This is a genomic window from Pseudomonas sp. B1-22, from assembly GCF_050474425.1.
Classification (GTDB): domain Bacteria; phylum Pseudomonadota; class Gammaproteobacteria; order Pseudomonadales; family Pseudomonadaceae; genus Pseudomonas.
This window is the reverse complement of sequence record NZ_JBCHVH010000002.1, coordinates 498,946-553,124: the sequence shown is the minus strand read 5'-3', so window position 1 is coordinate 553,124 and position 54,179 is coordinate 498,946. Positions and strand designations below refer to the sequence as shown.

Sequence of the window (54,179 nt, the reverse complement as noted above, 5' to 3'; positions counted from 1 at the left end):
GGCATCTCAACCTGCGGCTGGTGGCGGCGCTCGTGGTCTCCGGCGGCGTGTACGCGATTCCCTTCGTGCTGTCGCACCTGTACGGCCAGCCCACCTATGGCGAGAGCGGCCTGGCGCTGGTGTTCCGCGAGAACGTGGTGCGCTTCTTCCAGCCCTTCGACCACGAGGGGCCGATCTACACCTACCTGATTTATCTGCCGGTCTACACCTTGCCCTGGGCGCCACTGTGGATCATCGGCCTGTGGTACGCGGCGCGTCACTGGAAGCAGCTGGAGCCCAACGCGCGCTGGCTGGTCTGGGCCCTGGTGCTGCTGTTCGCGTTCTTCACCGCCAGCGGTAGCCGGCGCAGCTACTACGTGCTGCCGCTGGTGCCGTTCGCCCAGTTGCTGGCTGCCTGGTGGGTGGTGGAGGTTCGCCATCGGCGCGGTCTGGCCGGGCTGGGGCGCATCTGGCCGCGAGCGCTCGGCGCGGGCGCGGTGGTGATGCTGCTGGTGCTGGGCGTGGCCTACCCGTGGAGCAATGGTGGCGGTGGGGTTCCGGGGTTCGCCAGCGACGTGCGCAGCCAGGCTGAGCGGACGGCGCCCTGGTCGCAGTGGCGGGTACTGATCCTCGGCGAACACGATGCGCGGCTGCCCATGTATCTGGAAGAGCAAGGCTCGCGTCAGGCATATCCGTTCCGCTTCGTGCGTTCGGGCTACCCGGAACACGACAGCGCCGCGCTGTTCATCTGGCTTCGCCAGCACACCGGCGAAGACTGGGATCCGGCGCGAACCGTCATCATCACCCAGGCCTCTCGCCCGGGAGAACGCCCATTGGGCTGGCTGGCCGCGGATCATGGCGTGATCGAGTCCGGGCCGAACAACGGCCAGCGGCTGGCGCACAAGACCGGGGATGTCAGCCTGGCCTATCTACCCGCGGGGATCAGCGCGGGTGCAGTCGCCGCCGGGCCAGCAGCAGATAAGGCGGGAGATTGATCGCCAGCACCACCAGACCGAGGCCGATCTGGATCGCCTCGGTCAGCCCGGCGGGATAGATCAGCGGAATCAGGTAGTGCTCGATGAAACCGCCGTCGTAGCCAAGATCGCCCGCCGCCTGGCGGAAGTGGTTTTCCAGCGGCGTGAGCGGGCAGTAGAGGTGGAGGAACTCCACCGCCATGCCCCAGGCCGCCGCGGGCAGGTGCAGCCAGGCCAGGCGCGGCCAGCGCAGCACCAGCAGGCCGCCGAGCAGCACGAAGAGGATGAACCCCAGGTGCAGCAGGACCACGGCGTCGGCGGCAAGGCGGGCGAGCATGGCGGCCTCAGCGCTGCTGGCGCTGGGTCAGGCCCTTGAGGAAGTTGCGCAGCAGTTGGTCGCCGCAGGGCCGGTAGTTGTTGTGGCCGGGCTTGCGGAACAGCGCGCCCAGTTCCGTCTTGGTCACGATGAAGCCCACGCTGTCGAGGATCGCGAGAATGTCGTCGTCGCGCAGCTCGAAGGCCACGCGCAGCTTCTTCAGGGTGATGTTGTTGGTCAGCGGCAGTTCCACCGGCGGCAGCGGGCGCGATTCGTCGCGGCCACGGCGATGCACGATCAGGCCGTCGAGGAAGTGCGCCAGCACGCGGTCGCTGCACGGCTTGAAGTCCGGCTCGTCGTCGCGGGCGAGGAAGGCGCCGACGTCCTCGACGCTGAGGTTGAAGCCGGCCAGCGCGGTGATCTCGGCGACCTGGGCATCGCGGATGTCCAGCAGGTAGCGCAGGCTGCGCAGTACGTCGTTGTTGGTCATGTGCATCCCGATAGCAGAAATGAAAAGCCCCGCATCGGCGGGGCTTTGCGGATCAGACCAGTTCGGCCCAGAGGTCGTACTCGTCGGCGTCGGTGATGCGCACGCGCACCTTGTCGCCCGGCTTCACATCGAAGGTATCGATGTACACCGCGCCATCGATTTCCGGGGCGTCGGCGAAGGAGCGGCCGACCGCGCCTTCATCGTCCACTTCGTCGATCAGCACGTCGATTTCCTTGCCGATCTTCAGTTGCAGGCGGGCGGCGGAGATCGCCTGCTGGTGCGCCATGAAGCGCTCCCAACGATCCTGCTTGACGTCGTCGGGCACGATTTCCAGACCCAGGTCGTTGGCCGGGGCGCCTTCCACCGGGGAGTACTGGAAGCAGCCGACGCGGTCGAGCTGGGCTTCGGTCAGCCAGTCCAGCAGGTACTGGAAGTCTTCCTCGGTCTCGCCGGGGAAGCCAACGATGAAGGTGGAGCGGATGGTCAGCTCGGGGCAGATCTCGCGCCACTTCTTGATGCGCGCCAGGGTCTTGTCCTCGAAGGCGGGGCGCTTCATGGACTTGAGCACTTTCGGGCTAGCGTGCTGGAAGGGGATGTCCAGGTAGGGCAGCAGCTTGCCCTCGGCCATCAGCGGGATCACGTCGTCGACGTTGGGGTACGGGTACACGTAGTGCAGGCGCACCCATACGCCCATGGAGGAGAGCGCCTGGCAAAGCTCCAGCATGCGGGTCTTCACCGGCTGGCCGTCCCAGAAGTCCATCTTGTACTTCAGGTCCACGCCGTAGGCGCTGGTGTCCTGGGAGATGACCAGCAGTTCCTTGACGCCGGCCTTGACCAGGCGCTGGGCTTCGCTGAGCACGTCACCCACCGGGCGGCTGACCAGCTTGCCGCGCATGGACGGGATGATGCAGAAGCTGCAGCTGTGGTTGCAGCCTTCGGAAATCTTCAGGTAGGCGTAGTGGCGCGGGGTCAGCTTGATGCCCTGCGGCGGCACCAGGTCGATCAGCGGGTTGTGCTCGGCCTTGGGCGGGATCACTTCATGGACGGCGTTGACCACCTGCTCGTACTGCTGCGGGCCGGTCACGGCCAGCACGCTGGGGTGCACGTCACGGATGCTGTCTTCGGCCACGCCCATGCAACCGGTGACGATCACCTTGCCGTTCTCGGCGATGGCTTCGCCAATGGCGTCCAGAGACTCGGCCTTGGCACTGTCAATGAAACCGCAGGTGTTCACCACCACCACGTCTGCGTCCTGGTAGGTGGGGACGATTTCGTACCCCTCCATGCGCAGCTGGGTGAGGATGCGTTCGGAGTCGACAGTCGCTTTCGGGCATCCGAGCGAGACGAAACCTACTTTGGGGGTGGCGGTGGACATGTGCGGCTAACCTCGAAGGGCGCGCTGGTGGCGCCTCTGATCAAAAAGTGCGCAATTCTAGCGGCAGCCCGCGCGCTTGACCAGTCTCCCTGGGACAAGCTGTCGCAGATGCCCGCAAGCGCGTGCCAGCCGGTAATTGTGGGCAACAGGCTCTATAGTCTTTCAAATCGAATGCGACCGGCTCTTGCATCGACGAAAGGGTCGGAGCAGGATGCGCCGAATTTTTCTGAGGAATCTTGTTACATGTCCGATGCAAGCGCCGGCACCGTTGAGCATGAACAGCCCCATTCCAGCTCCGCGATCGGCCTGATGGTCGGCGCCGTGGGCGTCTGCTACGGCGATATCGGCACCAGCCCGCTGTATACCCTCAAGGAAGTCTTCGTCGGCGGTTATGGCGTACAGCCCAACCACGACGGCGTGCTCGGCGTGCTCTCGCTGATCTTCTGGTCGCTGATCTGGGTGGTGTCGATCAAGTACGTGATCTTCGTACTGCGCGCCGATAACCAGGGCGAGGGCGGGGTGATGGCGCTGTCGGCCCTGGCCCGCCGCGCCGCCACTGGCCGGCATCGGTTGCAGGCGTTCGTGGTGATCGCCGGCCTGATTGGCGCGGCGTTGTTCTACGGCGACAGCATGATCACCCCAGCGATCTCGGTGCTCTCGGCCATCGAGGGCCTGGAGATCGCATTCACCGGCCTGGAGCACTGGGTGGTGCCGCTGTCGCTGATCGTGCTGGTCGGCCTGTTCCTCATCCAGAAGCATGGCACCGCGCGCATCGGCATCCTCTTCGGGCCGATCATGGTGGCCTGGTTCGTGGCCCTGGCGGCGCTGGGCGCCTACGGCGTGTCGCAACAGCCGGAAGTGCTGAAGGCGATGAACCCGGCCTGGGCACTGAACTTCTTCATCTCCCACCCGGGCATCGGCGTGGCCATCCTCGGCGCCACCGTGCTGGCGCTGACCGGCGCCGAGGCGCTGTATGCGGATATGGGCCACTTCGGCCGCAAGCCGATCGCCCGCGCCTGGTTCGCCCTGGTGCTGCCGGCACTGGTGCTCAACTACTTCGGCCAGGGCGCGACCATCCTGGTCAACGCCGATGCCGCGCGTAACCCCTTCTACCTGACCGCGCCGGGCTGGGCACTGGTGCCGATGGTGGCGCTGTCCACCGCAGCGACCGTGATCGCGTCCCAGGCGGTGATTTCCGGCGCCTTCTCCCTGACCCGCCAGGCCATTCAGCTCGGCTTCGTGCCCCGCATGGTGATCCAGCACACCTCCAGCCATGAACAGGGCCAGATCTATATCGGCATGGTGAACTGGGCGCTGATGGTGGGCGTGGTGCTGCTGGTACTCGGTTTCGAATCCTCCGCCGCCCTGGCCTCGGCCTACGGCGTGGCGGTGACCGGCACCATGCTGATGACCACCCTGCTGATGGGCGTGGTGATCTGGCTGCTGTGGAAGTGGCCGCTGTGGCTGGCCATTCCGTTCTTCCTGATGATGCTGCTGGTGGACAGCCTGTTCTTCGCCGCCAACCTGCCCAAGGTCGTTCAGGGCGGCGCCTTCCCGGTGGTTGCCGGTATCGGCCTGTTCATCCTGATGACCACCTGGAAGCGCGGCCGCCAACTGCTGGTGGATCGCCTCGACGAAGGTTCGCTGCCGCTGCCGCTGTTCATCTCCAGCATCCGCTCGCAGCCGCCGCACCGCGTGCAGGGCACCGCCGTGTTCCTCACCGCGCGCTCCGACGCCGTGCCCCATGCGCTGTTGCACAATCTGCTGCACAACCAGGTCCTGCACGAGCAGGTGGTGCTGCTCACCGTGGTCAACGAAGACAGTCCGCGGGTCAGCCCGGATCGCCGTTTCGAGGTGGATGCCTACGGTGAGGGCTTCTTCCGCGTGGTGTTGCACTTCGGCTTCATGGAAGACCCGGACATTCCGCTGGCGCTCAAGCTCTGCCACCTCAACGAACTGGACTTCAGCCCGATGCGCACTACCTACTTCCTCAGCCGCGAGACGGTGATTCCGTCCAAGCTGATCGGCATGGCGCGCTGGCGCGAGGGGCTGTTCGCCTTCCTGCTGAAGAACGCCAACGGCAACCTGCGTTACTTCAACCTGCCGCTGAACCGGGTGATCGAACTGGGGACGCAGGTGGAGATCTGAGTTTCCACGGCATGAAAAAAGCGCGCCCGATGGCGCGCTTTTTCTTTGGGCGTCTTTTGTAGGAGCGGATTTATCCGCGATTCGACGGCAGGACCGGTGTCGGTCGGGGTCGAGAGCACGCCAGATTCAACCTGTAGGAGCGCCCCATGGGCGCGATTCGCGGGCATGGCCCGCTCCTACGGGAAGAGAGGGGCGCACAACCGCGAACGGTAGTACGCCCTGCGATTTAATCAGGCCGTGCCTCGCCCTTGCCCGGCAGCATGCGCACCAGGGTGTTGTCGCGGCTGATGTAGTGGTGGAACAGCGCCGCCAGGGCATGCAGGCCGATCATCCAGTAGCCCAGCACGGCGATGGTCTCATGCCATTCCTTGACCTGCTTGGCCAGATCCGGGTTCTTGTCCACCAGATGGGGCAGTTCCATGCCCCAGAAGGGGATCGGCTTGTCGGCGGCGCTGAGGATCACCCAGCCGGCCAGGGGCAGGCCGATCATCAGGCCGTAGAGCGCTACGTGCATCAGCTTGGCCAGCTTCATCTGCCAGCTCGGCGGCGCCGGGTAGATCGGCGGGGTCGGGTAGATGAAGCGGGCGATCAGGCGCAGCCAGACCAGCACGAAGACGCTCAGGCCGAGCACGAAGTGCCAGTGCTTGAGGAACTCGCGGGCTTCGCTGCCCTTGGGGAAGTTCCCGCGCAGTTCCATGCTGGCGTACACCGCCGCGATCAGCAGCAGCATGATCCAGTGCATGGCGATGGAAAGGCTTCCGTAGCGGGAGGGTTTCTTTGTCAGGCTCATGACGTTTCCTTGTTTGGCTTCGCGGACCCCGCTCTGGCAACGGGGCTGACAGTGTCAGTCTAGAGCCTTAAGCCAGTCTGAAGCAGCCCCGCTGCAGGGAGAAAGGGCCGCTTTGCGCGGCCCTTTGACGAGGATCAGCCTTCGTTGTCGGCCGCCTGGCGGGTGCGGATGGCGTCGACCAGGCGCTTGGCGAGCGCCGGATAGTTCTCGTCGAAATGGTGGCCGCCGGGGAGCTGGAGGTTTTCCCCGACCGACTGCGGCTGGGTGCAGCCGCTCTCGTCCTTCTCCTCGATACCGTACACACACAGCACCTTGGGTCCTGGCAGGCGGGCCATTTCCGGGCCGGTGGCGGCTTCCTGGCCGGCCTTGCCCAGCCAGCCCTGCACTTCGATCTCGAAGCTGCCGCTGCGGGCGAAGGCCAGCAGGATCACCGCGCTGACATCCTTCTTGGCGTCTGCCGGCAGGCGGTTGTAGATCGCCGGCAGCACGTCGGCGCCGAAGGAGTAGCCGGCCAGCACGAAGTGCTTGGCGCCCCATTTCTGGCGGTAGTGCTGCATCAGCACGGCGAGGTCGGCGGCGCTCTGCTCGGGGCTCTTGTGCTCCCAGAAATAGCGCAGGGCATCGACACCCACCACCGGGTAGCCCAGCTCGGCCATCTGCGCGGCGACGTCGCGGTCCAGGTCGCGCCAGCCACCGTCGCCGGAGTAGAACAGGGTGACGGTTTCCGACGGCTTGGCGGCGGGGACTTCCACCACCGGCACGTTGTCGTTGCCGCCTTGCAGCAAGTGGTGCAGCTGGTCGGCAAGGACCTTGGGCAGCGGCGTGTCGTAATCGCTGATCACCGTCTCGGCATTCTTCAGGCCACGGGCGAAGCGTGCGCTGGGATCATCCGGGTTGTCGTTCCAGGCGGCCAGCCAGTGGCCGTGGGCGGCGCTCTGCGGCAACGGCGTGGCGGCGCAGTCGGGCTTGTCCAGGGAGAAGCCGACCGACAGGGCATGGGCTTTGTCGTCACTTTGCCCGGCGAGCCAGCGCCAGGCATAGGCGCCGCCTTCTCCGATGCCGGCGACCAGGGTCGGCTGGCCCTCCAGCAGCTCGCTGGCAGCCTTGATGCGTGCCTGTTGGACGGCGCAGTCCTTGTCCGGGAAGACGAACTGCACCACGCGGGCGCCCGTGTCGTGGGCCAGGGCCAGCAGTTGGCCGTCGTCCAGTTTCTGGTCCGGCTGCACCGCCAGCAGGACGCGCGCGGTGGGTTGCTTGGCGGGGATGGCCAGGCCGACGGCGCTGCCGTCGGCCAACTGGCGGTGTTCCAGGACGGCCTGGGCGGCGGGGCGGCTCCACAGCAGCAGGCCTGCGGCGATGATGACCAGGAGGAGCAGGGCGAGCAGGTGCCGCCAGCGACGTTTCAACATTTCAGCGTTTCACCAATCCACTCAGACCGCCGGCGATCAGCGCGGCGGTATCGGCCAGGGCCACCAGCGGATCCAGTCCGGCGGGCACGGCGAGATAACGGGGCTCCCAGTCGGGCTGGAACTTGTCCTTGAAGCGGCGCAGCCCCTGGAAATTGTAGAACTGCTCGCCCCGGCGGAAGACCAGGGCGCCCAGGCGCTGGGTCAGCGGCGCGCCACGGCGCGGCTGCAGGCCGGCGAGCGGCACCATGCCCAGGCTGAAGCGGGTGTGCCCGCTTTCCTTGTAATGCAGGATCAGGCCGAGCATGAGGAATTCCATGGTCAGCTTCGGCGCGTCGGGCGCCATGCGCATCAGGTCGATGCTCGCCACGTCCTTGCTGCCGGTTTCCAGCAGGTTGGCGAAGGCCACGGCGCGGCCCTCGTGGCGGATCACCACGATGCGGAAGTAGTTCAGGTATTCGGGAGTGAAGCGGCCCAGGGAGAAGCCCTTCTCGCGGACGTTCTTGCCGCCCAGCCAGGCGTCGGAGATCGCCCGCAGTTCCTCCATCGGTGCCTGGCCCGCCTCGTGGAACTCCAGGCTCAGGCCGTCGCGCTGACCCCGGTTCCAGGTGTAGCGCAGGTCCTTCATTTCCTTGCCCTTGTTCTCCAGGTCGAAGCGGCGCAGGTCGACCCGTGCCTCCTCGCCGAGCTTGAGGGCGGTCAGGCCGATGTCCATGTACAGCGGCAGGTTCTCCGCTCGTACCTGGTAGAACACCGGGCGTGCATGATGCAGGTCGCAAAGGTCGCGGAATTGCCAGATCAGCTCGGCGCGGGACTGCGGCGGGCCCACCGGGTCGAACAGCGCCACCAGGCTGCGGCCACGGCGGGCATACATCAGGAAGGCGTCGTTGCCGGCGTGGAACAGCAGTGCCTTGTCGCCGGACAGCGCCAGGCCGCCATCCGGTTGCGAGGAGTTGGCGAGGATGCCGGCGGCGATGTTCAGTTCTTCGCGGCTGGGCTCGAGAATGGCCGGCGGCTCGGTGCGCAGCAGCCAGTACAGCGCCAGGGCGGCCAGCAGCAGGCAACTGCCCAGGGCGGCGCGCAGGCCGCGCGGCGCGTCGGCGTCCAGGGCGAACTGCCACCAGAGCTCCTGATCGTAGGGCACGTCCTGGTAGGCGAACAGCAGCAGCCAGATGGACGCGGCAATGACGCAGGCGGCCGCGCCCAGGTAAAGCGGCGAGAAGGGCAGGTCCATCAGACGGCTGCGACGGTAGAAGGCGCTGCGGAAGACCACCAGCAGCGCGGCGGTGAAGCTCAGGATCAGTGCTTCTTCCCAGTCGAAGCCCTTGAGCAGCGACAGCGCCGCGCCGGCCACCAGCAGGCCGAGGGTCAGTGCCCAGGCGGCGGACAGGCGCCGGCGCAGGCCGTAGGCGAGCAGCAGGCAGAGCACGCCGATCAGGCTGGCGGCCAGGTGCGAGGCATCGATGAGGCGGTGCGGTACCAGGAAGCCGATTTCCTCCAGACGGGTGTCGATGGAAGGCGTGGCGCCGGAGAACAGCAGCACGACGCCGGAGATGAACACCAGCAGCGAGAGGATCTGCGCGGCGAAACCGGAGGTGATCCGTACCGCCTGCTTGGCCACCAGTACCCGGCGTGCTTCGAGGAACAGCAGCAGCAGGCAGGCGACGATCAGCGGCAGTACCACGTAGATCAGGCGGTACAGCAACAGCGCGGCGGCCAGCGGCGCGGCGCCCAGTTGCCCGGCGAAGGCTGCCAGCAGCACTGCCTCGAAGACCCCGACGCCGCCAGGAACGTGGCTGAGCACGCCGGCCGCCAGGGCGATCAGGTAGACCAGCAGGAAGGCGCCGAAGGGCGGGGCTTCCGGCAGCAGCAGGTAGAGCACGGTGGCGGCAGCGGCTACGTCGAGCGCGGTGATCAGCAGCTGCAGCAGCGTCAGGCGCAGGCCGGGCAGGCGCACGGTGCGGCGGCCGATGCGCACCAGATGGCTGTCGGGCGAGGGTTGTTCCGGCAGGCGGCGACGTTCGATGCCAACCACCAGCAGGATGCAGAAGGCGATGATGCCCAGGGCGAGCACCGCGACCAGCCAACTCGGCAGGTGCAGGGCCAGTGAAGCATCGGACAAGTCGCTCAGGGCGGCCAGCGCGGCCAGTACCGGCAGAGCGCAGCCGAGGGAGAGGCTGGCGAACAGGGTCATCCGCGCGACTTCGCCAGCACCCAGACCCTGGCGGGCATACAGGCGATAACGCACCGACCCGCCGGAAAGCATCGACAGCCCGACGGCATTACCGATGGCGAAGGCCGAGAAGCCGCCGGTGAGCAGCGCCGAAGGGGAGAGCTTCACCCCGGCGAAGCGGGTGGCCGACCATTCGTAGCCCAGCAGGGTGATGAAGCCGGCGACGGTGGCGGCGAAGGCGCCGGCCAGGGAGGCGGTGGGGACGTCGAGAATGGCGTCGTGCAGGGAGTAGGCATCGATGTCGCGCAGCAGGTGGTAGCAGGCGATCAGCGCGAGGCTGAACAGCAGCAACGTGACGCCCAGACCGATCGGCTGGCGATTGGCATTGATCCAGTGCAGAAGCCCGTGTTGCTGCGGCCGTTCGCCGACTGCGGGGCTATCTGGTGGGGCAGGGTTGGCGCTCATCGGGCACCTCATCGATTTTGCGCGACAGAGTAGGGGCAGTGGCGCGATTTCCCAAGTCTCTCGGGAGGATTTCTTCCTGGGAGCGAGGATTTGCTGAAGCAGTTTCTCTGGCACAACGAAAAAAGCCACTCCTAAGAGTGGCTTTCTTCTTGATGTCTGGTTGCGGGAGCAGGATTTGAACCTACGACCTTCGGGTTATGAGCCCGACGAGCTACCAGACTGCTCCATCCCGCGGCGGCCATTCTACGCAGATGAAGGCTTGTGTCAATCGATATTTCCGTTTTCGATCAAAGATTTAAATCGCGCGCAAACGAAAAAGGCCACTCCGAAGAGTGGCCTTTTCACGGTGTCTGGTTGCGGGAGCAGGATTTGAACCTACGACCTTCGGGTTATGAGCCCGACGAGCTACCAGACTGCTCCATCCCGCGGCGGCCATTCTACGCAGATGAAAGCTCTTGTCAATCGATATTTCGCCTTCGATCAATAATTTAAATCACGTACAAACGAAAAAGGCCACTCCGAAGAGTGGCCTTTTCACGGTGTCTGGTTGCGGGAGCAGGATTTGAACCTACGACCTTCGGGTTATGAGCCCGACGAGCTACCAGACTGCTCCATCCCGCGGTGACCATTCTACGCGGGTTGACTGCCGTGTCAATTGAAAGGAGGAAAAAGTCATTTCCAATCATATGGTTAGTGGAGGTGAGGCCTGCGGGAGGCGCTCTTGCAGGCGTGGCTAACGGTGGGGTTGGACCTTATTTGAAGCCTGTATAATGGAGAGCCGTCTTTTATCGAGGCGGTAAACACGTTCGGCTAGCAGGCACTATGCGGCAACGAAAGATCATCCACATCGATTGCGACTGCTTCTATGCCGCCATCGAAATGCGCGACGACCCGAGCCTCGTGGGCAAGCCGCTGGCCGTGGGTGGTTCGCCGGACAAGCGCGGCGTGGTCGCCACCTGCAACTACGAGGCGCGCGCCTACGGCCTGCATTCGGCGATGGCGATGCGCACGGCAGTGAAGCTGTGCCCCGACCTGACCATCGTCCGCCCGCGCATGGACGTGTACCGCGAGACCTCCCGCGAGATCCACGCGATCTTCCGCGACTACACCGAGCAGATCGAACCGCTGTCGCTGGATGAGGCGTACCTGGACGTCAGCGACAGCGAGCGTTGCGGCGGCAGCGCCACGCGGATCGCCCAGGAAATTCGCCAGCGTGTCTGGGAAACCCTGCACATCACGGTGTCGGCCGGGGTAGCGCCGAACAAGTTCATCGCCAAGATTGCCAGCGACTGGCGCAAGCCCAACGGCCTGTTCGTGGTGACGCCGGACGAGGTGGACGGCTTCGTCGCCGAGCTGCCGGTGAAGAAACTGCACGGTGTGGGCAAGGTCACCGCGGAGAAGTTGGCGCGCCTGGGCATCCGTACCTGTGCGGACCTGCGCGACTGGTCGCGAATCCAGCTGGCCAAGGAGTTCGGCAGCTTCGGTGAGCGGCTCTGGGGGCTGTCGCGGGGGATCGATGAGCGCCCGGTGCAGGTGGACAGCCGGCGCCAGTCGATCAGCGTGGAGAACACTTTTGACCAGGACCTGCCCGACCTGGCCGCCTGCCAGGAGGAACTGCCGTCACTGCTGGGCGAGCTGGAGCGGCGCATGACGCGCCTGGATGCCAGCTACCGGCCGGGCAAGCCCTTCATCAAGCTGAAGTTCCACGACTTCACCCAGACCACCCTGGAACAGGCCGGTGCGGCGCGGGACCTGGACAGCTATCGGCTGTTGCTGGGGCAGGCGTTCCAGCGCGGCAACAAGGCGGTGCGGCTGATCGGCGTGGGGGTGCGCCTGGTCGACCTGCGAGGGGCGCACGAGCAGCTCAGCCTGTTCTGAGATTTCAGGAATCGAGGATCAGCCTTCCGGCCACATGCGCATGGCGCGGCCCGAAGCCGGCCACAGGCGCAGTTCGCCTTCTTCGGTGATGTCCCAGCGCTGGATTTCGCCGAGCATCTTGAGGAACTGCTGTTCCTGTTCCATCAGCGCCTCGGCGCACATCTTGCGGGTGGAACCGGGCTTGCCGAAGGTCAGCTTGTCGTCGTCCAGCGTGTAGCTGGCGAACCAGTGGTTGCAGCCGGCGCTGCCATAGGCGCGGCCGCTGCCATCGAGGGTCAGGGTGACGTGGCTGTAGTCGATCAGCGGACGCTCGCCGATCCACTCGATGCGGTAGGTCTGGTCGGCTTCAGGGACCGGCTTGCTGGCGCAACCGGCTACGGCCAGCGCCATGCAGGCGCCGGCGAACAGGGTCTTCATGCAATCTCCTTGCTCTGGCAATCCGGGCAGAGGTGGCGGGTGCCGGCCTTCGCCCAACCCAGCTCGCCGATGCGCGCTTCGGCGGCAGGCTGCTGGGCGGCCTTGCCGAGGGTAGCGTCGACGGCGAATTCGAACTTCAGTGTAGCCGCGCAACCGTCACAGTTGACCGTCCATTCGTGGATGGCCAGTTCCCGGAACACCGGCCCCTTGGCCACGGCCATCCACTGTCCCGGCGGGTTGATCAGATGGCGGACCTTTTCCACGTCCAGCGTCATGCTCAGGCTCTTGCTGCCCTTGAGGCTGACCAGCAGGATGTCGCCAGCCTGGATCGAGCCGCCGATGCCGGTGACCTGGTAGCGGCCCGGAGTCAGCGCACGGCACTCGTTGAGGGTGAATTGCGGGTTGAGCAGGGTGTAGCGGAAATCGTGCTGGGCCATGGGTCCTCCGGGAAAGCGCGGCATTCTAGGCGGCGTAGCGCTCGGATGCGAGCGCCAACCGATCAAGCTTCAACCAGATTGACCGGCGTGCCGGCCTGCCAGGCGCCGATGTTGTCCAGCGTGGTTTCGGCGATGGCGGCCAGCGCCTCGCGGGTCAGGAACCCCTGGTGGGCGGTGATGATGACGTTCGGGAAGGTCAGCAGGCGCGCCAGCACGTCGTCCTGCAGCGGCTGGTCGGAACGGTCGGCGAAGAAGATGTCGGCTTCTTCTTCATAGACGTCCAGGCCGAGGTAGCCGAGCTGGCCGCTTTTCAGCGCCTCGATCAGCGCCGGGGTGTCCACCAGCGCGCCGCGCCCGGTATTGATCAGCATGGCGCCGCGCTTCATCCGTTGCAGGCTGCGCGGGTTGATCAGGTGCCGGGTGGCATCGTTGAGCGGGCAATGCAGGCTGAGGATGTCGGACTGGGCGAGCAGGTCGTCCAGCTCGACGAAGCGGCCGCCCAGGGCCTCGATGGCGCGGTTGGGGTAAGGGTCGTAGGCCAGGATATGGCAGCCGAAGCCGCTCATGATGCGGGCGAAGACTTCGCCGATCTGGCCGCTGCCGATGAGACCGACCGTGCGCCCATGCAGGTCGAAGCCGGTCAGTCCGTGCAGCGAGAAATCGCCGTCGCGGGTGCGGTTGTAGGCGCGGTGAAGCTGCCGGCAGAGCGCCAGGACTAATCCCACGGCATGTTCCGCCACGGCATACGGCGAATAGGCCGGAACCCGCACCACGGAAAGCCCCAGGGCATGGGCGGTCTTGAGGTCGACATGGTTGTAGCCGGCCGAGCGCAGGGCGATCAGGCGGGTTCCGCCGGCGGCCAACTGTTCCAGCACCGGGCGCGACAGATCGTCATTGACGAAGGGGCAGACCACCTCGAAGCCGCTGGCCAGGGCCACGGTGTCCAGGCGCAGTTGCGCCTGCTGGAAATGCAGGTCGAAGCCGTGGCTGTGGTTGGCCGCAAGGAAGCTGTCGTGGTCGTAGGGCTGGTTGCTGAACAGGATGATGCGCATGGTCTTGCTGTCTCAGGGCGTGTCTTGCGGGAGCGCCGCGTTGGCTGCGGTTTCGGCTTCGCGGTTTTCCGTGGCCTTGGCCAGTTCGGCCATGGCCTTGTCGAGCTCGTTCAGGGCCGCGGGGGCGTCCGGGTCGTTCTGCTTGAGCAGCGTCTCCGCCCGCTGGCAGGCGGCGCGCAGCATGGGCACGCCGCAGTAGCGGGTGGCGCCGTGCAGGCGATGGATGCGTTCGAGCAGGGTGTTGCGGTCGTTGCGCTCGCGGGCCTGGCGGATCACCTGGCGGTCGGCGGACAGTGAGGCGAGCAGCATGCCGAGCATGTCGGCGGCCAGTTCCGCCTTGCCGGCAGCCAGGCGCAGGCCTTCGGCGGGGTCCAGCACGCTCAGTGCGCTCAGTCCGGATTCGCTGCTGTGCGGTTCCGTGCGCGGCGCGCCCAGGCGCATCCCGGTCCATTTCAGCAGCACCTGGGTCAACTGGCGCTCGTCGATGGGCTTGGTCAGGTAGTCGTCCATGCCGCCTTGCAGCAGGGCACGCTTCTCGTTGGCCAGGGCGTGGGCGGTGAGGGCGATGATCGGCACCGGACTGACTTCGCGCTCGGCTTCCCATCGGCGAATCGCGTCGGTGGCCTGGCGTCCGTCCATGCCGGGCATCTGCACGTCCATGAACACCAGGTCGAAGCGCTCGCGCTGCACTGCGTCCACGGCGGCCTGGCCGCTGTCGACGGCGACTACCTGGGCGCCCATGTCGCTCAGCAGGGTCTTCACCAGCAGCAGGTTGGCCGGATTGTCGTCGACGCAGAGCAGATGCGGTGCGCGCTCCAGCATGCCGTTGGCGCTCTTTTCCTTGCGGCTCGGACGCAGGTGCAGCAGTTCGTTCAGCGCCTGCTGCAGCTTGCGGGTGCAGGCCGGCTTGCTCTGCACCTGGGATTCGGGCAGCACTGCGTTGTAGTGCGCCTGCTCGATGGTCGGGCAGAGTACCAGGCTCTTGCAGCCGTGCTGTTCGAGCTCACGGATGGACTGCCGCAGCAGCTCCGGCGGGTGGGTGGCGGAGGTCACGCCGAGCAGCGCCAGACCGATCGGCGGCTGGCCCTGGGGATCGACCGCCAGCGCCCGCTCCAGCGACGCGAGATCGGGAAATTCGTTGACCTCCAGGCCGCAGTCTTCCAGCTGGTGGTGCAGTGCGGTGCGGGTCAGCTCATGGGGTTCGTAGAGCGCCACGCGCTGCCCGCCGGCCAGGGCCGGCAGCAGGTCGTCGCCGTCGTCGCGGGCCTTGGGCAGGTTGAGGCTGATCCAGAATTCGGAGCCCTCGCCAGAGCTGCTGTCGACGCCGATCTCGCCGCCCATCTGTTCGATCAGGCGCTTGGAGATGACCAGCCCCAGCCCGGTGCCGCCAGCCTGGCGCGACAGCGAGTTGTCGGCCTGGCTGAAGGCCTGGAACAACGCCCGCAGGTCCGCGTCGGTGAGGCCGACGCCGGTGTCCTGCACGCTGATGCGCAGCTGCGCGCGGTCGTCGCTCTCGTCTTCGAGCATGGCGCGCACGGCGATGCTGCCTTCGTGGGTGAACTTGATGGCGTTGCTCACCAGGTTGGTCAGCACCTGCTTCAGGCGCTGCGGATCGCCCACCAGCTGCAGCGGGGTGTCGCGGTAGATCAGGCTGACCAGCTCCAGCTGCTTTTCGTGGGCGGCGGGGGCGAGGATGGTCAGGGTGTCCTGGATCAGCTCGCGCAGGTTGAAAGGGATGTTTTCCAGCACCAGCTTGCCGGCCTCGATCTTCGAGAAGTCGAGGATCTCGTTGATGATCCCCAGCAGGCTTTCGGCGGACTTGTGGATGGTGCCAAGGTAGTCCTGCTGGCGCGAGGTCAGCTCGCTCTTCTGCAGGAGGTTGGTGAAGCCGAGGATGCCGTTGAGCGGGGTGCGGATCTCGTGGCTCATGTTGGCGAGGAACTCGGACTTGATCCGGCTCGCCTCCAGGGCCTCCTTGCGCGCCAGGTCCAGTTCGATGTTCTGGATCTCGATGGTTTCCAGGTTCTGCCGCACGTCCTCGGTGGCCTGGTCGATGTTGTGCAGCATCTCTTCCTGGGCGCTCTGCAGGGCCTCGGCCATGCGGTTGATGCCGCCAGCGAGCTCGTCCAGTTCGTGGCTGCCCAGTGCCGGCAGGCGGGTTTCCAGACGGCCCTCCTTGAGCTGCGCGACGCCCTGGGCGATCTGCGCCAGCGGCGCGTTGATCGCGCGGCTCATGCGCAGGGCGAGCAGGGCGGTGACCACCAGGCCGGTGATGATCAGCAGCAGGCTGGTGAACAGGCTGCGGTAGCCGCGCAGCAGGGTGCCGTGGTGCGACAGCTCCAGCTCTACCCAGCCGAGCAGCTTGGCGCCGTCGCTGTCCGGGTCGCCCGAAAGGTTGCGGTGCCGGCCCAGTACCGGGAGGAGGAAGTGGGTGGTATCGAGGTTGCTGGTCATGCTCAGGCGCGAACTGTCGCCGCTGGGCATGGGGGTGAGGATGCTGGGGCCGGCGTGGACCAGGCGTTCCCGCTCGGGATTGAGGAAGGTGACGGCACGCACGTCCGGCTGGTCCAGCGCTTCGGTGGCGATGCGCAACAGCAGCTCGGTATTGTTCTGCGCCAGCGCCGGAGCGGACAGTGGCGCCAGTTGCTCGGCGATCAGTTGCCCGCGCTCGATCAGTTGAGCGCGCATATCCGACAACTGCACCCAGGTGAAATAGCCACCCAATACCAGCGCCAACAGGCTAGTGGGCAGCAGGGTGAGCAGCAGGACACGTCCCTTGATGCCGAGATCCTTGAACACGCGATTCCTCCGGTGCGGTTTTCCCCGGCAGTGTAGCGGTTCAGACCTGCGGCAGGGGCCTTCGCCTTGCCGAGATTGCGCCGAATCGGGAATACTGGCCGCAATTGCTAATCACTCTTATTCAATATGAACGCATTTTCCTCCTCGGGTCTGCGCCTGCTGACCATCGAGGACGATCCAACCCTGGGCGCCCACCTGTCTTCCCACCTGAGCGAACGCGGTTTCGCGGTCACCTGGTGCCAGGATGGCGACGCGGGCCTTGCCGAGGCGTGCGGTGGCGATTACGACCTGGTGCTGATGGATATCCTGCTGCCGGGCATCGATGGCCTGGACATCCTGCGCCGGCTGCGGCGCGAGCGTTCGGTGCCGGTGATCCTGATGTCCGCCCTGGGCGCCGAGCAGGACCGCATTGCCGGCTTCTCCCAGGGCGCCGACGACTACCTGCCAAAGCCCTTCAGCCTGGTCGAATTGAGCGTGCGGGTCGATGCGGTGCTGCGCCGGGTGGCGCTGGAGCGCGGGTTGCAGGTGCCGGTGGGCGGCAGCGATGGTCTGCAACTGGACGGCGAAAAGGCCGACGCCAGCCTGGAAGGCAACTGGGCCGGGCTCACCGCGACCGAGTTCCGTCTGCTGGAGACCTTCCTCGCCAGTCCGGGCGAGATACTCAGCAAGGCCTTCCTTTACCAGCATGTCCTGCACCGCGCCTTCACCCCCCATGACCGCGCCCTGGACATGCATGTCAGCCACCTGCGTCGCAAGCTGCAGGCCATCGGCTATCTGCGTCACCAGTTGCAGACGGTGTGGGGCAAGGGCTACGTGCTCCGCGATGGCGATGGCTGACGTACCTGGACGTCACTCGCTGTTCTGGCGGTTGGCGGTCGCGCTGGTGGCCTTCTGCTTGCTGCTGATCTGGCTGTCCTGGTCGTGGGGCAAGCAGGTCGAGCGGCACAGCTACTACCTGTCCGCCGAGGCTCGGGAGGTTCTGGGCGGTTACGCTCGCGAGGCGGAGCAGGCCTGGCGCTCCGGCGGGACGGCTGGGATCGACGCCTGGTTGGAAGGGATGCGCCAGCGCGAGGCGGGCTGGATGACGGTGGTCGATGCCCGGTTGCAGGCCCTGGGCAGCGTTCCGTTGAGCCTGGAGGAAGTCTCGCACCTGACTTTCCAGCGCGGCGTGGAGTGGCCGGTGAGTTCACGCTCTGTTCAACTGCCCTACATCGGCATCCCGTTCCCCGGCGACCCGACTGCTGGCCGCCTGGTGCTGCAGCTTCCGGCGCGCTACCTGCCCAGCGGTTTCACCCTCATTCACCAGTCGCTGACCCACGGCCTGATGCCGATCGTGCTGGCGCTGTTGCTGTGCGCCTTGCTCTACCGTTACCTGGTACGCCCGCTGGCGCGCCTGCGCGAGCACGCCAATGCCCTGCGGGCCGACGACCTGGGCTCGGTGGCCGGCCCCGAGCTCAGCGCCCGACGTGACGAGCTGGGCGAGTTGGGCCGGGCCCTGGACCACATGGCGGAACGCCTGCGTAGCCATGTGGGCTTCCAGCGCCAGTTGCTGCGCGACCTGTCCCACGAACTGCGTACCCCACTCAGTCGCCTGCGGGTGGCGGGCGACAGTCGGATCAGCGAGGCGGCGCTGCGTCAGCGGCTCGAACGCGAGGTGGAGGTGATGCAGCGCCTGGTCGCCGATACCCTGGAGTTGGCCTGGCTGGATACCGAGCGACCGCACCTGGAGCGGGAGGACATCGACCTCCTGTCGCTTTGGGAATTGCTGGTGGACGACGCCCGCTTCGAAGCGGGCTGGGCACCGGAGCGCTTCCTTTATCAGGTGCCGCCCGGGTGTCGCGTGCGCGGCCACCTCAACGGCCTGGCGCGGGCGCTGGAAAACCTGCTGCGCAACGCCATCCGTCACTCGCCCGGCGATGGCCGCATTCGCCTGGGTGGTTGCCGGGAGGGCGCGTTCTGGCACCTCGTACTGGAGGATGACGGCCCCGGCGTTCCCGAGGCCGATCTCGAACGCATCTTCCAGCCCTTCACCCGTCTGTCCGCTGCGCGCAGCGAGGAGGGCTTTGGACTGGGCCTGAGCATCGCCCGCAGTTCGGTGCGCATGCAGGGCGGCGAACTCTGGGCGGATTGCGGTTCGGCGGGGCTGCGCGTGCATCTGCGATTGCCCGCCGCAAGCGGCCTCTGAGCAATTGCACACGGCTTGTTAGGAAACTTCGTATGGCGCGCCGCGGTTTGCCGTTATCATAGGTGGCCTGGTTTCAGATCCGAGTGCCTCCATGACCGTGCAGTATCCGACTATCGCCGATTGCGTCGGCAATACCCCGCTGGTGCGCCTGCAACGCCTGCCTGGGAATACTTCCAACACTCTGCTGGTGAAGCTCGAGGGCAACAACCCCGCGGGTTCGGTGAAGGATCGCCCGGCGCTGTCGATGATCACCCGTGCCGAGCTGCGCGGCGACATCAAGCCCGGCGACACGCTGATCGAAGCCACCTCCGGCAACACCGGCATCGCCCTGGCGATGGCGGCGGCGATCAAGGGCTACCGCATGATCCTGATCATGCCGGACAACTCCACCGCCGAACGCAAGGCCGCCATGACCGCCTACGGCGCCGAGCTGATCCTGGTGACCAAGGAGCAGGGCATGGAAGGCGCCCGCGACCTGGCCGACCAGATGGCGCGCGAAGGTCAGGGCAAGGTCCTCGACCAGTTCGCCAATGGCGACAACCCGATTGCTCACTACAACTCCACCGGCCCGGAAATCTGGCAGCAGACCGGTGGTGAGATCACCCATTTCATCAGCTCCATGGGCACCACCGGCACCATCATGGGGGTATCGCGCTACCTCAAGGAGCAGAACCCGGACGTGCAGATTGTCGGCCTGCAGCCGATGGAAGGCTCGGCCATTCCCGGCATCCGCCGCTGGCCCCAGGAGTACCTGCCGAAGATCTTCGACTCGACCCGTGTCGATCGCGTCGTCGACATGCAGCAGAGCGAAGCCGAAGACGTGATGCGCCGCCTGGCCCGTGAAGAGGGCATCTTCTGCGGCGTGTCGTCCGGCGGTGCGGTGGCGGCCATGCTGCGCCTGTCGCGCGAACTGGAAAACGCGACCCTGGTGGCGATCATCTGCGACCGTGGCGACCGTTATCTGTCCTCGGGCGTGTTCGATCCCCACTGACATGGCCAAGCAGAGATCCGGCCTGCGTTTCCAGCCCAGCGGCGGAGCGCGGGGCCCCGCGGTACCGGTGGGCAAGAAGCAGCGCCTGAACATCGAGCGCCTGGCCCATGACGGCCGCGGCATTGCCCATCAGGATGGCCATACCTGGTTCGTTGCCGGCGCGTTGCCGGGCGAGGCGGTGGAAGCCCGCGTGCTTGCCGCGCGCAGCAAGGTGGTGGAGGCGCGCTGCGAGCGCGTGTTCACGGCCGCCGATAATCGTCGCAATCCACCCTGTCCGGTCGCCGGCACTTGCGGTGGCTGCAGCCTGCAGCATCTGCCTCATGCCGACCAGCTGGCGCTCAAGCAGCGCACCCTCGCCGAGCAATTGGAGCGCTTCGCCGGCCTGACTCCGCAGGAGTGGGCCGCGCCGCTGGTGGGGCCGGAATTCGGCTACCGCCGCCGTGCTCGCCTCGCCGTACGCTGGGACGTCAAGGCCAAGCGTCTGGAAGTCGGTTTCCGCGCCGCCGCCAGCCAGGCCATCGTCGCGTTCGACGACTGCCTGGTGCTGGTGCCCGAACTGCAATCGCTGGCCCGCGAGTTGCCGGAGCTGCTGCGCGGCTTTGCCAAACCGCAGGCCCTCGGCCACGTCGAGCTGTTCCAGGGCACTGCCAGCGCACTGCTGCTGCGGCATATCGAACCTTTGTCCGATGGCGACCTGGCACGACTGCTGGAATTCTGTTCGGCACGCGATGTGCAATTGTGGTTGCAGGGCGACGGAGAACTGACGCCGCATGCCGGGAACGCCGACCTCGGCTTCCGGCTCGATACCTGGAACCTGACCCTGGCCTACCGTCCCGGCGACTTCGTGCAAGTGAACGCGCCGGTCAACGAGGCGATGGTCGTCCAGGCATTGGACTGGCTCAAGCCCACGGCCGACGAGCGCGTGCTGGACCTGTTCTGCGGCCTGGGAAACTTCGCCCTGCCGCTGGCGCGCCAGGTGCGCGAAGTGGTTGGAGTGGAAGGCGTGCAGGCGATGGTCGAACGCGCCGCGGCCAATGCCCGGACCAATGGCCTTGCCAATACCCGGTTCCACCAGGCGGACCTTTCGAAACCGCTTGCCGGCGCCCCCTGGGCGGCGGAGGATTTCACCGCTGTGCTGCTCGACCCTCCGCGCGACGGAGCCTTCGAGGCGGCACGGGAAATGCGTTCATTGGGCGCCGAGCGGGTACTTTATGTGTCCTGCAACCCGGCGACCCTGGCGCGCGATGCAGGCGAACTGGCCCGACAGGGCTATCGGCTGAAGCGCGCCGGCATCCTCGACATGTTCCCGCAGACGGCGCATGTGGAGGCGATGGCTTTGTTCGAGGCGAGCTAGGACGGCTCGCGCAATCCGACCGGCCCAGGCAAGAAGAAAGGCCGGCGCTGTGAGCGGTGCACCGTGGGGCACCGTGGGGAAGGGTAGACACGATGGTACAGGTGAGAGCGCACCAGCCGGTCAACACTGACGGCAGCATCAACCTCGAGGCCTGGCTGGACCATGTCCAGACCCTGGTCCCGCTACTGGATCGCAAGGTCCTGCTGGACGCCTGCGAATTCGCCCGCGAGGTCGAAAACAAGGCAACCAGCAAGGCGGACAACTCCTGGGCGGACGGCACCTCCAGCTTCCAGACGGGCCTGGAGATCGCCGAGATCCTGGCGGACCTCAAGCTCGACCAGGAATCCCTGGTCGCCGCGGTGATCTACCGTGGCGTACGCGAGGGCAAGGTCAAGCTGGAAGAGGTCCAGCAGCGCTTCGGCTCGGTGGTCGCCAAGCTGATCGAAGGCGTGCTGCGCATGGCTGCGATCAGCACCAGCCTCAATCCCCGGCAGTCGCTGGTGCTCGGCACCCAGGCGCAGATCGAGAACCTGCGCAAGATGCTGGTGGCGATGGTCGACGACGTACGCGTCGCGTTGATCAAGCTGGCCGAGCGCACCTGCGCCATCCGCGCGGTGAAGAACGGCGACGATGAAAAGCGCATGCGCGTCGCCCGCGAGGTGTTCGACATCTACGCGCCGCTGGCTCACCGCCTGGGGATCGGCCACATCAAGTGGGAGCTGGAGGACCTGTCCTTCCGCTACCTGGAACCCGACCAGTACAAGCAGATCGCCAAGCTGCTGCACGAGCGCCGGCTGGACCGCGAGCAGTACATCGCCACCGTGATGCAGCAGCTCAAGGACGCCCTGGCCGCTACCGGCATCAAGGCCGACCTCTCCGGCCGCGCCAAGCACATCTATTCCATCTGGCGGAAGATGCAGCGCAAGGGCCTGGACTTCAGCCAGATCTACGACGTGCGCGCCGTGCGCGTGCTGGTGCCGGAAATGCGCGACTGCTACACCGCGCTGGGCATCGTGCACACCCTCTGGCGGCACATCCCCAAGGAATTCGACGACTACATCGCCAACCCCAAGGAAAACGGCTACCGCTCGCTGCACACCGCGGTGATCGGTCCCGAGGGCAAGGTGCTGGAAGTGCAGATCCGCACCCACGCCATGCACGAGGAAGCCGAGCTGGGCGTGTGCGCGCACTGGCGCTACAAGGGCACCGACGTCAAGGCCAGCTCCAACCACTACGAAGAGAAGATTTCCTGGCTGCGCCAGGTGCTGGAGTGGCACGAGGAACTGGGCGACATCGGCGGACTGGCCGAACAGCTGCGGGTGGATATCGAGCCCGACCGGGTCTACGTCTTCACTCCCGACGGCCATGCCATCGACCTGCCCAAGGGCGCGACCCCGCTGGACTTCGCCTACCGCGTGCACACCGAGGTCGGCCACAACTGCCGTGGCGCCAAGATCAACGGCCGCATCGTGCCGCTGAACTACAGCCTGCAGACCGGCGAGCAGGTGGAAATCATCACCGGCAAGCAGAGCGGGCCGAGCCGTGACTGGCTGAACCAGAACCTGGGCTACGTCACCACCTCGCGGGCGCGGGCGAAGATCGTCCATTGGTTCAAGCTGCAGGCGCGCGACCAGAACGTCGCCGCCGGCAAGGCCATGCTCGAACGCGAGCTGGGCCGTCTGGCGCTGCCGCCGGTGGACTTCGAGAAGCTCGCCGAGAAGGCCAACTACAAGACCGGCGAAGACCTCTTCGCCGCCCTGGGCGCCGGCGACCTGCGCCTGGCCCACGTGGTCAGCTATGCGCAGCAGCTGGTGGAGCCCGAGCGCGGCACCGAGCAACTCGAACTCATCCCGCGCAAGCCGAGCAAGATCGGCCATGGCAAGCGCGGCGACATCCAGATCCAGGGCGTCGGCAATCTGCTCACGCAGATGGCCGGCTGCTGCCAGCCGCTGCCGGGCGACCCGATCGTCGGCTATATCACCCTCGGCCGCGGCGTCACCATCCACCGCCAGGACTGCGCCACCGCGCTGCAACTGACTGGCCGCGAGCCGGAGCGGATCATCCAGGTCAGCTGGGGACCGGTGCCGGTCAGCACCTATCCGGTGGATATCGTCATCCGCGCCTACGATCGCTCAGGCCTGCTGCGCGACGTCTCCCAGGTGCTGCTCAACGAGCGCATCAACGTCCTGGCGGTCAACACCCGCTCGGACAAGGAAGACAACACCGCGGTCATGCGCCTGACCATCGAGATTCCGGGTCTTGACGCACTGGGCCGCCTGCTGGCGCGGGTCTCCCAGCTGCCCAACATCATCGAGGCGCGCCGCGACCGCGCGGGTGGCAAGGATGTATAAGCTCGACGACCTGCTGCACCTGATGGCCCGTCTGCGCGACCCGCAGCACGGTTGCCCGTGGGACCTGAAGCAGAGCTACGCGACCATCGTTCCCTACACCCTCGAAGAAGCCTACGAAGTTGCCGACGCCATCGAGCGCGGCGACTTCGATCACCTGCGCGAGGAACTGGGCGACCTGCTGTTCCAGGTCGTCTACTACGCACAGCTGGCTCGGGAGGAGGGGCGCTTCGAATTCGACGCGGTGGTCGATGGCATCACCACAAAGCTGATCCGTCGCCACCCCCACGTGTTCCCCGACGGCGATCTCTACGGCAAGCCGGACAAGGCAAAGCTTGAGGAAGCCGCAGTCAAGCAGCGCTGGGAAGAGCTCAAGGCCGAGGAGCGCGCCGCCAAGGCCGCCGAGCCGGTGCAGCTGTCCCTGCTGGACGACGTGCCTCACGCCCTGCCGGCGCTGAGCCGCGCCAACAAGCTGCAGAAGCGTGCTTCCCAGGTCGGCTTCGACTGGGCTGACGCCCTGCCGGTGGTGGACAAGGTCCGCGAGGAGCTGGACGAGGTGCTCGAAGCCATGGCCGGCGGCGACACCGAGGCCCAGGCAGAAGAGGTGGGCGACCTGTTGTTCGTGGTGGTCAACCTGGCGCGCAAGCTCAAGGTCGACCCGGAAACCGCCCTGCGTGCGGCCAACGCCAAGTTCGAGCGGCGTTTCCGCTACATCGAGACGGCCTTGCGTGACCAGGGGCGTAGCCTCGAAGACAGCAGCCTGGAAGAAATGGACGAACTCTGGGGTGCTGCCAAGCGCGACGAGAAGAACCCGCTCAGCTGTGGATAAATTCTCCCGGCCATGAAAAAGCCCCGCAATCGCGGGGCTTTTTTGTTCTTCGTAGGACCGAGGGGGACGCCCAGTCCTTGCTCGCGAACCGCTTGATGCCGGCGCTGCCGGAAACTCTGTTCGCGAGCAAGCTCGCTCCTACAGGTATCTCAGCCGAACAGCCAGCGCAGCAGCCACACCAGCAGGATCACCGCCAGCACCGGCCGGCCGATGCGGTAGGCCTTCGGATAGCGGCGCTTGAATACTTTCACCTTGCTGCCCGCGGCATCGCCCAGGTGGATCAGCACCGAATAGGCCTGGTTGATGCCACCGACGCGCTCGCCGTCGACGTTCTGCGGCGCGGTCGCGCGACCGAGGAAGGCGCTGACGCGGCGGTTGATGCGGGTCAGCAGCGACGACTTGAGCGGGCGCTCGATATCGCAGAAGAGGATCAGGCGGGACTCGTCGGTCTCGTTCTTCACCCAGTGCACGAAGGTTTCGTCGAACATCACGTCCTGACCGTCGCGCCAGGCGTAGGGCTGGCCGTCGACGAAGATGCGGCACGCCTCGGAGTTCGGCGTGGCCAGGCCAAGGTGATAGCGCAAGGAGCCTGCGTACGGATCGCGGTGCTTGTTCAGGTGGCTGCGCGGCGGCAGGCGGGTGAACATTGCGCCCTTGACGTTGGGGATGCTGCTTACCAGCTCCACGGTCTTCGGGCAGAGCTGTTGGGCGGAGGGCAGGGGGCCGTCGTACCAGGTCAGGTAGAAGCGGGTCCAGCCCTTCTTGAAGAAGGAGCCGAAGCCGGCTTCGTTATTGTTCAGGGCGTCGCGGATGTAGCCCTCGTCGAAGAGCTTCTCGGCTTCTTCGCGGATCATTTGCCAGTTGTCGCGCAGCTTGTCGAGCTCGGGGAAGCGCTCGCGGTCCAGGTAGGGCTTGGACGGTACGCTGGAGTTCAGGTACATCAGCGAGTTGTACGGGGCGAACCAGGCGGAGTGGTTCACGACCTGGCGCAGGAGGGGCAGTCGCACCTTGCCGCGCAGATGCACGTAGAGGATGGCGATGAGGAATATGGCAAGGATCGCGAGAACGATGAGCTTGATCATATGGGCCCTGAATGAGTGAAATCGAGCTGGGCACTTGCGCAGCGCACGCACAGGCCCGAGGATTATACCCCCTGTGGGCGCGAGCGCGGGCCGTTGTGCCACCAGGAAATCTGTCCCGCGTCAATCAAGGACTGTCGAGAGTCTTATCGAATGAGCATGTCGTTACGTGACCAGCTGATGAAAGCCGGGCTGGTCAGCGAGAAGCAGGCCAAGCAGGCCGGCAAGCAGAAGCAGAAGCAGCAACGCCTGGAGCATAAGGGCCAGGTGGAGAAGGATGACAGCCAGCGTCAGGCCGCCCTGCAGGCGCAAGCCGAGAAGCAGGCCCGTGATGCCGAGCTGAATCGCCAGCAGCAGGAAAAGGCTGACAAAAAAGCCAGAACTGCCCAGATCAAGCAACTGATCGAAAGCACCCGTCTTCCGAAGCTGGATACCGAGGACTACTACAATTTCGTCGACGCGAAGAAGGTCAAGCGCATTGCGGTCAATGACCTGATCCGTGACAAGCTCAGTCGTGGCAGTCTGGCCATCGTCAGCTATGACGGCCGCTACGAAATCGTCCCCCGTGATGCCGCGCTGCGCATCCAGGAGCGCGACGAGCGTCGCATCGTGCTGCTCAACGAGCCCAGTGGCGAGCCGGACGAGGACGATCCGTACAAGGATTACGTGGTGCCCGACGACCTCATGTGGTGAGGTCGTCCGGCCGGACTTCAGGCCGGGCTCAAGACCACCCTGGCGAAGCGCGCCTCCGCCGCCAGCGGCGTGATGGCGTGCAGGCGATCCAGCCGGAGCTCCCGGCTGGCATCGTCCACCCGCACTTCCAGATACTCTTCCACCTCGCCTGCCGTCGTACGCTGCGTATGCGTGGTGAAGGCCTGGGCGTCGAAAACCAGGCCGTCGCGCAGTTCGATGCGTAGCCAATAGCGGTGCAGGCAGGCGATCTCCAGGTAATCATGGAGATCGCAGTGCAGCGGCCGGTAGGCATCCATGTCGTTGGGCATGCCTTTACTTCAGGTCGGCGATGGCGGCACCGAAGTTCAGGTGCAGCACCTGGCCATCGACCACCAGGGCGGGCACGGACTTGACCCCGGCGGCCTCGGCTTCGGCAATGCGCGGCAACTGCTCGCCCAGGTGCACCACTTCAACTTCCCGGTTCAGCAATGGCAGCAGCGTGCGTTCGGCTTCGACGCAGACGGGGCAGCCGGCATGGTAGTAAACGGCTTTGCTCATGTTCCTTCTCCTGATTGATTAAGTATCGAATCGATACCGTTTCAGTCTGCAGTTGAAAATGACCTTCTGTCAAACTGGTTTTTGATCGATACTATCTATCGGAGGGATCAGCCCATGACCGATACGACCCTGTACGACTACCTCGAACGCATCGCCAGCCTGATGCGCGCCTGGGCCCGCGAGCAGCCGCTGATGGCCGAGTTGCAGCCGATCCAGCTGAGCGCGCTGAACTACCTGGCGCGCTGCAACCGCTATTCGAATACGCCTTTGGCGGTCACGGATTTCCTTGGGTTGACCAAGGGCACGGTGTCGCAGTCACTCAAGGCGCTGGAGGCCAAGGGGCTGATCTGCAAGCGCCCGGATGCGCAGGACCGTCGCAGCGTGCATCTGGAGCTGACGGATGCGGGGCGGGAGCTGATCGGGGCGCTGGTGCCACCGGCTTTCCTGAGTCGCGCGGAAGACGCCTTGGGCGAACGGAGCGAACTGCTGGTCTCGCTGCTGCGCGAACTGCTGACGACCATCCAGCGCCAGGAGGACGTGCCCGGCTTCGGCCTGTGTCGCACCTGTCGTTTCCACCAGAGGCTGGACGACGGCGCGCTCTGCGGGTTGACCAGGGAGCGGCTGGAAACGCGCGAAGGCGAGCTGATCTGCCGCGAGCACGCGGAGCCTGACCAGGCGGCATGACAGAAGCCGCGGGCATGAAAAAGCCGGGCAGATGCCCGGCTTTTTCATGCCACGTCGGTGACGCTATCAGAAGCGATAGGTCATCTGTGCGGTCAGGCCGTGGGCGCTGTTGTCGTACTTGGCGCTGTAGGCAGGCTGCAGTTCCACGCCAGCCAGGCTCTCGCCGTTTTGCTGGTTCACGCCGGCGGTGGATTCCCACAGGTAGGCGTAGGCGAAGTCGAAGGTCATGTCGGCGTTCGGCGAGTAACCGGCACCCAGGGTGAAGATCTTGCGATCGCCCACCGGGATACGCACGTTGCGGTGGTCGTTGGTGGTCGGCGACGGGTCGTAGGCGAAACCGGTACGCAGCACCCACTGGTCGTTGTACTGGTAGGACGTACCGATGGCGGCCGACCAGGTGTCATGCCAGCTCAGGTCTTCGCCGATGGTGGCGAAGTTCGGCAGCGGCGGGTTCTCGTTCTGCACCTCGATGGATTGCAGACGGCTCCAGCGCGTCCAGGTGGTGCCACCGTAGACGGTCCAGCGGTCGTCCAGCTTCTGGGTGATCGACAGGTCCACGGACTCGGGCAGGGTGATGTCCAGGCTGGCATCCATACGCCTGTCGAACAGGCCCATGGGGGAGCCGGATACGGTGGTGTGACCTTCGAGCTCGTACTTGACCTTGGAGTGGTAGGTCGCGCCCAGGGAGGTCATCTCGGTCGGGGTGAACAGCACGCCGACGTTAAAGCCAGCGGCGGTGTCGTCGCCCTTGATACTGATCTCGGTGTCATCCTTGGCGCCAAGCAGGCCCTTGGTGGCCAGGTTGTTCTCCAGCTTGCCGTCGATACGGTTGAAGGTCGGACCGAAGCCGACGGACACCATGTCGTTGAACTTGTAGCTGATGGTCGGCTGGACGGTGATCACCTGGACCTTGCTGTAGGAACCGTGGTAACGGCCCTGGAAGCTGCCTTCGTAGTCGTTGATGATGCCGTAGGGGACGTAGATGCCCAGGCCGACGCTGACCTTGTCGTCCAGCGGGGTGGCAATGTAGCCGAAGGGTACGGCCGCCAGCGGAACGGAGTCACCCTTGTTGGTGCCGGTGGCAGCGCTGTGGGCCTGGCTGATGTCGTCCTTGGCATCGACGATGGCGAGACCGCCACTGATTTCGGTGCGCTTGAGCTTGGAAATGCCGGCCGGGTTGCCGTAGATGGTGCTGGCGTCGAGTGCGGAGGAGGCGCGACCGGCATAAGCGGTACCGGCGCCACTGGCGCTTTGCTCGTTGATTGCGATGCCGTTGGCCAGAGCCTGGGCAGAGGCGGCGCTAATGGTCAGTGCGAGCGTGGTTTTGAGCCATGTTGTTTTCATTGTAAGAGCAACTCCTGTGTATACCGGCGCGCAAGCTATCAAGATTCCCAGGTCTTGGGTAGTGTCCGTAAAGCGCTCTAGTTTGGGCTTCAGCGCTCAAACAAGCGTTCTATCGGCATGCTTGCCGTTCGTCGCTGTTGATGAAAAATATATGACCAATCGGTCAGTTTGGGACTTCTCGCTCCGCTCAGGCTACCTGGCTGAGATTTCCGACGTAGCTGTGCCAGGCGTCGACGAAATCGTGCAGGCGTCCGTGGGGATGGAAAACCCGACGCCAGACCCGGGCCAGGCCCAGGGGATCGTCGGCATGGGGCAGGGGGATGCGTTCGGCCTCGACCATCATCCAGGCGATGGCGGTGCTGTAGCGCAGGTTCACCGTGAGTTCCAGGTGGGGGGCGTCGAGGAAAGCGTGCTGACTGGCCAGCCCGCGAACCCGGCTGGCCAACTCCGGGTCGCAGGCCAGATAGCAGTCCCAGAGGGTCTGGTGACGGCTTTCACCGATGCGGTACAGCCCATGGCCATGGCTGTCGCCCAGCGCACTCCCCAGCGCCGATTGACAGGCTGCTGCCCCCAGCAGCAGTGCTTCCGCCGCGACACTATGCCGTCCCAGATAGAGCAGGGTAGGCCGGATTACGTAGTGGCACAGGTCGTTGGCGGCAATTCCCATGACATCCTCGTCCTCGGTGACCGGCGGGGCGGGGCGACTTGGCAGCTTCTAGTGATTTTCCTGGCCCCGCCGGAAGCGGACTTAGCCGCTCGATTTGAAGTGTAGTGCGATAATTGTGCTGTAAAGGCCTGTTTTTAAATTGTTTTGATGGCGCAGGAATAATCCATATTCCGTCCGGAAATTAGATGCTCGCCGGCAACTCGGGCATTGCCTCGAGTTTTTCCTCGGCTTCTTCATGCCCCTGGTCGGCGGCGCGCTGGTACCAGAGGCGGGCCTGGGCGGGGTTCTTCGCTACCCCGCGGCCCTTGGCATAACCCTCGGCCACGGCGAACTGCGCATCCACGTCGCCCTGCTCCGCGGAACGTTTGTAAAGCGCAAAGGCCTTCTTGTAGCTGCGGGTCACCCCGGTGCCGTTCTCGTACATGATCGCCAGGTTGTATTCGGCGTCCTTGTCATCCTGAGCGACCGCCTTCTGGTACCAGAACACGGCCTTCTCGGCGCTCTGCTCCACACCGTCGCCGCTGTCGTAGGCGTTGCCCAGGTTGTACTGAGCGCAGGCGTGTCCCTGTTCGGCTGCCTTCTGGTACCAGTACGCGGCCTGTTCGTAGTTCTGCTCGAACTCGTCGCTGCCGGCGTCGTACTCCAGGCCGAGGCTGTACTGGGCGGTAGCGTGGCCGGCGTTGGCCGCGGCCACCAACTCGTCGCCGTAGAGGTCGGACCATTGGTCGGTAATGGCGCAGGGTGTGGCTTCCAGCGTGGCGGCCTGGAGCGGCGTGGCAACCCACAGGCACAGCAGCGCGCTGGCGAGCAGAGTGTGACGAAGGCGGGTGGGCATGGGTTCACTCCTTTGAAAAATGGGCACGAGTCTGACGTATGCCCGGTTACCTATCCATCGGAAGACACGCGCCCGGTGTGGCGTGCCTTCCGTTTTTGCCGGTGCGGCGGGCGATCAGTCGCCCTTGGCCACCGGACGTTTCGCATCGGTGATCCATTCGCTCCAGGAGCCAGCGTACAGGCGCCCCACGGGATAGCCGGCCAGGCTCATGGCGAACAGGTTGTGGCAGGCGGTGACGCCGGAGCCGCAGTAGGCCACCAGGTCTTGCGCCGGGCGGCCGCGCAGCAGGCTGGCGAAGCGCTGGTGCAGATGTTCCGGGCGCAGGAAGCGGCCGTCGCTCCCTAGGTTATCGGTGAAGGCCGCGCACTGGGCGCCGGGGATGTGGCCGGCGACCGGGTCGATGGGTTCGACCTCGCCACGGAAGCGCGGCAGGCCGCGGGCATCCACCAGCGGCAGGTCGGACTCTCCCAGGCGCTTTCCGAGGGTGTCGGCGTCGATCAGCAGGCTGTTGTCCGGCTTGCCCTGAAAATCGCCGGGGCGTACGGGCGTCTCCGCGGTGGTCAGGCGCTGGCCGGCGGCGCGCCAGGCGCCGAGGCCGCCGTCGAGCAGGTAGACACCCTCCCGTTTGCCCAGCCACAGCAGCAGCCACCAGGCGCGGGCAGCGAAGGCACCGGGGCCGTCGTCGTAGAGCACCACTTCGCTTTCCGCATTCAGGCCCCAGGTGCGCAGGCGCTCCAGCAGTTGCTGCGGATCGGGCAGCGGGTGGCGGCCGGTCACGCCGGGAACGACGGGCGCGGACAGGTCCTTGTTGAGGTCGGCGAAGTGGGCGCCGGGAATGTGGTTTTCCTGATAGCTGCGCGCCCCGTAGCCGGGAGCGTCGAGGGAGAAGCGGCAGTCGAGCAGGACAAGATTCGGGTCATCGAGGCGGGCGGCCAGTTGCTCGGGGGTGAGCAGGCGGGCGTGGGTCATGGGCGCATTCCTGTGTCGTGACGGGGCTTGGGCGCATCATAAGGCTTGTATCGCGAACAAGTTACTGTCGGTGGGGAAATGGCGAACATGCTCAACCTGCAATCGGAGCCGCGCAAGGCCGGCCCGCTGCGCGTCGCCCTGGTGGGCCTCGCGACCGTCCTGATCACCCTGGGCTACAGCGTCCGTGTGCTGGCGCTCGGCGCCGTCGGCCGGCTGCGCCGCAGCAAGGTCGATGGCTTCACCCGCGACTGGTCAGGCAGCCTCCTGCGCCTGACCGGCGCACGCCTGAGCCGACACGGCGAGGTGCCGGACTTCGGCGATGGCCGCCGCTACATGATCCTCTGCACTCATTCCAGCTTCTATGACATCCCGGCGATCTTCGTGACCATGCCCGGCTCGATCCGCATGCTGGCGAAGAAGGAGCTGTTTGCGGTGCCGATCTGGGGCGCGGCGATGCGGGCGGCGGAGTTCCCCTCCATCGACCGGCACAACCGCCACCAGGCCTTGGCTGACCTGGCCAGGGCGCGGGAAATGATGGAAAGCGGCATCGTGCTGTGGGCTGCGCCCGAGGGCACGCGCTCCAAGGACGGCAAGCTGCAGCCGTTCAAGAAAGGCTGCTTCCGCCTGGCGCAGCAGACCGATGCGGTCATAGTCCCGGTGGCGATCCGTGGCATCCAGAAACTGCTGCCGGCCGGCGGTCTGAAGCTGAACCTGGGGATGCCGGTGGAAGTGCACGTCGGCGCACCGATCGATTCCACCCAGTTTGCCGAGGACGGCGTGGAGGCCCTGATGGCCGAGGTGCGCGGGCGCATGCAGGAACTGCTGGAGCCGTCCGCCGAGCCCGCCCCGGCGACTGCTCGCAAGGAGCAGACGCCGGCCTGAGGCGTTACTGGAGCTGGAGACGCCCGATACGGTCGTTCTCCAGGCTGCCCAGGTAGAGCGCGCCATTTACCGGCTTGGCCGAAGTGACCATGCGCAGGTGCTGGCCGCTGGTGTCGTGCAGGCTGCGGACGATCTCGCCATTCTCGTTCACCTGGATCACCAGGCCGTAGGGCACCGGCTTGGGCAGGAAGGCGCGTGGCAGCTTGGTCAGCTGGCGCTTGAGCCAGGGCAATTGCTGGATCAGGTCGGCGTCGGCCTTGCGCGGCGAGGGCAGGGCGACCCAGAAGGTGCCCTTGCGGTCGCTGGCGAGGTTGTCCGGCAGCCCCGGCAGGTTGTCGATGAATACCTCGTGCTGCCCGGCTTTCTCGCCCTTGAGCCAGTAACGGGTGATGCGGTAGCGATAGGTTTCGTTGACCAGCACGAAGTCCTCGTTCTGCGACAGCGCCACGCCGTTGGCGAAATACAGGTCCTTGAGCAGCGTCTCGGTCCTGCCAGTAGCCGGGTCATAGCGCAGCAGGCGGCCGTGGGGGCGGGCTTCGAGCAGATCGAGCAGGTAGTCCGGCTGGTGGAAACGGCTGGATGCGTCGCTGAAATAGATGCGCCCGTCGCTGGCAATGTCCAGGTCGTCGGTGAAGGCGAACGGAATGCCGTCAGCGGAATCGCTCAGCACGCGGATCTTCCCTTGTGGATCGACCTCCAGCAGGCCCTTCCAGGCGTCGGCGACGATCAGGTCTCCGGCTTTATCGAACGCCAGCCCCAGCGGCCGGCCCCCGGTTTCGACGAAGGTTTGCGCCTTGCCGTCCGCGCCGATGCGCACGATGCGGCCGTCCGCCAGGCCGGCGAAGAGGCGACCCTGGCTGTCCACCGCGGTGTCTTCCGGCCCGACTATCTGCCCCTGGGCGATCAGCTCGGCCTTCATCAGCGTGTCGTTGGGTTCCATCACGCCGGTCATCGGCGGGGCCTTGGGCGGTATCCAGGCCAGCGGATCGATGGGGCTGGGGGTGAATGCCAGGTAGACGGCCAGGGCGGCGACCAGCAGGACGACCAGCCCGAGAAGCTTCTTCATGGGGAGTTGCCTTGTTGTTGTTATGGGGCGGGCCCAGCCTAGTCGCTGCGCGTGACAGTCGACAGCCGATGGCCGAGTGGAATGCTCGCACATCATGCATCTCTATATAATGCGCGCACCGAAACGAAGGAGATGTTCGTGACCGCTCTCGATATTCAGTGGATTCGCGACGATGCCAGCCTGGCGCACAAGTGCCAGGACTGGAAAGAACTGCCGTACCTCGCGCTCGATACCGAGTTCATGCGTGTCGATACCTTCTACCCCGGAGCCGGCCTGGTGCAGGTAGGCGACGGCACTGGCGTGTGGCTGATCGACCCGCTGCTGATCCGCGACTGGTCGCCGTTCGCCGCCGTGCTGGAGTCACCGCTGGTGGTCAAGGTCTTCCATGCCTGCGGCGAGGACCTGGAAGTCTTCCAGCGCCTGACCGGCAGTCTGCCGCTACCGCTGTTCGACACCCAGCTGGCCGCCGCCTACCTGGGTATGCCGCACTCGATGGGCTACTCCAAGCTGGTGCTGGAGATCCTCGGGATCGACCTGCCCAAGGACGAAACCCGCTCCGACTGGCTGCAGCGCCCGCTGACCGAGATGCAGGTCCGTTACGCCGCCGAGGACGTACAGCATCTGGCCGAGGTCTATGTGAAGCTGGCGCCGCGCCTGAGCGACGAGAAACTGCAGTGGCTGCTGGCCGACGGTGCGGACCTGGCCGCCAACCAGACCCGCGTCAGCGATCCGCAGGACGCCTACCTCGACGTGAAGCTGGCGTGGAAGCTCAATCCGCAGCAGCTGGCCGTGCTGCGCGAGCTGTGCGCCTGGCGTGAGGAACAGGCGCGGTTGCGCAACAAGCCGCGCAACCACGTGCTGCGCGAGCACACCCTCTGGCCGCTGGCGCGTTTCCAGCCCGCCGACAAGGTGGCCCTGGCACGCATCGACGACATGCACCCGCGCACCGTGCGCCAGGATGGCGATACCCTGATCGCACTGATCGCCCACGCGGCGAAGCTGCCGGAGGCTGATCGCCCCGGGACGCTGCCCGAACCGCTGCCGCGCGAAGTCACGCCGCTGCTCAAGCAACTGCGCGAAGTCGGCCAGAGGGAGGCCGAGCGCCTCAACATGGCCCCCGAGCTGATGCTGCGCAAGAAGGTCCTCGAAGCGCTGCTCAAGACCGGCTGGCCAAACGGCCCCTACCAACTGCCCGAATCGCTGCAGGGCTGGCGCCGCGAGCTGATGGGCCAGGCCCTGCTGGACTGCCTCGCCGTCCAGACCCACGAATAACGCGGAAGACACGCCATGAAACGCATCTGCTCCATCTACAAGAGTCCGCGCAAGAACGAGATGTACCTGTACGTCGACAAGCGCGAGGCGCTGACCCGCGTCCCCGAAGGGCTGATCGCCGCGTTCGGCCCGCCGCAGCACACCTTCGACCTGGTGCTCAGCCCGGAACGCCAGCTGGCCCGCGAGGACATCAACAAGGTCCTGGAGAACATCGAGAAGCAGGGCTACCACCTGCAGATGCCGCCGGGCGAAGAAGAGTACATCGAGCACCTGCCCGAGGAGCTGCTGCGGATGAACGATCCGCTCTGACGCCTTGCCGTAGAGCAATTCCCTGCAAGCCGCGGGCGGGTACGGTGGTGGCACTGTGCAAGTTCGCGGCTTGGGCGCATTATGCGTGGAGAAAAAGGGTTCAAAGGAAGGAACGCTTGGTCTCTGGCTGTGTCTATAGCGGCCTGTCTTCCCTCGAACCTGTGCCGATATCAACGGGAAGCTCCCTTCAAGCGAGTCCAGATGCGCCAGCCGGATACATTCCACCGATCGAAGCGAAGGTCCTGAATCATGCGCCTGCTCGTTCTCGATCGAGACCATGCCCTGTACGCCGCCCTGATCATGGCGGCGGAACCGCGAATTACGGTGGTCGCCGGCGACAAGCCGGACAGCCTTCTCGAAGCCGCCGCCGAATGCCCCGTCTGGCTTGCCCAACCCGATCTCGCCGCGCAACTGCTGCGCCAGGGCGTGCATCCGGTGTGGATACAGTCCAGTTGGGCGGGCATCACCCCGCTGCTGGCGGACGACCTGCCCAAGGATTACGCGCTGACCCGTGCCGTGGGCATCTTCGGCCAGGTCATGACCGAATACCTGCTCACCTACCTGCTGGCCCATGAGCGGCAGATGCTCGGCCGCCTGGCCAGCCAGGTCGGCGTGCAGTGGGACGATCGCCTGCCCGGCAGCCTGCACGGCCGCCAGGTGCTGATCGTCGGCACCGGCGAGATCGGCCAGGCGGTGGCGCACATGCTGGCGCCCTTCGGTGTGGACCTGGTGGGCGTGGCGAAGAACCCGCGTCCACTGCTGCCGTTCAGCCGCGTGGGTGCATTGGAGGACCTGCCGCGCCTGCTGCAGACCGCCGATTACGTGGTGAACCTGCTGCCCGATACCGAGCAGACCCGCGATATCTACAACCTGCCGCTGTTCAATCGGATGAAGCCGACGGCCCTGTTCATCAACGCCGGGCGCGGCAACGCGGTGGTCGATGCCGATCTGGTGTCGGCGCTGGAGGCCAACCAGATCGCCGGTGCGGTGATCGATGTCTGCCGTGAAGAGCCGCTGCCGCCGCAACATGCGTTCTGGCATACCCCGCGCCTGCTGCTCACCGGGCACACCGCCGCGCCGACGCTGCCGGGGCCGCTGATCGAACTGTTCCGCGACAACCTCACGCGCTTCTGGGCTGGCCAGGAAATGCGCGGCGAAGTGGATTTCGCGCGCGGTTACTGACCGCTGCGAACATGAAAAAGGCCCCATTCGGGGCCTTTTTCTTTTGGCTTTTCTGTAGGAGCGGGCTATGCCCGCGATCGCGCGCATGGCGCGCTCCTACAAGGAGAATTGTCCGTCAGAGCGAGAAATCGCCCTCGGCCACGATCTCCGCCAGCGGACGGCGGGCATTGGGCACTTCGCGGGCCTGCAGGCTCTCCGAGAGAATCGACTTGTCGCCCAGTTTGCCGATGGCGATCACCGCATGGATTTCGTGATCCGCCGGGACCTTCAACTCGGTGCGTGCCAGCTCGCGGTCAAAGCCCGCCATGCCATGGGTGTGCCAGCCGGCCAGGCTTGCCTGCAGCGCCAGGAAGCCCCAGGCGGAGCCGGTGTCGAAGCTGTGCCACAGGGCTGGCTTCTCCTCGGTGGAGCCGGGCGGGGCGAAGGTGGTCTTGGACAGCACCACTACCAGCGCCGAGGCGTTCTGCGCCCAGCCGCGGTTGAATTCGCCCAGCAGGTTCAGGTAACGCTGCCAGTTCGGCGTGTCGCGGCGCGCGTAGAGGAAGCGCCAGGGCTGCGAGTTGAACGAGGAGGGCGCCCAGCGCGCGGCCTCGATGAAGCTCAGCAGGGTGGTTTCGGGAATGGCTTCGCCGCTGAACGCGCGGGGCGACCAGCGATTGATGAACTGCGGGTCAATGGGGTGCTCGGAAACGCGAGGATTGGCGCTCATGGTGGCTCCTTGAAGGGCGTGGAATCTGCCGATGGTGCCGTGGTCGGCCGGGCATCGCGGTGGGATCGGGCGCTTGGCGGGTCGCGCGGCACTGGTAGAAGGCAAGCGGACCGCACCCGTGGGGCGATCAAACTAACCAGCGCGGCCCGCTCTGGCAAGCATCCAGCGGTCAATGGTCGCCTGCGCTTGGCCTTCAGGCGCTACGGGCTTAGACTTTGCGCCCCGTGAAACAGCCCCTGTACAAAAAATGGCCGCCAAAGTCGAACCCTTCTGGAAACGCAAGACCCTCGACCAGCTCGATCAGGAAGAGTGGGAATCGCTGTGCGACGGGTGCGGCCTGTGCTGCCTGCAGAAGCTGGAAGACGAGGACGACGGCACCGTCTACTACACGCGCATCGCCTGCAAGCTGCTGGACCTGAAGACCTGCCGCTGCACCGACTACGCCAACCGCCGTGCCAGCGTGCCCGACTGCATCCAGCTCACCCCGGCGCAGGCCGACGAGTTCCAGTGGCTGCCGCCGACCTGCGGCTACCGACTGGTGTCCGAGGGCAAGGACCTGCCGCTGTGGCACCACCTGGTCTGCGGCGACCGCGATGCCGTGCACCATGAACGCATCTCCCAGTCCGGCCGCATGCTCGCCGAGGGCTCGGTGCCCGAGGAAGACTGGGAAGACCACCTGATCTTCCGCGCCGGCTGATCCCCCGACGGCGGCTCCGTCAGCCGCGCAGCCAGTAGCAGGCTTCTTCGCCGGACAAGGGTTTCTCCGCGTCCGGCAGTTCCACGCGCTTTTCCCACAGCGGGAACCAGCGGTCGTCCTTCACGTCCTCGATGGTCGCCGGGCGCACCTGCGCGCGGAAGCGCCGTTCGCAGGCACCCCATTGCACGAAGTTGACCTGCGCCTCGATCAGGCTCACGGCGTTGGCACCGCCGCGGGCGTCGGGAAAGCAGAGTTGCAGGTGATCGTCTTCCCAGAAGCAGATCTCGCAGATTTCGTACGATCCGGGCGGGTCGCCGAAACTGAAGTAGCCGCAGCACGGGCAGGTGTAGAGCATCAGGCGTTGCCTTCGATGCCCAGCACCTTGAACAGGAAGGCGTACTCCAGCGCCACGTCCTTCAGGCCCTGGTAACGGCCACTCATGCCGCCGTGGCCGGCGCCCAGGTCGGTCTTGAGCAGCAGCAGGCGGTCGTCGGTCTTGCTCACCCGCAGCTTGGCCACCCACTTGGCGGCTTCCCAATACTGCACGCGGCTGTCGTTGTAGCCGGCCACCACCAGCAGCGCGGGGTAGTCCTGGGCGCTGACATTCTCGTAGGGCGCGTAGGCGCGGATGCGCTCGTAGACCGCAGGCTCCTCTGGGTTGCCCCACTCGTCGTACTCGGTGACGGTCAGCGGCAGGTCAGGGTTGAGCATGCTGTTGAGCACGTCGACGAAGGGCACCTCGGCGATGGCGGCGGCGAACAGCTGCGGACGCTGGTTGAGCACCGCGCCGATCAGCAGGCCGCCTGCGCTGCCACCGCTGATGGCCAGCTGCTCCGGGGTGCTGTAGCCGTGGCTGAGCAGGTGTTCGGCGCAGGCGATGAAGTCGCCGAAGGTGTTCTGCTTGTGTTCGAGCTTGCCGGCGCGGTACCAGGCTTCGCCCAGTTCGCCGCCGCCACGCACATGGGCGATGGCGAAGACGAAGCCGCGTTCCAGCAGGCTCAGGCGGGCGTGGGAGAACCAGGGGTCGAGGCTCTCGCCGTAGGCGCCGTAGCCATAGAGATAGAGCGGCGCCGGCTTGCCACGCGCGACGTCTTCCAGCACGTCGCGTCGGCCGACCAGGCTGATCGGCACCTGCACGCCGTCGGCGGCGGTGGCCCAGAGGCGACGGCTTTCATAGGCGTCGGCGTCGAACGGGCCTTCCACCGGGGTTTCCTTGAGCACCTTCTGTTCGCCGCTGGAAAGTTCCAGCTGGCGGATCTGCGCCGGGCGGTTGAGCGCCTCGTAGCGCAGGCGGATCACCGGGCTGTCGAACTCCAGGCTGTCCTGCACGTAGAGGTTGTAGGCGGCGTCCGGCAATTGCACGCGGTGCGCCGGCTGGCCCTGCGGCTGCACCTCGACGATCGGCAGGCCGCCTTCGCGCAGGCTCAGGGTCAGGGCGCTGGCGCTGAGGGTCAGGCCTTCGAGCATCACCTCATCGCGGTGCGCGATCAGCGTCTGCCAGTGCTCGCGGGTCGGTTGCGCCTCGCTGGCGTGGTACAGGGCGTAGTTGATGCCGGCCTGGTTGCTGCGGATCAGCCAGGTCCATTCGCCGTTCAGACGACCGTGGTCGGGGTAGTACTCGTGGTCTTCCTCGCGCGACGCCAGGCAGGTGAACTCACCTTCGGGCGTATCGGCGTCCAGTACCCATGCCTCGCTGGTGGTCTTGCTGCCCAGCAGCAGGATCAGCTGGCGCTCGGAGCTGGCCCGGTAGCAATGCAGGAAGAAGCGCCCGTCGGGCTCCTCGAAGACCAGCTGCGCGCCGCTCTCGCCCAGGCGGTGGCGGTACAGCTTGTGCGGGCGGTGGGTGTCGTCCAGTTCGCCAAAGAACAGGGTACGGTTGTCGTTGGCCCAGGTCATGCTGCCGTCGCAGTCCTCGAAGGGCAGGGTGGTGACAGTGCCGTCGGCCAACTCCTTCACGTACAGGGTGTAGATCTCATCGCCGCTGGTATCGAGGCTGTAGGCCAGTTTCGAATGATCGGGGCTGATGCTGAAGGCACCCACTGACAGGAAACCGTCGCCGGCCAGGGCATTCGGGTCCAGCAGCAGCTCTTCGGCGGCTTCATCGACGCTCAGCGAGCCGTCGGCCGGACGCGGGCAGCGGTAGTGGCGGGGGTATTCGTCGCCAGCGGTGGTGCGCTGGTAGTAGAGCCACGGGCCCCAGGGCGTGGGCAGCGACAGGTCGGTCTCGCGGATGCGTCCCTTGATCTCCTGGAACAGCGTTTCGCGCAATTTCGTCTGAGGAAGAAGCTGATCCTCAAGGTAGGCATTTTCCGCTTTCAGGTAATCGAGGACGTCCTCGGCATCGCGGTTTTCCAGCCAGGCATAGGGATCGGCGGCGGCTTCGCGGCGGGCGAGGGGGGGCTGACGGTCGGTCATGACGACTCCTTACTGGGCGGCATGGATGACGCCCGGCTGCGCACCCATGGGTAAAAGCGGCTATCATAAGCCCCCCTCTGCCGCTACCGCACGCACGCGCATGAACGAACACGATTACCTGCTCGCCTGGGGCGCTTATCTTGGCGCCGGTCTCGGCCTGACTCTGGTCTGGTTCCTGATGACCGGCTGGATGTGGCGCTGGCTGCGCGAACCCTTGCGGGTGATCGTCATCGTCCTGCTGTTCACCCCGACCCCGGTGGACCCGGCGAACAACCTGTACGCCCCGGCCATCGCGATCACCGCGCTGGACGTGGTGTTCAAGGTCGGCAACAACGCCTGGCGCGCGGTTTCGGACCTGGCGCTGGTGCTGCTGGCGGCGTTCGGCGTGTACCTGCTGTTCGTGCTGGTCCGCTGGCCCATCGAGCGTGCGCTGAAGCAGCGCCGCAAGGTGCCGGCGCCGGAAGACGAGCCGACCCTGCGCAAGTTGATGCAGCCGGAGCTGATGCCGGACGTGGATACCCGCACCGACGAGAACGGCGACCGCCGCATGCGCATCGAGCCGCGCCTGTAGCATCGCGCCTTGCGTCCTGACCGACACGCGTCCAGCATGAACTGAACGGCCTTTCGAGGAGTTCCCATGGACTGCGTGTTCTGTGCCATCGCGGCCGGTCGCGTGCCGGCCCACGTCCTCTGCGAAGACGACCATTTCATCGTGCTGCTGGATATCTACCCGTTGCGTCCCGCGCATCTGCTGGTGGTGGCGCGGGAGCACGTGACCTTCCTGCACCAGCTGTCCGAAGGCGCGCAGCAGAGCCTGGTGCCGCTGGCCGATCGCATGCAGCGCGTACTGCGCCGGGCCGGCTACGGCCGGATCGGCATCAACCTGCTGGTCAACGATGGCCCCGCGGCCAACCAGCATGTTCCACATTTTCATCTGCACCTGATTCCGCGTGAGTTGAATGATCTGCCGGCCATAGTGCTGCGCCTGCTCACACGTTTCCTGCCGCTGGGGCGGCGCAGGATGCACAATCGCCTGGAGCGCGAGCTGCATCAGCTGCGCGAGGCACTCTTGGAGGAGAACTGATTCATGTGCGAGTTGCTCGGCATGAGCGCCAACGTCCCGACGGACATCGTGTTCAGCTTCACCGGGCTGATGCAGCGCGGCGGCGGCACCGGCCCGCACCGTGATGGCTGGGGCATCGCTTTCTACGAAGGGCGCGGGGTGCGCCTGTTCCAGGACCCGTCGGCGAGTATCGATTCGGAGGTAGCGCGCCTGGTGCAGCGCTACCCGATCAAGAGCGAAACGGTGATTGGCCACATTCGCCAGGCCAACGTCGGCAAGGTCTGCCTGTCCAATACGCACCCGTTCGTGCGCGAGATGGGCGGGCGCTACTGGACCTTCGCCCACAACGGCCAGCTCGCCGACTTCCATCCCGAGCCGGGGTTGTATCGCCCGGTGGGCGACACCGACAGCGAGGCGGCCTTCTGCGACCTGCTCAACCGTGTGCGCCGCGCCTTCCCCGAGCCGGTACCGGTGGAGGTGCTGCTGCCGACCCTGGTACGCGCCTGCGCCGCCTACCGCGAGCAGGGCGTGTTCAACTGCCTGCTCAGCGACGGCGACTGGCTGTTCACCTTCTGCAGCACCAAGCTGGCCTGGATCACCCGCCGCGCGCCGTTCGGCCCGGCGCGCCTGAAGGATGCCGACCTGACCGTCGACTTCCAGTCCGAGACCACGCCTGATGACGTGGTCACGGTAATCGCCACCGAACCGTTGACCGATAACGAGAACTGGACCCTGATGCAGGGCGGCGAGTGGATGCTCTGGTGGCGCGGCGAAATCGTCGACCAGGGACGCATCTGACGAGGCTTGCGCGCATCCGTGCGACGCAGGCCCGGACCCGGCAGGCGCCTTCGATGACAATCGGCGGCGCCTCGCGGGCGATACCAATACGATAAGAACGAAAGGGGGAGACGATGTTGCGCAGCTACATTCGCATGGTGCTGTTCGCGCTGGGCCTGATGGTCGCGGTACAGGTGCCGGGTTTCATCAAGGACTACGCCCAGCGCCTCGATGCCCATCGCATCGAGGCCGCCCAGGCGCTGCAAGGCTTCAAGGACACCTCCGGGCAATTCTTCAAGGGCGATCTGAATGCGCTGGTGGCGCATTATCGCGGCAGCGCGGACCCGGTATTCCAGCGCGATGCCGACAACATCGAGCGTCTGCTGCGCCGTGCCCAGTTGTTCGAGAACGAATGGCGCGCTTTGCAGGGCAGCTGGTTCCAGCGCGCCTGGCACATGCTGACGGCGCCGAACCCCGAGCTGCTGCAGGAAACTTACGCCAACTACCGCTACCAGGTGGTGCTGGAGCCCGAGGCCATCGGCTGGGGGCTGGGCGGAGGCCTGCTGCTGGCGTGGATTGCCGAGGTATTGATGGCGTCGGTGGCGGCGTTGGTTGGCCTGGGCGACAACCGTCACGCATCGCGCCGGCACTGGAGCTGATGCCTGACGGCTTTTCGTAGGAGCGGACTTTGTCCGCGATGCTCTTCATGTTCGGCGTTTCTGCGCCGCTTCGGCATGTGCTGAGAGATTTTGTTTCGCCCCCTCGGGCGAGTTACTTTCTCAAACTACGGATGGCCGCCCCACAGAAAGTAACCAAAGGTCTTGCCCCATCATCCGGGTCCCGCTTCGCGGGACTCCCCTCGCTCCATCGAAGTTTCAGGGGCACGCGCTGACGGGCCATCCCTGGCCCGACAGCGCTCTCGCGGCATCCATGCCGCTCAACCCCTGAAACTCCGATTCCACTCGGCCTACTGAAGGGGCGTCCGGAGAGCGCGGATATTTCTCTGGAAGCCTTCAACAGCCAGAGCAATGCGGAGCGTCCCCAAAGGTGGATCAACGCGCCAGCGCCTCTTCCGGCGACTCGTGTCGGCGATAGGGAAAGACGTCGATCACCTTGCCGGCCCGGATCTGCTCCTGCAAACCCTTCCAGTAATCGGCGTCGAACAGGTTGCCGTGCAGCCGGGCGAACAGCCGGCGCTGCTTCAGGTCGACGAACAAAAAGCGCGGGAACTCCTCGGGGAACACATCCATCGGACCCACCGAATACCAGGGCTCGGAGGACATCTCGTCCTCTTCGTAGCGTGGCGGCGGGATGTGGCGGAAGTTCACCTCGGTCAGGTAGCTGATCTCGTCGTAGTCGTAGAACACCACGCGGCCGTGGCGGGTGACGCCGAAGTTCTTCAGCAGCATGTCGCCGGGGAAGATGTTCGCCGCCGCCAGTTGCTTGATCGCCAGGCCGTAGTCGTTCAGCGCTTCCTCCACCTGCGCCTCGGTGGCGTGTTCCAGGTAGATGTTCAGCGGGGTCATGCGGCGCTCGGTCCAGCAATGGCGGATCAGCACCACGTCGCCTTCCAGCTTCACGGTGGAAGGCGCCACGTCCAGCAATTCGGCGAGGCAGTCCGGGTCGAACTTGCGCACCGGGAAGCGGAAGTCGGCGAACTGCTGGGTATCGGCCAGGCGGCCGACGCGGTCGTGGTTCTTCACCAGCTGGTACTTCTGGATCACCGTGGCGTGGTCCACGGTCTTGGCCGGGTTGAAGTTGTCCTTGATGATCTTGAACACCACGTTGAAGCCGGGCAGGGTGAACACGCTCATCACCATGCCGCGCACGCCCGGCGCCATGACGAAGAGGTCGTCGGTGGTTGCCAGGTGGTTGATCAGTGCGCGGTAGAACTCGCTCTTGCCCTGCTTGTAGAAGCCGATGGAGGTATACAGCTCGGCGATGTGCTTGCCCGGCAACAGGCGCTTGAGGAAGGCCACCAGCTCCGCCGGCACCGGCGCGTCGACCATGAAGTAGGAGCGGGTGAAGGAGAAGATGATCGAGACTTCCGCCTCGTCGGTGATCACCGTGTCGAACTGGATGCCGCGCCCTTCGTGGTGCACCAGCGGGAACACCAGCGGCCATTGCTCCTCCGGGGTGAACAGCCGGCCCACCAGGTAGGCGCCCTTGTTGCGGTAGAACACCGAGCCGATCAGCTCGATGCTCAGGGTCGGGTCCTTGCACACCCAGTCCGGCAGGTTGGCGTGCAGCAGGCTGTCCATGCGCTCCAGATCGCGCTCGCGGTCGTCGTAGTCCACGGCGAAGCGGTAGTCGTCGAAGATCTGTTCCAGGGTCGGGCGCAAGTGGCCGCCGGGGCGGTACAGGCGGGTGTGCGGGTCGCGGGCGTGGGCGCGCAGGGACGGCCGCGTGGTGTGCACGAACATGGTGCCGTCGCTGATGTTGTCGTGGCTGAACAGGCCGCAGAAGATCGAGTTGAACCAGGTCTCCGCCAGTTCGTCGTCCAGCCGTGGGTCGATCAGGGTGATATAGGCGCTCTTGGCGATGGGCCAGCGCTCCACGTCGACCAGGTCGATGTGAGCCATGGTGCGGGTCAGGCGCTCCACGGTCTCGGCGACCTTTTCCTCGTACAGGTTGATGCGCTCGGCCGAGGCTCGCTGCGCCTCCTGCCAGAGCGCCTGCTCGAAGCGCGCAGGCGCCCCGTCGGTGATCTGGTGGAAGCGTGCGCGGTAGTCGTCGAATCCTTCGAGGATCAGGGTTGCGATCTCGGTTGCTGGCCAGTGCTCAGCCATGGGAGCGCCTCCTTACATCGTCTGTGCAGCGAGCTTAGCCACGGGAAACGGGGAGGGAAAGGGCGATTTCGTACAGCCCGCACCGGGGGAAGTTGCGTATGCTGGCCCACTCGATCTCGTTGATAAGAGCCTCGGCAAGGAGCTGACACGATGGACGCCATCCGCATCGAACGCTGCACGGAGCAGCACATCAACGGCCTGACCGCCCTCTACAATGACCGCGCCGTGGCCCGCCAGGTGCTGCAGATGCCGTACCAGGCGCCGGAGCTGTGGCGCAAGCGGCTGTCCCAGGACAGCGAGCGCCAGGTGACCCTGGTGGCGCTGCATCAGGACGAAGTGGTCGGCAGCGCCAGCCTGGAACAGTACCCACGCGTGCGCCGCAGCCACTGCGGCGCCATCGGCATGGGCGTGGCGGTCGCCTGGCAGGGGCGCGGCCTTGGCACCCGGCTGTTGGCCGAGCTGCTGGAAATCGCCGATAACTGGATGAACCTGCGCCGGGTGGAGCTGACGGTCTATACCGACAACCAGCCGGCCATCGCGCTCTACCGCAAGTTCGGTTTCGAGGTGGAGGGTGAGCTGCGCGACTATGCCTTCCGCGAGGGCGCTTTTGCCGATGTTCTGAGCATGGCGCGCCTGCGCAGGAGCTGAGCATGGAGTTTGAAAGTCAGCTGTGGATGGACGGAAGGCGTCAGCGGCGTAGTCTGGTGGCTCCTACGCCAAGGAGCCATTCGCGATGAGTCCCGCCGCACTCTTGAACCTGCTCGGGCTGGCCGCCATCTGGGGTGCCAGCTTCCTGTTCATGCGCCAGCTGGTGCCTGTCATCGGGGTGATGCCGACCGCGTTCTTCCGTGTCTTCCTCTCCGCCATCGGGCTGGTGGCGATCCTGCTGGCGCTGCGTACGCGTTGGGATTTTCGCGGCAAGTTCGGCCGTCTGTTGCTGATCGGGGTGATCAGCTCGGGCATCCCGGTGCTGATGTACAGCCTGGCGGCGCGGGTGTTGCCGGCGGGCTATTCGGCGATCTTCAACGCCACCACGCCGTTGATGGGCGTACTCATCGGCTCGCTGTTCTTCGGCGAGTCGCTGAGCGGTTCCAAGGCGCTGGGCGTGCTGCTTGGCCTCGGCGGTGTGGCGGTGCTGACCGGCGCCGGCCCGGTGCCGCTGGAGGCTGCCGTACTGTGGGGCGCTGGCGCCTGCCTGGTGGCGACCATGTGCTACGGTTTCGCCGGGTTCATCACCAAGCGCTGGATCAACGACCAGGGCGGCCTGGACTTCGGCATCTCGGCGCTGGGCAGCCAGATCGGCGCAACGCTGTGCCTGCTGCCGTTCTTCCTCGGCACCAGCCTGGACATGCCGCTGGCGCCGCTGGTCGAGCCGAAGGTGGTGCTGGCATTGGCCGGGTTGGGCTTCCTCTGCACCTCCTTCGCCTATGTCCTGTACTTCCGCCTGCTGGCCAGCATCGGCCCGCTGAAGACCATGACGGTGACCTTCCTCATCCCGCTGTTCGGCGTGCTCTGGGGCGTGCTGTTGCTGGATGAGTCGCTGTCCTGGGCGCACTTGGAGGGTGGGATTCTGATTGCCGTGGCGTTGTGGCTGGTGCTGCGGCCGGCGCCGATGGCGAAGGTGGAGGCAACGAGCTGAGTGAACCGGAGGCGAGGGGAAATCCTCGCCTCCGGCTGGCATGCCAGGCAATCAGCTATCGACTGCCTGCGCGGTCTCTGACGTACGCGCCGGAGCCGCCTTGCGAAACACCAGCATCAACCCCATCACGATCAGTCCCATTCCCAGCAGACCCAGCGCGGACAGGCGATTGCCAAATACCAGGTAGTCCATCAGCGCGGTAACCGCCGGCACCAGGTAGAACAGACTGGTGACGTTGACCAGGTTACCCGCGGCGATCATCCGGTAGAGCAGCACGGTGGCCAACACCGAAACCATCAGTCCCATCCACAGCGCACTGAGGATGAAGGTCGCATTCCACTCCACGTGCAGCGGCTGGAAGGGCGCCACGGCCAGGCACAGGCTCAGGCCGGCTATGTACTGCAGGGACAGGGTACCCAGCGGATTCTCGCGGATGTTCTTCTGCAGGATCGAGCCGCCGGTGATCGATAGCAGCGCCAGCAGGCAGCAGGCCAGGCCGGCGAAGGTCAGGCCGGACAGCCCTATGCTCTGATAGACCACCATCACCAGCCCGATCAGTCCCAATGCGAGGCCGCCCAGGCGAGCTGGCGAGTGCCGGCGTTCCAGCAGGAAGCTGGTCAGCATCGGCTGCACGCCGAGCACCGTGGCGATGACGCCAGGGGTGACGTGCAGGTCCAGCGCCATCAGGTAGAAGATCGGATAGATGCCCAGCATCACCAGGCCGGTGAGCACCGCGTGGCGCATCTGCCGGCGTTCGCGTGGCCAGCGCAGGCCGATCAGCGGCGAGAGGATCAGCAGAGCCACCAGCGCGGTGCCGAAGCGGGCGATGAGGAAGACCATGGGCGAGGCGTGGGCCAGGCCCCATTTGCTGATGATGGCGGCGCTACTCCACAGCAGCACGAACAGCGAGGTACTGGCCAGGGCGGCCAAGGACGAGCGATTGAACGAAATCATGCCATTTACCTGTCGTCAGGCAGATCACGACCGGCCTTCAGGCGGCCGGCCACAATCCGGGAGCCGCGTCAGATGGGCGCGGAGAACCGGATGTCGGGAAACCCGTTAAGCGTCAGAAACGCACGCCGGGTGGCGGGCAGGCCGCGACCGGAGGCGGAGGCGACGCGATGGCGACGACAGGAGGGGGAGGGCAGGCCGCACCCGTACCCGCGCCGCGGGCCGGGGAGGCTGCAGCGATGATTGCCTGGGTGGGCAATGGGTATCGGGACATGGACGGACGCCTGTTCAGTGGGGCAGCAACGGCTGCGTGGGCTGACTATAACGGCTGATGTGCGTCGAGGCGAGCCTTGCGCGAGTCTTGCGGCAAGGCGCGAGCCCGGCGACAGAAACGACAGCGCGCGGCCGGGGCCGCGCGCTGTCAGGCAAGGGTGACGCTTACTTGCCGGTCTTGATGGTGTTCCAGATGCGGGTGCGCAGGCGGTCGATCTTCTGCGGCATGGATTCGAGGGCGAACAGCTTGGCCATCTTGTCCTGCGGCGGGTAGATCGCCGGGTCGGCCTTGATCGCCGCGTCCACCAGCGGATCGGCGGCCAGGTTGCCGTTGGCGTAGTGCACCGAGTTGCTCACGCCCGCCATCACGTCCGGACGCAGCAGATAGTTCATGAAGGCATAGCCGGCCTTCTCATCGGGTGCATCGGCCGGCATGGCGACCATGTCGAACCACAGCGGCGAGCCTTCCTTCGGGGTGGAGTACTGCACGTCCACGCCGTTCTTGGCTTCCTTGGCGCGGGTGGCGGCCTGCAGGATGTCGCCGGAGAAACCGACCACCATGCAGATCTCGCCGTTGGCCAGATCGCTGACGTACTTGGAGGAATGGAAGTAGCGGATGTACGGACGCACCTTGAGCAGTGCTTCCTCGGCCTTCTTGTAGTCTTCCTGCTTCTGGCTGTGGTGCGGCAGGCCCAGGTAGTTCAGGGTGATCGGCAGCAGTTCCGGACCGTTGTCCAGTACCGCTACACCGCACTTGGCCAGCTTCTCCATGTACTCGGGCTTGAAGAAGATGTCCCAGGAGTCGATCGGCGCGTTGTCGCCCAGCACTTCCTTGATCTTCGCCGAGTTGTAGCCGATGCCGGTGGTGCCCCATAGGTAGGGGAAGCCGTGTTCGTTGCCCGGGTCGTTCACTTCCAGCGCCTTCATCAGCACCGGGTTGAGGTTCTTCCAGTTCGGCAGCTGGCTCTTGTCCAGCTTCTTCAGTGCGCCGGCCTGGATCTGCTTGGCCATGAAGTGGTTGGACGGGAAGACGACGTCGTAGCCGGACTTGCCGGTCATCAGCTTGCCGTCGAGGGTCTCGTTGCTGTCGTAGACGTCGTAGGTCGCCTGGATGCCGGTTTCCTTGGTGAAGTTCGGCACGGTTTCCGGGGCGATGTATTCGGACCAGTTGTAGATCTTCACGGTGTCGGCCTGGGCGGCGCCTGCGGACACGGTGAGGGACAGCGCGAGGGTGGAGAGCAACGGGGCGGAAATTTTCATTCTTGTGTTCCTGACGGCGGTGCGGGATGCCCGGCGCCGTCCGCGCGGGGCGGTCGGCAAGCTGTGACGGGCTGCGCAAGAATTAACCGTTTTGCCGGAACATGGCGAGGGGCGGTGGCTGCTTGCGGGTCCGCAGACAGCCACCGTGACCCGGGTCGCGCCGGGTCGGAACCGCAGGTAGGAATCCGCCCCGGCGTGGGGCGGAGGCGTCTTACTGGACCAGGTCCTGCTCGTCGAACAGGCCGTCGAAGAGCATGCTCGACAGGTAGCGTTCGCCCGAGTCGGGCAGGATGACCACGATGGTCTTGCCCTGCATGTTCGGCTCCTCGGCCAGCTTCACCGCGGCGGCCATGGCGGCGCCGCTGGAGATGCCGCAGAGGATGCCCTCTTCCTGCATCAGGCGCAGGGCCATGGCCTTGGCGTCGTCATCGGCGATGGTGGCGACACGGTCCACCAGCGACAGGTCGAGGTTCTTCGGCACGAAGCCGGCGCCGATGCCCTGGATCTTGTGCGGGCTGGGTTTGACTTCCTCGCCGGCCAGGGTCTGGCTGATCACCGGCGAGCTGACCGGCTCCACGGCCACCGAGAGGATCGGCTTGCCCTTGGTGTTCTTGATGAAACGCGATACACCGGTGAGGGTGCCGCCGGTGCCGACGCCCGCCACCAGCACGTCCACCGCGCCGTCGGTGTCGTTCCAGATTTCCGGGCCGGTGGTCTTCTCGTGGATCGCCGGGTTGGCCGGGTTGTCGAACTGCGCCGGCATGAAGAATTTCGCCGGGTCGCTGGCGACGATTTCCTCGGCCTTGGCGATCGCGCCCTTCATGCCCTTGGCCGGCTCGGTCAGTACCAGCTCCGCGCCCAGGGCCTTGAGCACCTTGCGGCGCTCCAGGCTCATCGAGGAGGGCATGGTCAGCACCAGCTTGTAGCCACGGGCGGCGGCGACGAAGGCCAGACCGATACCGGTGTTGCCGGAGGTCGGCTCGACGATGGTCATGCCCGGCTTGAGGCGGCCGCTCGACTCGGCATCCCAGATCATGTTGGCGCCGATCCGGCACTTCACCGAGTAGCCGGGATTGCGCCCTTCGATCTTGGCCAGGATGGTGACGCCGCGCGGGGCGATACGGTTGATCTGGACCAGCGGCGTATTGCCGATGGACTGCGCGTTGTCTGCGTAGATACGGCTCATGGGGAGGGAGTCCTTGTCGCTCTTGAGTAGACCCGAAAGCCTATTCCCCGCCCGCCTCCGAGTCCAGACGCAGAACCGGCGGAAAGATCGGTCGCCGCGGCGCCTGGCGCGGGCCTCAATGAATGTCCGGGAGGCTGGATTGGCGAGAAATGGCCGGGCACGCGGTGACCGGGCATTCAGTGACTGAATGCCCGTCCTGCGTTCACAGTCGAACGCCATGCGCGTTATAGTCGCAGTCTCCCAAACGCACCTCTCCGCCCGGGTCAGCCCCGGCCGCTACCGTTCGAGGATTTCCCGATGAAGTTCGAAGGCACTCAGTCCTACGTCGCCACCGACGACCTCAAGCTGGCGGTCAACGCCGCCATCACCCTGCAGCGTCCGTTGCTGGTGAAGGGTGAGCCGGGCACCGGCAAGACCATGCTGGCCGAACAGCTGGCGGAGTCCTTCGGTGCCAAGCTGATCACCTGGCACATCAAGTCCACCACCAAGGCCCACCAGGGCCTCTACGAGTACGATGCGGTGAGCCGCCTGCGCGACTCGCAGCTGGGCGTGGACAAGGTCCACGACGTGCGCAACTACATCAAGAAGGGCAAGCTCTGGGAAGCCTTCGAGGCCGAGGAGCGCGTGATCCTGCTGATCGATGAGATCGACAAGGCCGACATCGAGTTCCCCAACGACCTGCTGCAGGAACTCGACAAGATGGAGTTCTTCGTTTACGAGACCAACGAGACCATCAAGGCCAAGCAGCGCCCGATCATCATCATCACCTCCAACAACGAGAAGGAGCTGCCGGACGCCTTCCTGCGCCGCTGCTTCTTCCACTACATCGCCTTCCCCGATCGCGAGACCCTGCAGAAGATCGTCGACGTGCACTACCCGAAGATCAGCGGCACGCTGGTCAGCGAGGCGCTGGACATCTTCTTCGACGTTCGCAAGGTGCCGGGCCTGAAGAAGAAACCCTCCACCTCCGAACTGGTGGACTGGCTGAAGCTGCTGATGGCCGACAACATCGGCGAAGCCGTACTGCGCGAGCGCGACCCCACCAAGGCCATCCCGCCGCTGGCCGGGGCCCTGGTGAAGAACGAGCAGGACGTGCAGTTGCTGGAGCGCCTCGCCTTCATGAGCCGCCGCGCCAGTCGTTAACTATCGGGCTGCTGCGCGTCGGCCATGCTGCGTTGGAATCAGACTCGGAATGCTCATTTACAGTCGTAAACTCCGCTTCCTAGTCTGATTCCGCCTTGCCTGGCTCTAGCTCGCAAGCCCTTGCACCGAGTGCAGAAGGAGCATCGCTCCTGCATCAATGAATCAACGAGGGTGCAGCCATGCTGCTCAACCTGTTCAACGAAATGCGCGCGGCCAAGGTGCCGGTGTCGGTGCGCGAGCTGCTCGACCTGATCGATGCGCTCAAGCACCGCGTCGTGTTCGCCGACATGGACGAGTTCTACTACCTCGCCCGCACCATCATGGTGAAGGACGAGCGCCATTTCGATAAGTTCGACCGGGCCTTCGGCGCTTACTTCAAGGGCCTGGAAAAGCTCGACGACCACCTCAAGGCGCTGATCCCCGAAGAGTGGCTGCGCAAGGAATTCGAGCGCCTGCTGACCGACGAGGAGCGCGCGCAGATCCAGTCCCTCGGCGGGCTGGACAAGCTCATCGAGGAGTTCAAGAAGCGCCTCGAGGAGCAGAAGGAACGCCACGCCGGCGGCAACAAGTGGATCGGAACCGGCGGCACCAGCCCGTTCGGCTCCGGCGGCTTCAACCCCGAGGGCATCCGTGTCGGCGACGCCGGCAAGCGCCAGGGCAAGGCCGCCAAGGTATGGGACCAGCGCGAGTACAAGAACCTCGACGACCAGGTCGAGCTGGGCACGCGCAACATCAAGATTGCCCTGCGCCGCCTGCGCAAGTTCGCCCGCGAGGGCGCGGCGGAAGAGCTGGACATCGACGGCACCATCGACCACACCGCCAAGGATGCCGGCCTGCTCAACATCCAGATGCGCCCCGAGCGCCGCAACACCGTGAAGCTCCTGCTGCTGCTGGATATCGGCGGCTCCATGGACGCCCACGTGAAGGTCTGCGAGGAGCTGTTCTCGGCCTGCAAGACCGAGTTCAAGCACCTGGAGTATTTCTACTTCCACAACTTCATCTACGAGTCGGTGTGGAAGAACAACCTGCGTCGCGGGAGCGAACGTACCTCCACCTTCGACCTGCTGCACAAGTACGGGCCGGACTACAAGGTGGTGTTCGTCGGCGACGCCGCCATGGCGCCCTACGAGATCACCCAGGCCGGCGGCAGCGTCGAGCACTGGAACGAGGAAGCCGGCTACGTCTGGATGCAGCGCTTCATGGAGAAGTACAAGAAGCTCATCTGGATCAACCCGTACCCGAAGGACACCTGGAACTACACCGCCTCCACGGGGCTCGTTCGCGAGCTGGTGAAGGAACAGATGTACCCGCTGACCCTGAGTGGCCTGGAAGAGGGCATGCGGTTCCTCTCCCGCGGTTAAGCTTTCCCGCGGTTGAGCGCCGGGATGGTGCACGCGCACCGTCCCGATGTCCCCAAAGGTAACCTTCCGGCGGAGGCTCGAATCTGCCGACTTGCGTTGTACGCCCCGTAGCGCGGGGATCGATCCGGCCACGCTGGGTGGCCGGCACGCAACTTGCCTGCCCCTGAGCTGTGCCCGTCGCGGTAACACCGACGGGCACGCCATCGCGTCTACCCTGGGCATGACATGACTCCGCTGACCTTCTCCCGCTCCACCTGGCTCAATTCCCTGCACATGACCTCGCTGACCGTCGCGCTGATGGAGTCGGAAGGGCACAGCCGCGAGTCGATCCTGGAAGGCAGCGGCATCACCGGCGACGACCTGCTCGACCTGCGCCGGCTGGTCAGCCCGTGGCAAGAGCAGCAGGTGTTCATCAACGTGCAGAACCTTGCCGGCGAAGCCGCGCTGGGGCTGCGCCTGGGCGTGCGCACGCGGATCACCGCCTACGGCCTGCTGGGCTACGCGCTGCTTTCCGCGCCGACCCTGGGCGAGGCATTGCGCATTGGCCTGAGCTACCCGGTGCTGCTGGGCACCTACTTCCACCTTGTGCTGGAAGTGGACGGCGACATGGCCTGGCTGGTCGCCACCGGCTACGGCGAAACCGAGTCGATGCGGCCGTTCAACACCGAGCTGTGCCTGGGCTCGCTGAAAGTGGCCTGCGCCGACCTGCTCGGCCAACCGTTGCCGCTGGTGCGCGCCGAGTTCGACTATGACGGCCCCGAGGACCGCCGCGCCGCCTACGCGACCCTGTTCGGCTGCCAGCTGGCCTTCGGGAGCAAGCGCAGCGCCATTGGCTTCCCGGCCTCCTGGCTGGACATGCGCCTGCCCCTGGCCGACGCCGTGACCCATCGCGAGATGCTCGAACAGTGCCGCCGCCAGAACATCGACCTGGCCGCCCGCCGCGCCTGGCTGGACAAGGTCCGGGCGATCCTCGGCGAGCGCCTGCAGGAGCCGCCGGGCCTGGAAGAGCTGGCGCGCCGCCTCAACTGCTCCTCGCGCAGCCTGCGCCGCCATCTGCAGCAACAGCAGACCAGCTACCAGCAACTGCTCGACGAGCTGCGCTTCGCCCGCGCCAAGGAGCTATTGCAGGACGGCGACATGCCCATCTACCGCATCGCCGAGGAGCTCGGCTTCAGCGAAACGGCCAGTCTGCGCCACGCCTTCCAGCGCTGGAGCGGCCAGCCGCCGAGCCACTTCCGCGCCTGAAATTTCCTTCGGACCTGTCGCAGGTCAAGGTATCGGCAGAGCACGCAGGCATAGCCTTCAGGAATCCCACAAGGAAACCCGAGGGCCTGACCATGGCCAAGAAATTCCCCCTCAATCCGCCGCACCCCGAGCGTATCTGCTGGGGCTGCGACCGCTATTGCCCGTCCACCAACCTGGCCTGCGGCAACGGCGCGGACCGCACCATGCACCCGGCCGAGATGCTCGGCGAGGACTGGTACCAGTTCGGCGACTGGAACATCGAGGTGCCGGAGAAGATTGCCGTGCAGCTGGAGCCTTCCAGCTAGCGCCTTAAGCCACGCCGTCCTGGCGCGCGTAACTGACGGTGAGGATTTCCCACTGGTGGCCGTCCGGCTGGTTCCAGTAGAGGATGCGCCCGCCGTTTTCCGTGTCGACCTGATGATCCACCGGCCCGTGCACGCGGCTGCGCCAGGGGATTCCCGCGTCGCGCAGACGTCCGAGGATCGCATCGAATTCCGCTTCGCTGACCCGGAAGCAGAAATGCAGGCGGGGGAAGGGCTCTGCCCACTGGTCGAAGTCCAGGGTCAGCCCCGGATTGACGAACACCGGCACGAATGGGCCGACGCCTTCGCGCGCCCAGGGTACGTCCAGTAGTTCCGCGAGTTGCTGCGCCGCGGCCAGCTTGTCGGCGGCGGGTACCTGCAGGTGATCCAGCTCGACGCTCATGGTTGCCTCCAGTACGGATGCCCCTGAGCAGAGTCTACGCC

General features: G+C 65.6%; 52 protein-coding genes and 3 tRNA genes (1 of these 55 running past the window's edge). 26 read left to right on the top strand and 29 right to left on the bottom strand.

Features of this window, described 5'->3' with window-relative positions:
- A protein-coding gene (locus ACQ5BL_RS09405; RefSeq protein ID WP_243808778.1) for an ArnT family glycosyltransferase crosses the window boundary here: on the top strand, positions 1–974 show its 3' portion. Its footprint begins 601 nt before the window's first position; 974 of the gene's 1,575 nt are visible here — the last part of the coding sequence; the start codon falls outside the window, past its left edge; it ends in the stop codon at positions 972–974.
- On the opposite strand, the gene ACQ5BL_RS09400 is transcribed toward ACQ5BL_RS09405, so the two are convergent.
- From ACQ5BL_RS09400 to rimO, 3 genes are read right to left on the bottom strand one after another with little or no spacing between them, the layout of a single operon-like run.
- Entirely contained in the window at positions 922–1,290 is a 369-nt protein-coding gene (locus ACQ5BL_RS09400) for a DUF2784 domain-containing protein (RefSeq protein ID WP_243808779.1), read from the bottom strand. The genes ACQ5BL_RS09405 and ACQ5BL_RS09400 overlap by 53 nt on opposite strands.
- Before the next feature lie 7 nt (positions 1,291–1,297).
- Positions 1,298–1,759, bottom strand: a complete 462-nt coding sequence (locus ACQ5BL_RS09395) for a DUF1456 family protein (RefSeq protein WP_243808780.1) — start codon at positions 1,757–1,759, stop codon at positions 1,298–1,300.
- A 52-nt stretch (positions 1,760–1,811) separates the two neighbouring features.
- Positions 1,812–3,134: a 30S ribosomal protein S12 methylthiotransferase RimO gene (gene rimO / locus ACQ5BL_RS09390; protein WP_207885392.1), complete on the bottom strand. Its 1,323-nt coding sequence runs from the start codon at positions 3,132–3,134 to the stop codon at positions 1,812–1,814.
- Between the two features lie 243 nt (positions 3,135–3,377).
- Here rimO and ACQ5BL_RS09385 point away from each other — a divergent pair, with 243 nt between their 5' ends.
- Complete coding sequence (locus ACQ5BL_RS09385) at positions 3,378–5,282, top strand: potassium transporter Kup (protein ID WP_243808781.1); 1,905 nt, start codon at positions 3,378–3,380, stop codon at positions 5,280–5,282.
- Positions 5,283–5,508: 226 nt separating this feature from the next.
- On the opposite strand, the gene ACQ5BL_RS09380 is transcribed toward ACQ5BL_RS09385, so the two are convergent.
- The 6 genes from ACQ5BL_RS09380 to ACQ5BL_RS09355 form a co-directional block, all read right to left on the bottom strand.
- Positions 5,509–6,072, bottom strand: coding sequence for a cytochrome b (locus ACQ5BL_RS09380; protein ID WP_243808782.1), 564 nt, complete (start codon positions 6,070–6,072; stop codon positions 5,509–5,511).
- Between the two features lie 134 nt (positions 6,073–6,206).
- Positions 6,207–7,481, bottom strand: coding sequence for a virulence factor family protein (locus ACQ5BL_RS09375; RefSeq protein ID WP_243808783.1), 1,275 nt, complete (start codon positions 7,479–7,481; stop codon positions 6,207–6,209).
- 1 nt (position 7,482) lies between these two features.
- A complete protein-coding gene (gene mprF, locus ACQ5BL_RS09370; RefSeq protein WP_243808784.1) occupies positions 7,483–10,128 on the bottom strand; it encodes a bifunctional lysylphosphatidylglycerol flippase/synthetase MprF in 2,646 nt (881 codons plus the stop codon).
- Positions 10,129–10,273: 145 nt separating this feature from the next.
- A tRNA-Met gene (locus tag ACQ5BL_RS09365) sits at positions 10,274–10,350 on the bottom strand.
- Positions 10,351–10,467: 117 nt separating this feature from the next.
- Positions 10,468–10,544 (bottom strand) — tRNA-Met (locus tag ACQ5BL_RS09360).
- Positions 10,545–10,660: 116 nt separating this feature from the next.
- Positions 10,661–10,737 (bottom strand) — tRNA-Met (locus ACQ5BL_RS09355).
- A 201-nt stretch (positions 10,738–10,938) separates the two neighbouring features.
- Here ACQ5BL_RS09355 and dinB point away from each other — a divergent pair.
- Positions 10,939–11,994 (top strand): DNA polymerase IV, encoded by a 1,056-nt coding sequence (gene dinB / locus ACQ5BL_RS09350; protein WP_243808921.1) that lies wholly within the window; start codon positions 10,939–10,941, stop codon positions 11,992–11,994.
- An 18-nt stretch (positions 11,995–12,012) separates the two neighbouring features.
- Here dinB and ACQ5BL_RS09345 read toward each other — a convergent pair whose 3' ends face one another.
- The 4 genes from ACQ5BL_RS09345 to ACQ5BL_RS09330 form a co-directional block, all read right to left on the bottom strand.
- Positions 12,013–12,411, bottom strand: coding sequence for an META domain-containing protein (locus ACQ5BL_RS09345; protein ID WP_207885386.1), 399 nt, complete (start codon positions 12,409–12,411; stop codon positions 12,013–12,015).
- Entirely contained in the window at positions 12,408–12,848 is a 441-nt protein-coding gene (locus ACQ5BL_RS09340) for a hypothetical protein (protein WP_430293104.1), read from the bottom strand. Before ACQ5BL_RS09340 ends, ACQ5BL_RS09345 begins: the two co-directional genes overlap by 4 nt.
- 62 nt (positions 12,849–12,910) lie before the next feature.
- Complete coding sequence (locus ACQ5BL_RS09335) at positions 12,911–13,900, bottom strand: 2-hydroxyacid dehydrogenase (protein WP_243808923.1); 990 nt, start codon at positions 13,898–13,900, stop codon at positions 12,911–12,913.
- Between the two features lie 12 nt (positions 13,901–13,912).
- Positions 13,913–16,699, bottom strand: a complete 2,787-nt coding sequence (locus ACQ5BL_RS09330) for a response regulator (RefSeq protein WP_243808924.1) — start codon at positions 16,697–16,699, stop codon at positions 13,913–13,915.
- A gap of 126 nt (positions 16,700–16,825) precedes the next feature.
- On the opposite strand from ACQ5BL_RS09330, the gene ACQ5BL_RS09325 reads away from it, so the two are divergent.
- The 6 genes from ACQ5BL_RS09325 (at position 16,826) to mazG (ending at position 24,406) form a co-directional block, all read left to right on the top strand.
- Positions 16,826–17,536 (top strand): response regulator transcription factor, encoded by a 711-nt coding sequence (locus tag ACQ5BL_RS09325; protein ID WP_243808925.1) that lies wholly within the window; start codon positions 16,826–16,828, stop codon positions 17,534–17,536.
- A complete protein-coding gene (locus ACQ5BL_RS09320) occupies positions 17,523–18,884 on the top strand; it encodes a HAMP domain-containing sensor histidine kinase (RefSeq protein WP_430293103.1) in 1,362 nt (453 codons plus the stop codon). Before ACQ5BL_RS09325 ends, ACQ5BL_RS09320 begins: the two co-directional genes overlap by 14 nt.
- Positions 18,885–18,975: 91 nt before the next feature.
- Entirely contained in the window at positions 18,976–19,875 is a 900-nt protein-coding gene (gene cysM / locus ACQ5BL_RS09315) for a cysteine synthase CysM (protein ID WP_207885380.1), read from the top strand.
- 1 nt (position 19,876) lies between these two features.
- The gene (rlmD, locus tag ACQ5BL_RS09310; protein ID WP_243808927.1) at positions 19,877–21,229 is read left to right on the top strand and encodes a 23S rRNA (uracil(1939)-C(5))-methyltransferase RlmD; all 1,353 of its coding nucleotides are present in this window, start codon (positions 19,877–19,879) and stop codon (positions 21,227–21,229) included.
- A 92-nt stretch (positions 21,230–21,321) separates the two neighbouring features.
- Positions 21,322–23,580 (top strand): GTP diphosphokinase, encoded by a 2,259-nt coding sequence (gene relA / locus ACQ5BL_RS09305; protein ID WP_207885378.1) that lies wholly within the window; start codon positions 21,322–21,324, stop codon positions 23,578–23,580.
- On the top strand, positions 23,573–24,406 hold the full coding sequence (mazG, locus tag ACQ5BL_RS09300) for a nucleoside triphosphate pyrophosphohydrolase (protein WP_207885377.1): 834 nt from the start codon (positions 23,573–23,575) through the stop codon (positions 24,404–24,406). Before relA ends, mazG begins: the two co-directional genes overlap by 8 nt.
- 149 nt (positions 24,407–24,555) lie before the next feature.
- Here mazG and ACQ5BL_RS09295 read toward each other — a convergent pair whose 3' ends face one another.
- Complete coding sequence (locus tag ACQ5BL_RS09295; RefSeq protein WP_243808928.1) at positions 24,556–25,488, bottom strand: aspartyl/asparaginyl beta-hydroxylase domain-containing protein; 933 nt, start codon at positions 25,486–25,488, stop codon at positions 24,556–24,558.
- A gap of 150 nt (positions 25,489–25,638) precedes the next feature.
- Here ACQ5BL_RS09295 and ACQ5BL_RS09290 point away from each other — a divergent pair, with 150 nt between their 5' ends.
- Entirely contained in the window at positions 25,639–26,178 is a 540-nt protein-coding gene (locus ACQ5BL_RS09290; protein WP_243808929.1) for a DUF2058 domain-containing protein, read from the top strand.
- 17 nt (positions 26,179–26,195) lie between these two features.
- Here ACQ5BL_RS09290 and ACQ5BL_RS09285 read toward each other — a convergent pair whose 3' ends face one another.
- Both ACQ5BL_RS09285 and ACQ5BL_RS09280 read right to left on the bottom strand, forming a co-directional pair.
- On the bottom strand, positions 26,196–26,474 hold the full coding sequence (locus tag ACQ5BL_RS09285; RefSeq protein ID WP_207885491.1) for a Rho-binding antiterminator: 279 nt from the start codon (positions 26,472–26,474) through the stop codon (positions 26,196–26,198).
- A gap of 16 nt (positions 26,475–26,490) precedes the next feature.
- Positions 26,491–26,715 (bottom strand): thioredoxin family protein, encoded by a 225-nt coding sequence (locus ACQ5BL_RS09280; protein ID WP_243808930.1) that lies wholly within the window; start codon positions 26,713–26,715, stop codon positions 26,491–26,493.
- A 114-nt stretch (positions 26,716–26,829) separates the two neighbouring features.
- Here ACQ5BL_RS09280 and ACQ5BL_RS09275 point away from each other — a divergent pair, with 114 nt between their 5' ends.
- Positions 26,830–27,399, top strand: a complete 570-nt coding sequence (locus ACQ5BL_RS09275; RefSeq protein ID WP_243808931.1) for a MarR family winged helix-turn-helix transcriptional regulator — start codon at positions 26,830–26,832, stop codon at positions 27,397–27,399.
- Between the two features lie 66 nt (positions 27,400–27,465).
- Here ACQ5BL_RS09275 and ACQ5BL_RS09270 read toward each other — a convergent pair whose 3' ends face one another.
- The 4 genes from ACQ5BL_RS09270 to ACQ5BL_RS09255 form a co-directional block, all read right to left on the bottom strand.
- The gene (locus ACQ5BL_RS09270) at positions 27,466–28,743 is read right to left on the bottom strand and encodes an outer membrane protein transport protein (RefSeq protein ID WP_243808932.1); all 1,278 of its coding nucleotides are present in this window, start codon (positions 28,741–28,743) and stop codon (positions 27,466–27,468) included.
- Positions 28,744–28,930: 187 nt separating this feature from the next.
- Positions 28,931–29,410: a hypothetical protein gene (locus tag ACQ5BL_RS09265; protein ID WP_207885371.1), complete on the bottom strand. Its 480-nt coding sequence runs from the start codon at positions 29,408–29,410 to the stop codon at positions 28,931–28,933.
- Positions 29,411–29,591: 181 nt separating this feature from the next.
- The gene (locus ACQ5BL_RS09260) at positions 29,592–30,245 is read right to left on the bottom strand and encodes a tetratricopeptide repeat protein (protein ID WP_243808933.1); all 654 of its coding nucleotides are present in this window, start codon (positions 30,243–30,245) and stop codon (positions 29,592–29,594) included.
- A gap of 114 nt (positions 30,246–30,359) precedes the next feature.
- A complete protein-coding gene (locus ACQ5BL_RS09255; RefSeq protein WP_243808934.1) occupies positions 30,360–31,214 on the bottom strand; it encodes a sulfurtransferase in 855 nt (284 codons plus the stop codon).
- An 87-nt stretch (positions 31,215–31,301) separates the two neighbouring features.
- Here ACQ5BL_RS09255 and ACQ5BL_RS09250 point away from each other — a divergent pair, with 87 nt between their 5' ends.
- Positions 31,302–32,096: a lysophospholipid acyltransferase family protein gene (locus ACQ5BL_RS09250; protein ID WP_243808935.1), complete on the top strand. Its 795-nt coding sequence runs from the start codon at positions 31,302–31,304 to the stop codon at positions 32,094–32,096.
- Positions 32,097–32,100: 4 nt separating this feature from the next.
- Here ACQ5BL_RS09250 and ACQ5BL_RS09245 read toward each other — a convergent pair whose 3' ends face one another.
- Positions 32,101–33,162 carry an SMP-30/gluconolactonase/LRE family protein gene (locus ACQ5BL_RS09245; protein WP_243808936.1) on the bottom strand — a complete coding sequence of 354 codons (1,062 nt, stop codon included), beginning with the start codon at positions 33,160–33,162 and terminating at the stop codon, positions 32,101–32,103.
- Between the two features lie 138 nt (positions 33,163–33,300).
- Between ACQ5BL_RS09245 and rnd the strand changes: the two genes are divergently transcribed.
- From rnd to ACQ5BL_RS09230, 3 genes are all read left to right on the top strand, one after another.
- Positions 33,301–34,434 carry a ribonuclease D gene (gene rnd, locus ACQ5BL_RS09240; RefSeq protein WP_243808937.1) on the top strand — a complete coding sequence of 378 codons (1,134 nt, stop codon included), beginning with the start codon at positions 33,301–33,303 and terminating at the stop codon, positions 34,432–34,434.
- A 15-nt stretch (positions 34,435–34,449) separates the two neighbouring features.
- Positions 34,450–34,743, top strand: coding sequence for a YcgL domain-containing protein (locus ACQ5BL_RS09235; RefSeq protein ID WP_207885365.1), 294 nt, complete (start codon positions 34,450–34,452; stop codon positions 34,741–34,743).
- Positions 34,744–34,992: 249 nt separating this feature from the next.
- Positions 34,993–35,925 carry a D-2-hydroxyacid dehydrogenase gene (locus ACQ5BL_RS09230; RefSeq protein WP_207885364.1) on the top strand — a complete coding sequence of 311 codons (933 nt, stop codon included), beginning with the start codon at positions 34,993–34,995 and terminating at the stop codon, positions 35,923–35,925.
- Between the two features lie 115 nt (positions 35,926–36,040).
- Here the strand turns inward: ACQ5BL_RS09230 and ACQ5BL_RS09225 are convergent, their stop codons facing one another.
- The gene (locus ACQ5BL_RS09225) at positions 36,041–36,634 is read right to left on the bottom strand and encodes a nitroreductase family protein (RefSeq protein WP_243808938.1); all 594 of its coding nucleotides are present in this window, start codon (positions 36,632–36,634) and stop codon (positions 36,041–36,043) included.
- A gap of 247 nt (positions 36,635–36,881) precedes the next feature.
- On the opposite strand from ACQ5BL_RS09225, the gene ACQ5BL_RS09220 reads away from it, so the two are divergent.
- Positions 36,882–37,331, top strand: a complete 450-nt coding sequence (locus ACQ5BL_RS09220) for a YcgN family cysteine cluster protein (RefSeq protein ID WP_243808939.1) — start codon at positions 36,882–36,884, stop codon at positions 37,329–37,331.
- Between the two features lie 19 nt (positions 37,332–37,350).
- Here ACQ5BL_RS09220 and ACQ5BL_RS09215 read toward each other — a convergent pair whose 3' ends face one another.
- On the bottom strand, positions 37,351–37,686 hold the full coding sequence (locus ACQ5BL_RS09215) for a CPCC family cysteine-rich protein (protein WP_243808940.1): 336 nt from the start codon (positions 37,684–37,686) through the stop codon (positions 37,351–37,353).
- Positions 37,686–39,746 carry a S9 family peptidase gene (locus ACQ5BL_RS09210; protein ID WP_243808941.1) on the bottom strand — a complete coding sequence of 687 codons (2,061 nt, stop codon included), beginning with the start codon at positions 39,744–39,746 and terminating at the stop codon, positions 37,686–37,688. The genes ACQ5BL_RS09215 and ACQ5BL_RS09210 overlap by 1 nt, the downstream gene beginning before the upstream one ends.
- A 100-nt stretch (positions 39,747–39,846) precedes the next feature.
- On the opposite strand from ACQ5BL_RS09210, the gene ACQ5BL_RS09205 reads away from it, so the two are divergent.
- From ACQ5BL_RS09205 to ACQ5BL_RS09190, 4 genes are all read left to right on the top strand, one after another.
- On the top strand, positions 39,847–40,317 hold the full coding sequence (locus ACQ5BL_RS09205) for an MFS transporter (RefSeq protein WP_207885359.1): 471 nt from the start codon (positions 39,847–39,849) through the stop codon (positions 40,315–40,317).
- Positions 40,318–40,383: 66 nt separating this feature from the next.
- Complete coding sequence (locus tag ACQ5BL_RS09200; RefSeq protein WP_207885358.1) at positions 40,384–40,830, top strand: HIT family protein; 447 nt, start codon at positions 40,384–40,386, stop codon at positions 40,828–40,830.
- Between the two features lie 3 nt (positions 40,831–40,833).
- Positions 40,834–41,607 carry a class II glutamine amidotransferase gene (locus ACQ5BL_RS09195; protein WP_207885357.1) on the top strand — a complete coding sequence of 258 codons (774 nt, stop codon included), beginning with the start codon at positions 40,834–40,836 and terminating at the stop codon, positions 41,605–41,607.
- Positions 41,608–41,720: 113 nt separating this feature from the next.
- On the top strand, positions 41,721–42,245 hold the full coding sequence (locus ACQ5BL_RS09190; protein ID WP_243808942.1) for a DUF2937 family protein: 525 nt from the start codon (positions 41,721–41,723) through the stop codon (positions 42,243–42,245).
- 393 nt (positions 42,246–42,638) lie between these two features.
- On the opposite strand, the gene aceK is transcribed toward ACQ5BL_RS09190, so the two are convergent.
- Positions 42,639–44,375, bottom strand: coding sequence for a bifunctional isocitrate dehydrogenase kinase/phosphatase (aceK, locus tag ACQ5BL_RS09185; RefSeq protein ID WP_207885355.1), 1,737 nt, complete (start codon positions 44,373–44,375; stop codon positions 42,639–42,641).
- 150 nt (positions 44,376–44,525) lie between these two features.
- Between aceK and ACQ5BL_RS09180 the strand changes: the two genes are divergently transcribed.
- Together ACQ5BL_RS09180 and ACQ5BL_RS09175 are read left to right on the top strand one after the other, a co-directional pair.
- The gene (locus ACQ5BL_RS09180) at positions 44,526–45,023 is read left to right on the top strand and encodes a GNAT family N-acetyltransferase (protein ID WP_207885354.1); all 498 of its coding nucleotides are present in this window, start codon (positions 44,526–44,528) and stop codon (positions 45,021–45,023) included.
- Positions 45,024–45,108: 85 nt separating this feature from the next.
- Entirely contained in the window at positions 45,109–46,014 is a 906-nt protein-coding gene (locus tag ACQ5BL_RS09175; protein WP_243808943.1) for a DMT family transporter, read from the top strand.
- A gap of 51 nt (positions 46,015–46,065) precedes the next feature.
- Here the strand turns inward: ACQ5BL_RS09175 and ACQ5BL_RS09170 are convergent, their stop codons facing one another.
- The 3 genes from ACQ5BL_RS09170 to cysK all read right to left on the bottom strand — a co-directional run bounded on the left by ACQ5BL_RS09170 (position 46,066) and on the right by cysK (position 49,684).
- Positions 46,066–46,968 (bottom strand): DMT family transporter, encoded by a 903-nt coding sequence (locus tag ACQ5BL_RS09170; protein WP_243808944.1) that lies wholly within the window; start codon positions 46,966–46,968, stop codon positions 46,066–46,068.
- 435 nt (positions 46,969–47,403) lie between these two features.
- Positions 47,404–48,498, bottom strand: a complete 1,095-nt coding sequence (locus ACQ5BL_RS09165) for a polyamine ABC transporter substrate-binding protein (RefSeq protein WP_243808945.1) — start codon at positions 48,496–48,498, stop codon at positions 47,404–47,406.
- 211 nt (positions 48,499–48,709) lie between these two features.
- A complete protein-coding gene (gene cysK / locus ACQ5BL_RS09160; protein WP_243808946.1) occupies positions 48,710–49,684 on the bottom strand; it encodes a cysteine synthase A in 975 nt (324 codons plus the stop codon).
- Positions 49,685–49,981: 297 nt separating this feature from the next.
- On the opposite strand from cysK, the gene ACQ5BL_RS09155 reads away from it, so the two are divergent.
- The 4 genes from ACQ5BL_RS09155 to ACQ5BL_RS09140 all read left to right on the top strand — a co-directional run bounded on the left by ACQ5BL_RS09155 (position 49,982) and on the right by ACQ5BL_RS09140 (position 53,738).
- Complete coding sequence (locus ACQ5BL_RS09155; RefSeq protein ID WP_015476360.1) at positions 49,982–50,827, top strand: AAA family ATPase; 846 nt, start codon at positions 49,982–49,984, stop codon at positions 50,825–50,827.
- Between the two features lie 179 nt (positions 50,828–51,006).
- On the top strand, positions 51,007–52,188 hold the full coding sequence (locus ACQ5BL_RS09150; protein WP_243808947.1) for a vWA domain-containing protein: 1,182 nt from the start codon (positions 51,007–51,009) through the stop codon (positions 52,186–52,188).
- A gap of 225 nt (positions 52,189–52,413) precedes the next feature.
- A complete protein-coding gene (locus ACQ5BL_RS09145) occupies positions 52,414–53,433 on the top strand; it encodes an AraC family transcriptional regulator (protein ID WP_207885348.1) in 1,020 nt (339 codons plus the stop codon).
- Positions 53,434–53,525: 92 nt separating this feature from the next.
- Positions 53,526–53,738, top strand: coding sequence for a DUF3079 domain-containing protein (locus ACQ5BL_RS09140; RefSeq protein WP_207885347.1), 213 nt, complete (start codon positions 53,526–53,528; stop codon positions 53,736–53,738).
- Positions 53,739–53,742: 4 nt separating this feature from the next.
- Here ACQ5BL_RS09140 and ACQ5BL_RS09135 read toward each other — a convergent pair whose 3' ends face one another.
- Positions 53,743–54,138: a VOC family protein gene (locus ACQ5BL_RS09135; RefSeq protein WP_243808948.1), complete on the bottom strand. Its 396-nt coding sequence runs from the start codon at positions 54,136–54,138 to the stop codon at positions 53,743–53,745.
- Between the last annotated feature and the right edge of the window lie 41 nt (positions 54,139–54,179).

Coding starts and splice junctions, on each gene's coding strand:
- ACQ5BL_RS09400 (WP_243808779.1), bottom strand. CDS start 1,290: ATGCTCGCCCGCCTTGCCGCCGACGCCGTGGTCCTGCTGCACCTGGGG.
- ACQ5BL_RS09395 (WP_243808780.1), bottom strand. CDS start 1,759: ATGACCAACAACGACGTACTGCGCAGCCTGCGCTACCTGCTGGACATC.
- rimO (WP_207885392.1), bottom strand. CDS start 3,134: ATGTCCACCGCCACCCCCAAAGTAGGTTTCGTCTCGCTCGGATGCCCG.
- ACQ5BL_RS09385 (WP_243808781.1), top strand. CDS start 3,378: ATGTCCGATGCAAGCGCCGGCACCGTTGAGCATGAACAGCCCCATTCC.
- ACQ5BL_RS09380 (WP_243808782.1), bottom strand. CDS start 6,072: ATGAGCCTGACAAAGAAACCCTCCCGCTACGGAAGCCTTTCCATCGCC.
- ACQ5BL_RS09375 (WP_243808783.1), bottom strand. CDS start 7,481: ATGTTGAAACGTCGCTGGCGGCACCTGCTCGCCCTGCTCCTCCTGGTC.
- mprF (WP_243808784.1), bottom strand. CDS start 10,128: ATGAGGTGCCCGATGAGCGCCAACCCTGCCCCACCAGATAGCCCCGCA.
- dinB (WP_243808921.1), top strand. CDS start 10,939: ATGCGGCAACGAAAGATCATCCACATCGATTGCGACTGCTTCTATGCC.
- ACQ5BL_RS09345 (WP_207885386.1), bottom strand. CDS start 12,411: ATGAAGACCCTGTTCGCCGGCGCCTGCATGGCGCTGGCCGTAGCCGGT.
- ACQ5BL_RS09340 (WP_430293104.1), bottom strand. CDS start 12,848: ATGGCCCAGCACGATTTCCGCTACACCCTGCTCAACCCGCAATTCACC.
- ACQ5BL_RS09335 (WP_243808923.1), bottom strand. CDS start 13,900: ATGCGCATCATCCTGTTCAGCAACCAGCCCTACGACCACGACAGCTTC.
- ACQ5BL_RS09325 (WP_243808925.1), top strand. CDS start 16,826: ATGAACGCATTTTCCTCCTCGGGTCTGCGCCTGCTGACCATCGAGGAC.
- ACQ5BL_RS09320 (WP_430293103.1), top strand. CDS start 17,523: ATGGCGATGGCTGACGTACCTGGACGTCACTCGCTGTTCTGGCGGTTG.
- cysM (WP_207885380.1), top strand. CDS start 18,976: ATGACCGTGCAGTATCCGACTATCGCCGATTGCGTCGGCAATACCCCG.
- rlmD (WP_243808927.1), top strand. CDS start 19,877: ATGGCCAAGCAGAGATCCGGCCTGCGTTTCCAGCCCAGCGGCGGAGCG.
- relA (WP_207885378.1), top strand. CDS start 21,322: ATGGTACAGGTGAGAGCGCACCAGCCGGTCAACACTGACGGCAGCATC.
- mazG (WP_207885377.1), top strand. CDS start 23,573: ATGTATAAGCTCGACGACCTGCTGCACCTGATGGCCCGTCTGCGCGAC.
- ACQ5BL_RS09295 (WP_243808928.1), bottom strand. CDS start 25,488: ATGATCAAGCTCATCGTTCTCGCGATCCTTGCCATATTCCTCATCGCC.
- ACQ5BL_RS09290 (WP_243808929.1), top strand. CDS start 25,639: ATGAGCATGTCGTTACGTGACCAGCTGATGAAAGCCGGGCTGGTCAGC.
- ACQ5BL_RS09285 (WP_207885491.1), bottom strand. CDS start 26,474: ATGGATGCCTACCGGCCGCTGCACTGCGATCTCCATGATTACCTGGAG.
- ACQ5BL_RS09280 (WP_243808930.1), bottom strand. CDS start 26,715: ATGAGCAAAGCCGTTTACTACCATGCCGGCTGCCCCGTCTGCGTCGAA.
- ACQ5BL_RS09275 (WP_243808931.1), top strand. CDS start 26,830: ATGACCGATACGACCCTGTACGACTACCTCGAACGCATCGCCAGCCTG.
- ACQ5BL_RS09270 (WP_243808932.1), bottom strand. CDS start 28,743: ATGAAAACAACATGGCTCAAAACCACGCTCGCACTGACCATTAGCGCC.
- ACQ5BL_RS09265 (WP_207885371.1), bottom strand. CDS start 29,410: ATGGGAATTGCCGCCAACGACCTGTGCCACTACGTAATCCGGCCTACC.
- ACQ5BL_RS09260 (WP_243808933.1), bottom strand. CDS start 30,245: ATGCCCACCCGCCTTCGTCACACTCTGCTCGCCAGCGCGCTGCTGTGC.
- ACQ5BL_RS09255 (WP_243808934.1), bottom strand. CDS start 31,214: ATGACCCACGCCCGCCTGCTCACCCCCGAGCAACTGGCCGCCCGCCTC.
- ACQ5BL_RS09250 (WP_243808935.1), top strand. CDS start 31,302: ATGCTCAACCTGCAATCGGAGCCGCGCAAGGCCGGCCCGCTGCGCGTC.
- ACQ5BL_RS09245 (WP_243808936.1), bottom strand. CDS start 33,162: ATGAAGAAGCTTCTCGGGCTGGTCGTCCTGCTGGTCGCCGCCCTGGCC.
- ACQ5BL_RS09235 (WP_207885365.1), top strand. CDS start 34,450: ATGAAACGCATCTGCTCCATCTACAAGAGTCCGCGCAAGAACGAGATG.
- ACQ5BL_RS09230 (WP_207885364.1), top strand. CDS start 34,993: ATGCGCCTGCTCGTTCTCGATCGAGACCATGCCCTGTACGCCGCCCTG.
- ACQ5BL_RS09225 (WP_243808938.1), bottom strand. CDS start 36,634: ATGAGCGCCAATCCTCGCGTTTCCGAGCACCCCATTGACCCGCAGTTC.
- ACQ5BL_RS09220 (WP_243808939.1), top strand. CDS start 36,882: ATGGCCGCCAAAGTCGAACCCTTCTGGAAACGCAAGACCCTCGACCAG.
- ACQ5BL_RS09215 (WP_243808940.1), bottom strand. CDS start 37,686: ATGCTCTACACCTGCCCGTGCTGCGGCTACTTCAGTTTCGGCGACCCG.
- ACQ5BL_RS09210 (WP_243808941.1), bottom strand. CDS start 39,746: ATGACCGACCGTCAGCCCCCCCTCGCCCGCCGCGAAGCCGCCGCCGAT.
- ACQ5BL_RS09205 (WP_207885359.1), top strand. CDS start 39,847: ATGAACGAACACGATTACCTGCTCGCCTGGGGCGCTTATCTTGGCGCC.
- ACQ5BL_RS09200 (WP_207885358.1), top strand. CDS start 40,384: ATGGACTGCGTGTTCTGTGCCATCGCGGCCGGTCGCGTGCCGGCCCAC.
- ACQ5BL_RS09195 (WP_207885357.1), top strand. CDS start 40,834: ATGTGCGAGTTGCTCGGCATGAGCGCCAACGTCCCGACGGACATCGTG.
- ACQ5BL_RS09190 (WP_243808942.1), top strand. CDS start 41,721: ATGTTGCGCAGCTACATTCGCATGGTGCTGTTCGCGCTGGGCCTGATG.
- aceK (WP_207885355.1), bottom strand. CDS start 44,375: ATGGCTGAGCACTGGCCAGCAACCGAGATCGCAACCCTGATCCTCGAA.
- ACQ5BL_RS09180 (WP_207885354.1), top strand. CDS start 44,526: ATGGACGCCATCCGCATCGAACGCTGCACGGAGCAGCACATCAACGGC.
- ACQ5BL_RS09175 (WP_243808943.1), top strand. CDS start 45,109: ATGAGTCCCGCCGCACTCTTGAACCTGCTCGGGCTGGCCGCCATCTGG.
- ACQ5BL_RS09170 (WP_243808944.1), bottom strand. CDS start 46,968: ATGATTTCGTTCAATCGCTCGTCCTTGGCCGCCCTGGCCAGTACCTCG.
- ACQ5BL_RS09165 (WP_243808945.1), bottom strand. CDS start 48,498: ATGAAAATTTCCGCCCCGTTGCTCTCCACCCTCGCGCTGTCCCTCACC.
- cysK (WP_243808946.1), bottom strand. CDS start 49,684: ATGAGCCGTATCTACGCAGACAACGCGCAGTCCATCGGCAATACGCCG.
- ACQ5BL_RS09155 (WP_015476360.1), top strand. CDS start 49,982: ATGAAGTTCGAAGGCACTCAGTCCTACGTCGCCACCGACGACCTCAAG.
- ACQ5BL_RS09150 (WP_243808947.1), top strand. CDS start 51,007: ATGCTGCTCAACCTGTTCAACGAAATGCGCGCGGCCAAGGTGCCGGTG.
- ACQ5BL_RS09145 (WP_207885348.1), top strand. CDS start 52,414: ATGACTCCGCTGACCTTCTCCCGCTCCACCTGGCTCAATTCCCTGCAC.
- ACQ5BL_RS09140 (WP_207885347.1), top strand. CDS start 53,526: ATGGCCAAGAAATTCCCCCTCAATCCGCCGCACCCCGAGCGTATCTGC.
- ACQ5BL_RS09135 (WP_243808948.1), bottom strand. CDS start 54,138: ATGAGCGTCGAGCTGGATCACCTGCAGGTACCCGCCGCCGACAAGCTG.